Here is a 56711-nt window from a genome sequence, read left to right as displayed (position 1 = left end):
CTAATAGCTGACAGCTCATAGCTAACGGCTTACCCATGAAACGTCGCGAATTTCTACAGACTACGGCTGCGGCCTCGGTTGGTACTGCTTTTTTGAGCGGGCTGCCCATTGGGGCCTACGGGCACTCGGCCCAGCTGGCGGCCCTCACCAATGCCACCACGGTTTCGGATAAGGTGCTGGTCATCATTCAGCTGCAAGGCGGCAATGATGGGCTGAACATGATTATCCCGCTGGACCAGTACCCGGCCCTGCTGGCGGCGCGCAGCAACATTGCCCTGCCCCAAGCGCAGGTGCTGCCGCTCACCACGGCCACCGGCATTCATCCGGCCATGGCCTCGCTCCAGAACCTGTACCAGAACGGCAAGCTGGGCGTGGTGCAGAGCGTGGGTTACCCCAACCCCAACTTCTCGCACTTCCGGGCCACCGATATCTGGACCTCCGGCTCCGAGTCGAACGTGACCTGGACCACCGGCTGGGCCGGCCGCTACCTCGACGGCGAGTTTGCGGGCTTCCCCACCGGCTACCCCAGTACCCAGAACCCTGACCCGCTGGCCATCAGTATTGGCTCGGTGGTGAGCAACTGCGTGCAGGGACCGACGGTGAACATGGGCATGGCCATCGCCAGCACGTCGTCTTTCTATCAGCTGCTTAGCGGGGGCGTCGATGCCGCGCCGAACACGCCGGCCGGGCACGAGCTCACCTTTATCCGGCAGGTGGTGAGCCAGACGCAGGTGTACACCACGGCCATTCAGGCGGCGGCCGGGCGCGCCCAGAACCTCTCGCCGCTGTACCCCACGGCGGGCCAGAACTCGCTGGCCGACCAGCTCAAAATAGTGGCCCAGCTGGTGGCCGGCGGCCTGAGCACCCGCATCTACGTGTGCCAGCTCGGCGGCTTCGACACGCACACGCTGCAGGTGCCCAGCACGGGCAGCACCACCGTGGGCACCCACGCCACGCTGCTGGGCAAGATTGCGGAGGCCGTGAACGCCTTCCAGGACGACCTGCGGCGGCTGGCCATTCAGGACCGGGTGGTGGGCATGACGTTCTCGGAATTCGGGCGGCGCATTCGCTCCAACTCGGGCTTTGGTACCGACCACGGCGCGGCGGCGCCGCTGCTGCTTTTTGGCACCAAAGTGAACCCCATCGTGCACGGGGCCAACCCCACGCTGCCCACCAGTGCCGGCGTGAACGACAACATTCCCATGCAGTTCGACTTCCGCAGCATCTACACCAGCATTCTGAAAGACTGGTTCCAGGTGACGCCGGCCACACTCACGCAACTCTTCGGGCAGCCCTTCGCCTACGTGCCGGTACTGCGGCCCGGGGCCGTCACGGCCACGAATTCGGCGGCCGAGGTTGCCGATTTCACGGTGTACCCCAACCCGGTGGCGCGCGACGGCCGCACTACCGTCGCCTACGAAAGCGCCGGTGGCCACGTCCAAGTCGTGATGCTTGATTCCCTGGGCCGCGAAGTGCGCCGCACCGTGGACCAGATGCTGCCCCGCGGCCCCCAGCTGCTGCCCGTGGACCTGAGCGGGCTGGCGCCGGGCGCTTACTACTGCCAGGTGCGGGAGGACCGCCGCACCGGCTCGCGGATTGTTGTGATAGAGTAAAGCGAGGAATTATCAGGTAATGTGTTTTGGCAAATACTGCTGATAATGAATAATTTGCTTTTTGATATTGTGGGGTATTTTGGTTCTCGACCAGAAAAAAGGCAGCCCGGCCCGGCTCTTTTCCGTACAGCGAGTCAGGGGCGGCAACGGCCCTGTTTCACCTCTCCCTATTCAATACCAGCTTTATGGAAGCGCAAATCGAAAAACAACTCGAAGACATCCTGCCCGAAGACCTTGCCCGCACGTTCGAGAGCGCCTACCACGTATTTCAAGGCAAAACCGAACACGTAGACGACCTGCTGAAAAACGGCGGCGTGCTGCTGCGCAAAGCCGCGCAGCGCTTCACTCCCACGCAAATGGTACTCGGCATCGCGGCCATTGCGGCCGTAACGGTGGTGCTCATCAACCGCGCCAACGACTAGCGGGTGCCTGGTATTCTGTTGTAGAACAGCAGATTGCCAATGCTACACAAAAAAGGCGACCTTCTGCGGAAGGCCGCCTTTTTTGTGTCTTGCCGAAGTTGATTCGAAAGGAACTGCCCAGTAGGCAGCTATACTCGCCACGAAGTAGGGTGCGGGGCTTGTCCCCGCCCGGCGTTGTCACTGTTTCAACGATACCGTTCAACGCCGGTCGGGGACAAGCCCCGCACCCTACTTCGTGGCGAGTATCAGAAGCGTACTGCCTCAACGAATGTCAATCAGGACCGGCACGGCGAGGCGCACGGCTACGGGCTGGCCGTTGTGGCGGCCGGGCTCGAAGCGGGGCAGGCGCAGGGCCGCCGCCAGCACGGCCTCGTCCAGGGCGCTGTTGATGGGCTTGAGCATGACCGGGCGCGTGACGCGGCCATCGGGCTCCACCACGAAGCTCATCTGGCCCTCGCCGCTGCTGGCGCGCTCAGGGTACTCTATAAGTTCCTGTAGGGCGGCTTGTAGGCCATCGGGGCCGCTGCGGCCGGATAGCACGGGCATCTGCTCGACCTGGTTGTACACCTGGTTTTCGGGTACCGGTGCGGCCTGGCCGGTGGGTGGCGCGGGCGGGCTGAACGAGATGTTGACCACCTGGTACACGGCCACGGGCTGGTCGTCGTAGCCCAAGGCGGGCTGCCAGCGCGGGAAGCCACGTACGAGGCGCAGGGCTTCGTCGTCGCAGCTGGGGCAGAGGGGGTTGATGACTTCGCTGGCCCCGATGCGGCCATCGGCCTTCAGCACGAAGCGTACCGCGACGCGGCCCTGGAGGTCGCGCTGCTTTACTTCGGCAGGGGTGGATTTGTTCTTTTGCAGGTACTGCTCCAGGGCCGCGTCGCCGCCGGGGAACCGGGCCGGCCGGGTGACTTCCGTGCTGGCAAATACGTGGCGCGGCGACAGGAACATAACCGGCACCGTGAGCAGCACCGCCACCGGCTGGCCCTGGTAGCGGCCCGGCAGCAGGCGCGGCATGCGCTTCACGGCGGCCAGCGCGGCGGCATCGCAGGCGGGGCTGAGCGACTGCACCACGGCTGCCTTTCGCCCCACGCCACTCACCCCCACCACCACGCGCACGAATACCCGGCCTTCGGTGCGGCCCTCGCGCACTTCCAGCGGCAGCTGAAGCTGCTTCTGCACGGCTTTCACCAAGGCCAGGTTGCCGCCGCCGTCGGGCAGGGTGGGCATCTGGTCCACGTAGTTGAATATCTGCGTGGTATCGGTGGCGTACTGGCCATAGGACTGGGCAGCGGCGGGGCGGGGCGGCAGCGAGAGGAGCAGGAAGAATAATCTGCCCAACAACCACGGGCGGCGAAGTCGCTTTAGTTGGTCGGTATTCATGTGGCAAATTTATAGCTGGCCGTAATCTACGGCCAGCTATTTAGGGGGCCATTCAGGGTTTTTGCGGGAGCTGGCCAAACTGCACGGGCACGGTCATGCTCACGGAGGCGGGCAGCCCGTTTAGCTTGCCCCCCACGAAGCGTGGCAGTTGCCGCACGGCGGCCAGCGCGGCGGCATTGCAGTTGGCACTCAGCCCCCGGACTATTTTAACGTCGCGAATCACCCCGCTGGGGCCGACGATAAAGCCCACGAATACCTTGCGGACGAGGGTGTCATTTGCCACTTCGGCCGGCATCACCAAAGCCCGCTGAATGGCTTGGGTGATAGCGACGCCGCTAGTGCTGCCCGGTAAGTGAGGCATTTGGTTTACTAACGGATACACACGGTTCAGCGTGTCGAGCAGGTCGGTTTTCGAGTCCTGCATCCGAAACGAAATAGGGAAGGTAAACCCAACGTCGATGGGCTGGCCTTGCCGGGTGCCCGGAATGAGACGAGGAAGGTCGCGCACCGCGAGTAAAACGGCCTCATCGCAGCCGCCGCCAATGCTTCGCACAATTTTTTCGTCACGGATTTCCCCGGTTTTTGTCACCACAAAATACACCATTACAACGCCTTCTATACCCAGCTGCTCCGCTCGGGTAGGATAATGCAGCCTACTGTGAATGGCCTTGCTGATGGCCCGGTTGCCGCCCCCGCCAGGTAACTGAGGCATCTGCTCTAATAAGGTATATTGCTTGCCTTCAGGTTTTTTTGGTTCCTGGTTGGACGGCTCGGTAGTAGATGTTTGAGCGGCAGCAGATTGGGGAATTGAAAGCCATAGTAGCAAGGCAAGGCTCGAAAATAAACGGGGTTTGGTAGAACGGAGGGGCGATTTCACAAGCGGAGCTATAAATAAGGCTGGGAGATGGAAGGTCTCGGAAAGTCTCGGGAATTTACTTTCCCTGCAGCGTCCACGCCGTAGCTACCCGCGCGTTCGGCTCCTCCGCGCTGCGCAGAAAGACCAGCTCGTCGAGCTGGCCTACGCGCCAGGTTTCCAGTAGGTTGGAATAGAAGGGCGAGCCGGGGTTGCCGCTCTGGCCGCCGGGGTACACGCCGTAGGCGCGCACCTGGGGGCCCAGCGCTACCACCATGCGCCAGCTGGGGCCCTGGCGCTCGGTGGTGGCGTTCACGATGCCGGAGCCGCCGCCGCAGTCCACGTCCATCTGCCCGAAGCCGGGGAGACTGAGCAGGTGTAGGATGTCGGTGCTTTTCTGGCTGGCCCAGCGCCATTTGGGGCCTTGCGCGCCGTATTTGCGGGTGAGGCTGTCCACGGCCCAGTGCAGGCTTTGGCGGGCCAGCAGGGGCAGGGTTTCGCGGGTGGGGGTGCGACGGTCGTCAATCCAGCGGCTGCTGTCTTCGGTCAGAATCAGGTTGTTGGTGCGGTCGCGGGCGGGGCGGCGGTAGGCCGGGCCTTTGGGGTCGAGGGGGAAATCATCGTCCCAGAGGCGCTTCACTAGGTTTTCGTACCACAGCTCAAACAGGCTGGGGCCCACGGCATCGGCCGTGTACTGGTAGTCCCAGTGGCGCAGGGCGGCCAGGGCCTGGCCCTCGGGCGAGGCGGCGGCTTGTGCGCCGACCAGTGCCAGCATGCGCGGCAGCATCAGTTGGGCATTCAGGCCGAGCACGTCGTTCTGGAGCAGGCGCAGGCTGTCGGCCGTGACTATGGGCATCTGGCCGAGGCGCTGGTTGATGCGCCGGCCGCGCTCCGACGAGCCGTAATCCCAATTCATATAATAAGGATAGTCCTGCGGCCGCACCGACGACTGGTTGGCCGACGATACGAAGCCCCGGGCCGGGTTCTTGGCGTGCGGGTTCTGGGCGGCCGGAATCCAGCCCTGCCAGTCCTGGGCCGGGTCGCGGCCGTCGAGCAGGTACTTGCCCTGCTCGCGCCATTTCAGCGGCAGGTGGCCGTTGGGCCAGATGGCAATGTCCTGGCCGGCATCGGCAAAGACGAAGTTCTGGGCCGGCGCGCCGTAGCTGGCCAGCGCGGCCGTGTAGTCGGCGTAGGTGTGGGCGCGGTTGAGCTGATAGAACGTTTTGAACTCGTTGGCCGCGTCGTGGGCCGTCCAGCGGGCCGCGTAGCCGATGGGCACGTAGGATAGGAAGGGCTTCTGGGGGCGGTCGTACACCACCGGGCCGTGGTGGGTATATAATACGGTATCGAGGCGGTCGGGCTGGCCGCGCACTTTGATGTGCTCCACCACGCGGCGCACGGGCTTCCAGCGGCCGCCGTGGAAATATTCCAGCTTGCGGGCATCCCGAAACTGCACCTGGTACCAGTCCAGCACGTCGGCGTAGGTGTTGGTCACGCCCCAGGCCGCCTGCTCATTAAAGCCAATGATGGCCAGCGGCGCGCCCGGAATCGACACGCCGTACACGTTCACGCCCGGCGCGGTCAACTGCACCTGGTACCAGATGCTGGGCAGGTTGAGCTGCAAATGCGGGTCGTTGGCCAGCATCGGGAAGCCGGTGGCCGAGCGTGCCCCGCTCACCGCGAAGTTGTTGGAGCCCAGGTCGCGCGAAGGCTCCTGGTCGGGTGCATACGGCGCTTCGGCCGCCACGAAAGCGGGCGGCACGGGCGGCGTGGCCAGGGGCTGGAAATCGAGTGGCGTACCCGCCGGAATCACCGGCGACTCGCGGGTGGGGTAGTCGGGAAACAGGTCGCGCATCACCGCCGGGCCGTACTTGCGCAGGGCATTGCTCATGCGCAGGTCGTCGGAGCGGCCGGTGAGGTCGAAGGCCATGTATTTGAGGATGAGGGCGCTTTTTAGCGGCTCCCAGGGCTCGGGCGCGTAGTCGAGCAGCTTGTACTCAAACGGGTAAGTGGCGGGCGTGAGGGTGTTGATGTAGGCGTTGATGCCGTCGGAATAGGCCCGCGCCACTACGCTGGTCACGGGGTCGGCCAGCACGGCAGTCACCGATTTCTGCGCCCCGAAGCCCAGGCCCATGCGCCGGAAAAACCGGTCCGTTTCCAGCCGCTCCGGCCCCAGGATTTCGGCCAGCCGCCCGGCTGCGACGTGCGCCACAAAGTCCATTTGCCAGAGGCGGTCGCGGGCCGTGAGGTAGCCCTGGGCCAGGTACAGGTCGTGGTCGTTTTGGGCGAAGATGTGGGGCACGCGGCGGTCGTCGTAGCGCACCGTCACGGGCTGCTGCAGGCCCGCGATGGCCAGTTGCTGCCGGGCCGGGAAGTCTTCGGGCCGCTCGCCGTTCTGCCAGAAGCCCCGGTACGGGCTCAGCAGCTTGCCGAAGGGCGGCAGGTTGCCCTGTTTGGTATTCAGCACCCAGATAAGGGTGAGGCACGCGGCCAGAGTCAGAAGCGCTTTTATCATGGCAGATAGTGAGTTGGGTTTCCGGGCGCAAGCTACTGCCCGAAGCCGCAGCGCGGCGGCATGTTGGTAGGAAGCAGAAAAGTCAAAATAGCAAAAGCCCCAGCGGGGCGACACTCGTTGATTCAAGTGTCGCCCCGCCGGGGCTTTAAAATGATTGGGAGCGGTGCTGCTACCGATATGTCGCCGCTCTGCGGCTAGTATTGGCGTATCAGAGCAATGCTATTTTCACCGCAGCGCGACTTCGCGCACCAGCCCACCAATGCCCCAGACCAGCAATTGCTGGCGAATGGCTTCGGCCTCGGGGCGCTCACCAAACTGGCCCACGAGCACGCGGCTGCGCTGGCGGCCATCGAGCAAATCCTGGGAAATGCTCACGGTGAGCTCGGGCAGCAGCGCCTTGATGCGGGCCTGCACCGTTTGGGCATTGGCGGCATCAATAAAAGAGCCGGCCTGAATGAGGAAGCCCGCCGGGCAGTTCACCGATTCGGTGGCCGTGATGACCTCGGCCTTGCTGGTGGTGGCAGCCGCGATGAGCTTTGCCGTGGCGCCAACCCGGGCCACTGAGTCGGCGGGGCTGATGGGGGCTTCCGGGGTTACGGAGTAGGTGGTGAAGGCGGCGTCGGGGTTGGGGTCGGCGGCGAAGAGGGCGGCCAGGTTTTCGGGGGTGGAAGCGGGGCCAAGGGGCGTTTCGGGGGCTACTACTTCGGCTACCACGGTGGCGGCACCGCACTCAACCACGCCCAGGGGCTTGGCGGCGGCTTCCGACAAATCAATGATGCGCTGGTGACGGAACGGGCCCCGGTCGGAAACCCGCACCACGACCGACTTGCCGTTCTTCACGTTCGTAACCCGCAGGCGGGTGCCGAAGGGCAGCGTCTTGTGGGCGCAGGTGTATTGAAAGCGGTTGTAGCGCTCGCCGCTGGTGGTGCGCCGGCCTTGGAAGTAACTGCCATACCAGGAGGCCCGGCCCCGCAACACCGTGGTAGCGTGGCGAGAGGCGGAAGCTGCTTTGGTGGTACCGGGGGCGGTGCGCGCTGAGGCGCTCAACAAAGTCAGCAGAAAAAAGAAGCAACTGGAAAGGACGAGTACTTGTAGGCGGCGAAATAAAATCATGCGATTCGCAGATGGTGAGCAGGACAAACATAGACCCATCCATTTGAGCAATGCTAAAAATCCACTGACCTCTACTAACCGAATTAGGTTAAAAATTGTCCTTTATCCAGAAATTTTGCATTTAATTAATCTTCATGTTGGGGTTAAAAGTAGCCGTGAGGTTGCCTCAAAGTATATTTTGCCGAATGAGGCCTTTGGCATTGCGTAGGTGCGAAAATTAGATTATGCGACGGGTGTAAAATTTGGGCATCGGCCCTACGACTACCTTCGGAACCGGGTTGCGCAAGTCCGGTTTTTTTCGTAAGAGTAGTAGCCCGCCGCCGGGCCCTAACCCTACCTTTGCCCCATGGATTTTGGCCGCTTGCCCGACCTTCGCTACGTTGATTTCAGCCTGCCGCCCGACCACCCCGAGACGGCCCGCGTGCTGGCCCGCGCCCGGCCCACGCAGCCCACGCCGGCCCGCATTTACGTGGGCTGCCCCATCTGGACGAACAAGGAGTGGCTCGGCACGTACTTCCCCGCCGGCATCAGGGAGCCCGATTACCTGCGCTACTACGCGCAGCAGTTCAATAGCATCGAGCTGAATACCACGCACTACCGCATCCCGGATGCCACCACCGTGCGGCGCTGGCGCGAGGCCGTGGGGCCGAATTCCGGCTTTAAGTTCTGCCCCAAGCTGCCGCGCAGCATCAGCCACGAGCGGGAGCTATTCCAGGCCGACGACTTGGTGGTGACCACGGCGCGGGCCTTCGAAGGGCTGGGCGAGAACCTAGGCTGGGCCTTTTTGCAGCTGCCGCCGCACTTCGGCCCCGAGCACCTGCCGCGCCTGGAACGCTTCCTCGTCGACTTCCCCACTACCGTGCCGCTGGCCGTGGAGCTGCGCCACCCGCGCTGGTTTGCCGACCCGGTTTTGACCGATGCCGTATTCGCCACCCTCGAAGCTCTGGGCAAAACGCTGGTGATAACCGACGTGGCCGGCCGGCGCGACGTGCTGCCCCTGCGCCTCACCACGCCCACAGCCTTCATCCGCTTCAACGGCCACGGCCTGCACAGCACCGACTATCAGCGCGCCGATGCCTGGGCCGAACGCATTGCCGCCTGGGTGGCCCAGGGCGTGCACGAAGTCTACTTCTTCATTCACCAGAAGGACGTGCGCCACGCGCCGGTTTTCGCCCAGTACTTACTGGAGAAAATCCGGGGGCTGACGGGGATTGTGGTGCCGCCGCCGCACATTATTCCGCAGCCGGTGCAGGGGAATTTGTTTGGGTTTTAGGGCCGGCTAATCGAACCGTCATGCCGAGCGCAGCCGAGGCATCTCGCGTGCTGCAGTGACTCAATCGAATGAATTACTAACACACGCGAGATGCCTCGGCTGCGCTCGGCATGACGGTTCGATAATCACTATACTACTGAGCAACTGGCTGTTGCAACAGCGGCCCCAGCACCTGCCACACGTTTTCGGCCAGAATTTTCTGGCCCGCCGCGTTGGGGTGAACGCCGTCGGCCAGGTTCAGCGCACGGTTTCCCAGCACGCCTTGTAGTAGGAAGGGCACGAAGGGCAGGGCGTTTTTATCGGCCAGGGTGCGGAAGAGGGCTTTGAACTCGGTGGCGTAGTGGGCCAGGCGGTGGCCACCGAGCGGGCCAAGGTCGAAGGGAAACTCCAGGCCGGCCAGCACCAGCTGGGCCTCCGGGTACTGCCGCCGCACGGCATCGATGATGAACTGCAGGTTTTGGGTGGTTTCGCGGACCGGGATGCCCCGGATGCCGTCGTTGGCCCCCAGGGCCAGCACAAATAAGTCAATCGGGTGGCGGGCCAGCACGGCGGACAGACGCTGGCGGCCGCCGGCGCTGGTTTCGCCACTCGCGCCGTAGTTGTAGGCTTTATAAGGAAGCGACTGGTTATCGAGCCGCTGCTGTAAGATGCTGGGGAAGCTGTTGGCGGCCGGCAGGCCGTGGCCGGCGGTAAGGCTGTCGCCGAAGAAGATGATGTTTTTCATGGATTGCTGATTTAACAGCACGGGAGGCGTTTTCGTGCCCAACTGGTACACTGGGGATTATAAGTAGTAGGGCAAAAAAAGAACGTCATGCAGAGCGCAGCGAAGCATCTTGCCCGCCATCAGTAATCCTTTTAATTGGATTGCGTTGTGCGGTAAAGATGCTTCGCTGCGCTCTGCATGACGTTCTTTTCAGCAGGACCTGTGTAAACAGATTTATTCCACCACTTCCAGCACGGTGCGGAACGAGACGTACTTGCCGGCGAAGTGCTTTTCCATGTCGGCGCGCAGGGCCGGGGCGCAGATGGCCTGGTATTCTTCCAACTGCTCCAGGCTGAGGCAGTAGTATTGGGCGGCGTAGGTGATGCCGCCCTCTTCCTCATCGAGCAGGCGCAGAAGCTGGCTCTTGATGAAAAACCCGGTTTCCATTACTTCAGGAATGTGGGTGGTGCGCATGTAGTCGAGCCATTCGTCGGCGGCGGTGGGCTCGAGGCTGCTGGTGACGTTGTAGAGAATCATAATTCGGGGTAGTGGATTGGTGGGCTGGTGAATTGGTGACTTTTCTGGAACAATGGGACCAATCAGGTAAAAATCCACCATTCCACTAACTCACCAATCCATCAAATCAAACGCGCATGGCGTCGAACTGAAAGTCGGTGATACGGGCCTGAATGTCTTTGGGTGTGAGGTTGGACGTGGCGGCGGCCTGGGCCAGGGCGGGCAGCTCGGCGTCGCCGGCCAGGCGCAGGCTCAGGATTTGGCCAATGCTGAGCTGCTTTTCGAGCGGGGCGAAGCGCTGGCCGCTCACCTCAAAATAGCGCTGGCGCACTTCGAGCCGGCAGATGCGGTCCTGCAATTGCAGGGCGTAGTGCTGGCGCAGCATCACGAGCACCCCGAAGCCGATGACGGCCAGCGCCGCCACGCTGAACCAGAGCCGGGCCGTCTGGTCGTCGTCGCCGGCCACTTTGGTATAGCGCAGTATGGTGTAGCCGGCCATGAGCAGGGCCAGCGGCAGCAGCACAAAATGGTGCCACGGATAATACATGGCGGTGTTTTTGGTGGGCGTGGCCATACGGGTAAGAGGGGTTGAGGTGGGCGAAAGTAGGGGGGCGGACTGATAAGCGGGCAATAAAAAACTCCGGCCGAAGCCGGAGTCTTTCTGAATACGACGGAATGGCCGCTTCGTTATTTCATTTCCTTGGCGCGTTTCTTTTCGGCCCTGGCCATGTCGCGGGCGGCGCGCTCCTGCTTCTTGGCTTCTTTAGCGGCGGTGCGCTGCTCTTTGAGCTGGGATTTCTGGGCCTTTTCCTGCTTGCGCTGCTCGCGGAGCTGCTTTTTCAAGTCCGATTGCTGGTTGGCGGTTTCTTTCAGCTGGTTGCGGCTGTCACGCACGGCCTGGTCGCTGTTGTTGGTCTGCTGCTTCTGGGCGTCGTAGGTTGCTTTGGCATCGGTGGCGCGCTGCTGCTGCATCTCCGGCGTGAGAGCCGGCTCAGCAGTGGCGGGCATGGGAGCTGGGGTAGTCTGGGCGTGGGCCGAAAAGGCCGAAGCTGCGATAATGGCCAGGAGGCCGAGTATTTTTTTCATGGGGAATGGGGGTAAAACCCGTTAGATTCGGCCTGTGTACGCCGGGCCCAAAACAAGGTTCTCAGAATTGTAGCTTCGGCTAAAGTGCAGCCGAAGCCGCCGGCTATTCTTCCACGTAGTCCAGGTCTTTGCCATAGCTCTCGGGCAGGGTGCTCACGGCCCAGAAGGCTACCAGCAGCGAAATGCCGCCCAGCACCGCCGCGCCCGGCACAAAGCCTAACTGCCCGCTCAGGTACTTGAAGGCCGGCACCAGGCCCACCACCGCGCCCCGTGCAAAGTTGGGCGCGGTGGTGGCCACCGTGGCCCGCAGGTTGGTGCCAAACTGCTCGGCCGCCACCGTCACAAACAAGGCCCAGAAGCCCACCGAAATACCCATCACAAAGCACACGGCATAAAAGGTAGTGGGCGAAGCGCCCTCAATTCCGAACAGGTACACGCCCACCAGCACGGCGCAAAACACCAGAAACACCTGCAGCGCCTTGTTGCGCGAGTGCCACAGCTGGCTGAGCGCCCCGCTGATAAAATCGCCAAACACCAGCCCGAAGTAGCACCAGAACACCGCCAGTCCGGCCGTGACCTCGCCCGTGAGCCCCAGCTCCCGCCCAAACTCGGGCGCCAGCGTCACCAGAATGCCCACCACGAACCACAGCGGTACCCCAATCAGCAAAATGCGCAGGTACTTGCCCAGCCGCGCCGGGTTGGTAAACAGGCTCAGGAAATCGCCCCGCGATACCGCCGCCTGGGCCTGCAGCTGCCGGAACATGCCCGACTCGAATACGCTCACGCGCAACAGCAGCAGCGCCAGGCCCAGCCCGCCGCCCACGAAATAGGCATTGCGCCAGCCCAGTTTCTCGCCCACCCAGTAGCCCAGCATGGCCCCGCTCACGCCCACGGTAGCCACTATCATGGTGCCGTAGCCGCGCTTTTCCTTGGGCAGGCTTTCGCTCACCAGGGTGATGCCCGCGCCCAACTCGCCGGCCAGCCCCACGCCCGCAATGAGCCGCAGCCAGGCATACTGGTCGATGGTTTGGACGAAGCCGTTGGCAATATTGGCCAGCGAATAGAGCAGGATGGAGCCGAATAGCACCGAGAGCCGGCCCTTTTTATCGCCCAATATTCCCCACAGGATGCCGCCGACCAGCATGCCGCCCATCTGCATGTTTATCAGGAATAAGCCCCGGTCCGTGACGGCGGCTTTGTCGATAATGCCCAGGTCATTCAGGCTTTTAACCCGCACGATGCTGAACAGAATCAGGTCGTAGATATCAACGAAATAGCCCAGCGCCGCCACGACGACGGCAGCGGTGAGCACAGTGGTTTTAGTAGGGTGGGAGGCTTGCATGGCCGAAATGTAGCAAGCAGTAGCGCGAACTCTGTAGTTCGCGTCCTCGCGCATCCCACAATCGTGCTAACGGCTCGGGGACGCGAACTACAAAGTTCGCGCTACTTCAGCCGTCATTTCGCAATGGCTGTGGCAGCCGCCGGGCAAGGGGCCATCCTCCACCTGCACGGTGCTGTGGCGGATGTTGAATTCGGTTTCCAAACCCTTCGTGAGGGCACCGAGCCACGCCGCATCGGCCCCGCCGGGACGCACGAGGTGGGCCATGAGGGCGGCATCGTGGCCGGCGCTGCTCAGGCTCCAGATGTGGAGGTCGTGCACGGATTCTACTTCGGGCTGCTGTAGCAGGTAGTCGCGCACGGCTTCGGGGTCGATGCCGTCGGGCACGGCCTGCAGGCCCAGGCGCAGGCTGTCGCGCAGCAGCCCCCACGAGCTGAAGGCAATGATGCCCAGAATGATGAAGCTGATGGCCGGGTCGAGCCAGGTCCAGCCGGTAAGCAGCACGAGGCCGCCGCCGGCCACCACGCCCACGCTCACCAGCGCATCCACCATCATGTGCAGGTAGGCCCCGCGCACGTTCACGTCGGCCTTCTGCCCACTGCGAAACAGCAGGGCCGTCACGCCGTTCACCAAAATGCCTACGCCGGCCAGCAGCATCACCCAGCGGCCGTTCACCGGCTCGGGGTGGCGCAGGTGGTCGATGGTTTCCCAGAGGATAAAGCCTACTGCAGCATAGAGCAGCGCCGTGTTCAGCAGCGCGGCCTGAATGGTCGCGCCCCGGTAGCCAAACGTGTAGCGCCGCGTAGCCGGCCGGCCCGCCAGCCAGGCCGCGCCCCAGGCCAGGGCCAGGCTCAGCACGTCGCTCAGGTTGTGGCCGGCATCGGAGAGCAGGGCGGCCGAGTGAGCCCACAGCCCGCCGGCCGTTTCGGCAATCACGAAGATTATATTGAGGGCAATGCCGATGGCAAAAGCGGCGTTGAAGGCCCCGCCGGGCGGCGGCGCGGCGTGCTGGTGGCCGGGGGCGGAATGGTCGTGGTCGTGGGGCATGAGGCGAAGCGTTGGCGCTACGCGGAGAACGTAAACGGTTGGGCTTTGGGTGCGGGTAGTAGCGCGAACTTTGTAGTTCGCGTCCCGGCGCATTTCGAAATCGTGTCAGCAGCGCGGTGACGCGAACTACAAAGTTCGCGCTACTGGGCGCGTCAGCACTTCGTCAATCAGGCCGTATTCCTTGGCCTCATCGGCCCGCAGCCAGTAGTCGCGGTCCGAGTCAGTGTGGATTTGCTGGTAGGTTTTGCCAGTGCGCTCGGCGTAGATGCCGTAGAGCTCTTCGCGGATTTTGATGACCTCGCGGGCCGTGATTTCGATGTCGGCCGACGGCCCCTGCACGCCGCCCGAGGGTTGGTGAATCATGATGCGGGCGTGGGGCAGGGCCGAGCGTTTACCAATGGCCCCGCCGCACAGCAGAAACGCGCCCATGCTGGCCGCCAGCCCGGTGCAGATGGTGGCCACGTCGGGCGTCACGTACTGCATGGTGTCATACATCCCGAAGCCGGCGTACACCGAGCCGCCCGGCGAGTTGATGTAGAGCAGAATGTCCTTGCGGGCATCGGCCGATTCGAGAAACAGCAGCTGGGCGTTGATGATGTTGGCAATGTTGTCGTCCACGGCCTGGCCCAGGAAGATGATGCGGTCCATAATCAGGCGGGAGAAAACGTCGATTTCGCGGAAGTTCTGCGGCCGTTCTTCGATGACTGAGCGAGTCATGTTGGTGATGTAGGGCCGGGCCAGGGCTTCGGTGCGGGTCAGGTATTGGTCCACGGTGAGGCCGTTGAGGCCCCGGCCGTGCACGGCAAATTTTCGGAATTCGGTTTGATTGAGCATGAGGAAAGAGTTGTGAGATTGGGTGGAAAAGGCATAGTGGTGCCACTCTTGCTGAAAAGCAGGAAGGAGCTGGCCCGTAATGAATGGAAGTGTTGTTATCCCGGCCAGAGGCGGCGGAGCCAGGCAAACCGGCCCGCGTGCAGCCGCTCATGAATCAGTCGCAGCTCCTGCCGTAGCTGCCGGCGGCCGGCCACGCGCAGTCCGTGGTAGAGCTGCTGCTGCGCTTGCGCATCAGCGGCCAGCTCGCCATCAATCAGCAGGCGCACGTTCCAGTCCTGGGCCGGGAGGGCGGCCGGGTTGTTGAGCAGTTGCTGTTCAATCAGCTGCAGACGTTCGAGTTCAGGGCGCATACCTTAATACTCGATGGTTTCAGCCGTGAAAGCCCGGCGCACCGAGTTGCGCAGCCGCTCCAGGCACTTGAATTTCTGCACCGTGGCCGAGCGCACCGAGCGGTAGCCGTTGGCTGCGGCAATCTGCGTGAGGGGCTGCTGGAAGTAGTAGAAGGCCAGCAGCACGTTCCGGCATTTTTCGCCCAGGCGCTCCACGTAGTCCAGCACGGCGAAAGCGGGCTCGGCCGTATCTGCCGACTCTTCGGCGGCCTGGAGTTCCAGTTCAGCCGGCAGGGCCTCGTGCGGCAGACGGTCGCGGCGGCGCAATTCGTGGTGCCACAGGTTGCGGGCAATGCCCACCAGGTAGGTGCTGGCCGAGGCCGTGAGCACGAGCGTGCCGCCCACGGCCTGCTCGTAAAGCACCACCAGCGCATCGTGAAATACATCCTGCGCGTCCTGGGCCGTACCGCCGTGGCCGCACACGTAGCGCCGCACCAGCGGGAAAGCCCGGCGGTAGAGCCGCGTCAGGGCCCGCTCGCGGTCGGTGAGCAGGGCGTCGCGCAGGGCGGTGGCAGCCGGCGCGGAAAGGAGGGAAGTAGTCATCGGAGCAGGCATGTACTAATTAATCCATTTCCGGCTTAACTATCACCCGGCGAGGCCAAAAAAAGCCGTTTGCTTCCCCGACGGGAGGCAAACGGCTTAAAATGAAAGCTTATTGCAGATTGCAGCAAGAAGCTTACTTGAACGCCAGCGGTACCACCAGCCGCACGCTCACGTTCCGGCCTTGGTTGAACACACCGTAGCGCCCGTTTGAGGCGTTGAAATCGGCATATTTCAGGCGGCTCAGGTGGCTCTGGTAGCCCACGTCGAACAGGTTGTTGGCCGTGATGAACAGCGAGAATAGCGTACGACCCTGCGCATCGGCCAAATCGGTGCCGATGCCGGCGTTGATGAGCGTGTAGCCCGGCGTGGCCGTTTCGGTGTCGAAGGCCGAGAAGTAGCGGTTCTGGGCGAAGGTGTGCTCCAGCTGCACGCGGGCGTAGGGATTGGTGATGCGCTGGCCCTGGCGGCGGAAATTGGCCCGCAGCTCCGATTGCAGCCGGTCGCCGGGGATGAACGGCAGGTATTTCTCGGCGGCGGCCACGTTCAGCTGCTCGGCGCGCACCATCGAGAACGAGTTCTCGAAGTGCAGCCAATCCAGCGGGTGGGGGTGGAAATCGAGGCTGACTTCGCCGCCCACCAGGCGGGCCTGGCCCTGGTCATATTGGTAGGCCCGGGTGTCGTTGCGCAGGGAGTCGCCCCCGCTGGCCGTGAGCAGCCGCCGCGTGAAAATGTAGTTGCTGATGCTGTTCTCAAACGCATCGACACTGAACCGGACGTGGTCCGTGACGTAGCTCACGCCGGCATCCACCTGCAGGCTGGTTTCGGGGCGGAGGTTGTCGTTGCCGATTTCGTAGCGAATGGTACCCTCGTGCTTGCCGTTCGAGCCCAGCTCCGCGATGTTGGGAGCCCGGAAGCCGCGTGAGAGGTTGGCCTTCACCGTGAGCTTCTCATTCAAATTGTAGGCTGCCCCCAGGCTGCCGCTGTAGTTGCGAAAGGTGCTCAGGAAGCCCGGAAACTTGGTTTCGGCATCGGGGTTGGTGCCGGTGGTGGGCCGCTCATTGCCGTCGAGCAGCAGCTTGTCGGCCGCAATCTGGCGCACATCGTACCGCAGTCCACCGCTGATATCCAGCGCCCCAATGGTTTTCTTGGCCACGCCAAACACGCCGCCCTCGCTCACGCGGTAGGCCGGAATCAGGAATTCCTGGCCCAGGTTCTGGTTTTGCTGGTGCAGGCCGCTGGTGCCCACGGTCAGGTTCCAGCCGTTGCGTTCGGGCAGGAAATAGCGCAGCGAGTAGTCCACGGTGCGCAGCTGGAAGTAAAGCGAGGTTTCGGTGGGGTCGAGCACGTTGCCGTACTCGCGGCGCAGGTTCTGCTGGTAGCTCACCTGCAGCCCGATGCGGCCGCCATTCGAGCCTAGGATAAAGCTGTTGTCGGTGCCGATGCGCAGGTGGTTAATCTGCTGCTGAGGCACGGCCAGGCCATAGCCGCGCAGGTCGCCGTCGGTCACGGGCACGCTTTGGGTCGAGTCGCCGCTGGGCACGTCTTTCAGGAAGCGGCCGGTTTGCGGGTCGCGCGCGCCCTCCGTCAGCCCCAGCCGCTGGTTGAACGTGCTGAACGTGAGGTGCGAATAGCCCCAGCTTTTGTTCACGCCCACGTAGCCATTGGCGTCCCACTCGTTAAAGCCCGAGTTGTACACCCGGCCGTCGTAGCGGTTCTGGTAGTCGCCGGCCACCTTGCGGGTGCCCCGCGCCAGCCAGTTGAAGCCGTTGATATTGCCCGCGTTCTGGAAAGAGTAGGCCTGCAGGTGGTTATTAGTCTGGTAGTTGGCCGTGGCCGTGCCTGTGATGTGGCCTTCGGCAATGGGGTCGGGGGCCACGAAGTTGATAACGCCGGCCATGGCATCGGAGCCGTACAGCAGCGAGCCCGGACCTTTGATAATCTCGGCCCGGTCCACGCTAAACTCGTCAATCTCAATGCCGTGCTCGTCGCCCCACTGCTGGCCTTCCTGCTTGGCCCCGTTGTTCAGGGTGATGACGCGGTTGTAGCCCAGCCCGCGCACCACGGGCTTGCTGATGGCCGCGCCGGTGGTAATCTGGCTCACGCCGGGCGTATGCGCAATGGCATCCACCAGGTTCGAGCCGGCCGTCTGGTTCAGCCGCGTGTGGTCCACTACCGAGGTGGGGATGGGCGAGCGCCGCAGCTGGGTGGCCTGCGACACGCCCGTCACCACCACCTGCCCAATCTCAGTGGCGGCCACCGTCAGCTTGAAATCGAGCGGCTGGCCGCTGCCCGTGTCCACGGTCTGCGTCACGGTGTTGTAGCCCAGCGAGCGCACCTGCACCGTGAAGCGCCCCCGGGGCAGGCTGCTGAAGCGGAACGAGCCATCCGGACCGGCAGCGGTGCCCTGCTTCAGGTCGTCGAAAATAATGTTGGCCCCGGGCAGGCCCTCGCCAGTGGCCGCATCGGTAACGCGGCCGGTGAGGGGCAGGGCGGCCGGGCGCACCCGCGCCGCCACGGGTGGGGCTGTTTGGGCAATAAGCGCCGTGGGCACCGCCGTCAGGCACACCAATAAAGAAAAACGGGAAAGATTGAATGACATAAAAAAAGCCAAAGCAGCCTAGCCCGCCAGCCGCTGCAAAAGCGTGGCTGCGGGCAAAGCAGGGTATTATCAGGAAGAAAAAAGAATGCGCCGGAGGTTAGGCGCGGCTGGGCGGGCCGCGCAACGACCGCGCAAAAAGCACCTCGCCGGCCGCCGGCCGCACGGGCGGCAGGGCAGGCATAGCGGCGTAGCGCATGGCCACCCGGGGCTGAGGCACCGCCACCGGTACGGCCCCCTGAAACGCCACATCGTAGAACTGCTCTACGTCGCAGTGCTGGTGCCGGGCGCTGACGAGGGCCTTGCCCTTGTGGCGAAAGGCCGGAGCCTGGGCCGGCTCCTCCGTGGTGTGGGCGTGGGGATGCAGGGCCAGAATCCACGCCTCGGGCAGCAGCGTCCGCACGAGGCAGAGCAACAGGAGGAGGGCTAAATGGGAACGCAGGGCTTGCACAATACAAAGATGGAGGTAAACGCCGAAAGTTGCTCCGTAAATAAATGTTACACGTTGCAACTGTTCACAAATCCTGGGCGGCGCATTTCCCGTATCGGTGCACTACCTTGCTGCCCGAGCGGCCTTTTAGCGCCTTTTTTTGTGATAATTAGCAATATTCCTGACTTTTCTTTGCAATACGACGAACAGCTGAGTCTGTTACGCATTGAATGGGCCTCCGGGGCCGACACCCGTACATTGCGCCAAAGCGCTGAGCAGCTCCTGGCTCTGGACCGGGAGTTGGGCGTCCGCAATTTGTTGCTCAACATGAATACCTTTCCCGACATCTCGGTCTACGACCAGGTGTGGCTTGGCGTAAGCTGGATGCCGGGCATCATGAAGCTGCCCCTGGAGCGGCTGGTACTCGTGAACCACCGCCACCGCGTGCACAACCAGCTGGCCATCGACTCGCTGCTGGCCATGTTCCGCAGCATCATAAAGTTTGATATTCAGTATTTCCCCCAGCCCGAGCCCGGCCTGCAGTGGCTGACCGACTACTCGGCCCGCCTGCCTGCGCTGCAAGCCGAGTGGGATGCCGTGTTCGGTCCCGGCCCAGCCCCGGCCAGCCCGCTCGAAGCCCCGTACCGGCACCAGTCCGAGCGGTAGTAGCCTGGTCAACAGCTTGTCATTCCGACGCAGGAGAAATCTGGATAAACCCGGTCGCGGATGACATTCAGATTCCTCCTGCGTCGGAATGACAAGCGACTCCGATTCGAAGTGCCTCTTCGCTCGTCGCTGTCAATCTGACAGCCAAGTACCCCTTGGAACGTCCTTTGAAAGCTACGGAAACCGTGGCTGGTGCCCGTGCGCCCGGCCATTCCGTCTGTATTCAACCGTTTCCCCTTTATATCATGCAAGAAACCGGCTCCATCTCCATCCACACCGAGAACATCTTCCCGATTATTAAGAAGTTCTTGTATTCCGACCACGAGATTTTCCTGCGGGAACTGGTCAGCAATGCCGTTGATGCCACCCAAAAGCTGAAAAGCCTGGCCCAGCTGGGCGAGTACAAAGGCGAGCTCGGCGAGCTGAAAGTGCGCGTGACCGTGGACAAGGAAGCCCGCAAAATCACAATTTCTGACCACGGCCTGGGCATGACCGGCGAGGAAATCAAGAAGTACATCAACCAGATTGCCTTCAGCGGCGCCACTGAGTTTGTGGAGCAGTACAAGGACAAGGATGCCACCACTAAGGACCAGATTATCGGGCAGTTCGGCCTGGGTTTCTACTCCGCGTTCATGGTGGCCAAGGAGGTTGAAATATTCTCGCAGAGCTACAAGGAAGGCACCGAAGCCGCCCACTGGACCTGCGACGGTAGTACGTCGTTCACCCTGGAAAGTACCGACAAGGCCGAGCGCGGCACCGACGTGGTGCTCAACGTGGCCGAAGATTCGGACGAGTTTCTGGAGGAGGCCCGCCTGCGCACCATCCTTACCAAGTACTGCAAGTTCCTGCCTATCCCGATTGAGTTCGAGGGCGAGCTCATCAACGACACAAACCCCATCTGGACCAAGCAGCCCTCGGAGCTGACCGATGAGGACTACAAGAAATTCTACCAGGAACTCTACCCCATGAGCATGGACGAGCCCCTGTTCTGGATTCACCTGAACGTAGATTATCCGTTCAATCTCACTGGTATTCTGTACTTCCCGAAGGTGAAGGACGAGCTGCAGTTCTCGCGCAACAAGATTCAGCTCTACTCGCGCCAGGTCTTCATCACCGACGAGGTGAAGGACGTGGTGCCCGAGTTCCTGATGCTGCTGCACGGCGTGATTGACTCGCCCGACATCCCGCTGAACGTGAGCCGCAGCTTCCTGCAGGCCGACGCGGCAGTGCGCAAAATCAATACCTACATCACCAAAAAGGTGGCCGATAAGCTGAGTAGCCTGTTCAAGCAGGACCGGCCCGGCTACGAGGAGAAGTGGTCCGACATTGGCATGTTCGTGAAGTACGGCATGCTGAGCGATGAGAAGTTCTACGATAAGGGCAAGGACTTCGTGCTGCTCAAGAATGTGGACGGCAAGCTATTCACCATCAGCGAGTACACCGAGCATATTCAGGCCAACCAGCAGGACAAGGACGGCAACACCGTGGTGCTTTATACCAACGATGCCGAGCAGCAGCACGGCTACGTGGCCGCCGCCAAAGAGCGCGGCTACGACGTGCTGAACTTCGACCACATCCTCGACCCGCACTTCATCGGCCAGCTAGAGCAGAAGCTGGAAAAAACCAGCTTCAAGCGCGTAGATGCCGACACGGTGAGCAAGCTCATCGAGAAGGAAGGCACCACCGAAAGCGTGCTGACCGAGGACGACACCAAGAAGCTGGAGGAAACCTTTAGCACGGCCATTGCCAACCCGGCCATGCACGTGAAAGTGGCCGCCCTCAGCCCGCAGGACGCCCCGGTTACCATCACCCAGAACGAATTCATGCGCCGCATGAAGGACATGCAGCGCACCGGCGGCGGCGGCGGCATGCAGATGTTCGGGGCCTTCCCCGAGTCGTACGACGTGACCGTGAACGCCAATCACCCGCTGGTAGCCAAAGTGCTGGCCGACGGCGGCGAGAAGCTCGCCAAGCAAGCGTTTGATTTGGCGCTACTGGCCCAGGGGATGCTGAAAGGCGAAGCCCTGACGGCGTTTGTGAAGCGTAGCACGGAGCTGCTGTAAACACCTGTATAGCGAAATTTTATTTCGCCCCGCGTCTGCGCCGATAGTAGTGCGCCAATAAATGCAAAATGCCCAGCGTCAGTGCAACGCTGGGCATTTTCTGTTGTAGCCTATCTGGAAGGAAAGGCGCGGGCGCGAGGTGAAATTTCGCGGTGCATATTCTAGCGTTGCGCGGTGGTATTGCTGGCGGCATTTTGCTCCCGCGCAAACTGCCTAAACTCCTTAGCTGTGAGCACCACCAAGCCCTCCGGTCCCGCCAGCCACAGCCGTTGCTGCTTGTCCATGGCCAGCAGAGTAGGGTTGCCCACGCCCGGCAACGCGGGCAGCGGCTGTAACAGGCGCTGCGGCTCGATTTTATCGGTAGCGGCGACGAAGCCGGGGAGGGGCGTGGCGGGCGCATCGGGTAGCAGCAGCAGGCCCTGGGCGGTGGCAAACAGGCGGCCCGCGCCGGGCACGTGGGCCACGCCGAACACCTCGTTGCCGGGCCGGCCGATGAACTTCACGGTGGGCAGCTCGGCTTCGGCCGCGCCGCGCTGGCCGCCCTTTTCGAACACGCAAATGGCGTCTGACATCACCACCCAGAGGTTGCCGTCGTTGTCGGGCAGCAGCTTTTCCACGATGTTGTCGGGGATTTCGTGGTTGGCCACGCCTTCCTCGTTGTAGCGCGTCCACTCGGGGCCCTGCTTGCGGCTGAGGCCGATGCTGGTGGCAATCCAGACAGCGCTGTCGGCCGTGGCCACGCCGCCGTTGATGGCGGGCGTGTGCAGCTCCTGCTCGAAGGCCTGGCCGGCCCGGCGGAATACGCCCGCGCCGTTGGCGCCCACCCAGAGCTGGCCCCGGGCATCGCCAAACAGCGCCGTTACGTTGGGCGCGGCCACGCCGGGCAGAGCCAGCTGCTGCGGGCGGAAGGTGCGCGTGCTCAGCCGCAGCAGGCCCTGGCGCGTGCCCAGCCACAGGGCCGTATCGTGGGTCGTGGCGCACTGAATGGTGGCTTCGCTCCGGAAGTGACTCACGAGCCGCCGGCCTTCGAGCCGCAGCACGCTGTGCTGGGTGACCAGGTAGGTAGCCTTGCCGGCGTGCAGCAGGGCGACGGGCTGCTCGTGGCCGGGCACCGCGTAGGGCGGGCGGGGGCGGGCCTGCACCGCCGGGCTGACGCTGAGCAGTAACAGCCCCGGCAGCCACTGGCGAAAACACGGAAATTTCAGGAAAAAAAGCATGGTGCCAGGACAGTTTGATGATTCGTGCAAAGGTAGAATTGCCTGCGCAACCAGCTGATTACTTAATGATTAATTAAGTGTTTGGCTGGTGCGACTTTCATAATGCAGGCTTGATGAAGGAGTAACCATGGCCTCACGGCACTCGCCCAATTTTGCGGCCGGTTATTATTCCATTCATCAACCTCAACCGGCTTTTATGAAAGCGAAAATTTTACTCAGTGGCCTGGTGCTGGCGGCGCTGGCAGGGCGGGAGGCCCGGGCCCAGGCCTCGGCCACCAACAACAACGTTATCATCTACATCGGCGATGGCTTTGGGCTGGCCCCCAAAACGGCGGCGCGCATGGCCATGGGCCAGGGCACCACGGGCAAGCGCTTCACGTCCGATGCTGGGTTCCAAGTGCTGGCGCTCGATAAGCTCAAGTACAACGCTACCGTCACCACCCACTCGCTCAACTCCTGGATTACCGACTCGGCCCCCGGCGCGGCGGTGTACGCCTGCGGCAAGCCCGGCAAGCAGGACAATGAGGTGATTTCGCTGAACCCCGGTTCGGGCGCGGCCATTGAAACCATTCTCGAAGCCGCCAAGAAGCAGGGCTACGCCGTGGGCCTCGTGAGTACGGCCCGCATCACGCACGCCACGCCGGCTGCCTTTGCCAGCCACATCTGGTACCGCGACCTGGAGGACTACATCTCGGCCCAGTACATTGCCTCGACGCAGACGCAGTACGAAGCCATTTTCAACAGCAGCCCCACCACATCGTACCGCTACACGGCGGCCCGCGACTGGGTGCTGCCCACGCCCAAAGTAGGGGTGGAGCTGGACGTAATTCTCGGCGGCGGGGCTCGCCATTTCATGCCCCGCACCCGCACGGCCGCCAGCTCCTACGAAACCATCGTGGACCGCAACGGCGCGGCCATCATTGACCCCGCCACCGGCGTGGCCGCCACCCTGAAAGGCAACCGCGCCGATGACGTGGACCTCGTGGGCTACGCCGTAAACCAGCGCAACTACGGCTATGTGAACAGCCGCGACGCCCTCAACAACATCAACCTCAGCCAGTACGGCCCCGGCGGCAAGAAGCTGCTGGGCTTGTTCAACTCCTCGCACGTCAACTACGAGCAGGACCGCCAGACCAGCGCCGCCTGGGAGCCCTCGCTGGCCGAGATGACCCACATGGCCATCGAAGTCCTCAAGGCCAAGAGCAACGGCAAAGGCTTTTTCCTGATGGTGGAGGCCGGCCGCATCGACCACCTGGAGCACGCCAACACCGGCGGCATCACGGTGGTGGCCAACCCCGCCGGCGGCAACCAGTACACCGTCGATTCGGACAAGCCGGCCTACCTGACGGGCGGCGGCGAGGCCAACTACATCGCCACGCCCGCCACGCCCCGCACCACCAGCGTGTACGCTTCCGATTACATGATTAAGGAGGTAATGGCCTTCGACTACGCCGTGGCCGAGGGACGGGCCCTGCTCGCCACGCCCACTACTACCGGCAAAACGCTGGTCTTTAGCACGTCCGACCACGAGTGCGGCGGCTTCACCGTCACGGGCCTGCACGACGAGGCCGATGCCCAGCAGAACGGTACCAAAATCCGCACTTACTCGGGCCAGATTACCAAGTCGGTAGCGGCCGAAGCCGGCTACGCCACCCCCACCAACCTGGTGCGCGGCGACGGCGGCGCGGGCGGCTGGTTTCCTGATTACGTGATGAATACCTTCCAGGGCAAGGACTACCCGCAGCCGGCTTCGGCTACCGGCCGTCGCATCGTGGTGGCCTACGGCTCCAACCCCCTCACCAACGGCAACGGCACCCGCGCCAGCACCGGCGTGGGCAGCAACCAGGGCGCCACGCCCGGCAACCACACCCCGCAGGACATTTGGGTGGGAGCCGAAGACAACACCAACACCCACGCCCAGCAGATTACCGGCCGCGGCCTGCTCGACAATACCGCCATCACGCCCATCATGGCCGACTTTCTGAACCTCAGCGCCTTCGGTACTGCGCTCGGCCTGCGCACCAGCAGCGCCGACCCCAAAGCCCAGCTCCAGCTCAGCCCGGTACCGTTCGTAAACCAGTTCGAAGTCGGCTTCACGCTGCCGACGGCCGGGGCCGTTACGGTTGAGCTGTTCGATGAAATGGGCCGCCGCGTGCAAACCGTACTCACTAACAAAGCCTTCGGGGCCGGCAGCCAATCGGTAACGGTAGATGGCAGCAGCCTGCGCGCCGGGCTTTACATCGCCGCCGTCACGGTGAATGGGCAGGTGGTGAGCAAGCGCACGATAAAGCTGTAACCTCACCCCCGGCCCCTCTCCTGCAGAGAGGGGAGCCTAACGACTTCAACGAAAAAGTCCCGGCTCATTTTTGAGCCGGGACTTTTTTTTACGCTCTGTTCCGCTTTTATATGCTGTTTCGCCGTGGCTCCCCTCTCCGCAGGAGAGGGGCCGGGGGTGAGGTGACGCCGCTACTTCACGTTCCGCGCCACCACAAACATCCGGTCGCCAAACCTTCCCGTCAGCTTGTTGAGATAGTATGTCGGGTACTGCCCGGCCAGCTTGCTCACCTTCTCCACCACGCTGCCGCCGAGGCGAATGTTCTTCGGCGGCTTCACCGGGTTCAGCAGCTCCACCACTTCAAATCCCTGCTTCTTCAGCATTTTGGTGATGGTGGCCGGCGTGAATTCGAACAGGTGATAGGGCGGAATATCCATCTTACGCTCCTTGCCCAGCGCGCCGTAGGCCGCGAAACCCAGGCGCACGGTGGGCAGATTGAGCGTGGCGGGCAGGGCCAGCACCAGCAGCCCGCCCGGCTCCAGAATGCGGTGGAACTTGGCCAGCGTGGCGCTGGGCGAGAGTAGATGCTCCAGCACGTCGCCCATGTAGGCGAGGTCGAACTGGTTTTCGTGGAAGTCCTCGGTGGTTTCGATGTTGCCCGTTACCACGGGCAGGTGTAGCTCACGACGGGCGAAGTCGGCCGCGTGCTCGGATATTTCGAGGCCGTGCGCTTCCCAGCCCAGGGCCTCCAGGCTTTTGAGGGTGTAGCCCGGGCCGCAGCCCACGTCGAGGTAGCGGAACTTGCGACCGGGGTACTTGGCTAGAATGTAATTGGTGAACTTGTCGGGCCGAACCTGGTTTAAAGCAGCCTGCTTCTGGCCTTCCTCGATGAAAACGACCTCCTGCTGCGTGCGGTCGTAGTTGGGGCGCTCGGTGAAATAGTCTTTGCCGTAGAGCCGCTCCAGCTGCGCCGGCGTGGGCTGCGGGTCGAGGAACATCAGGTTGCAGCTGCGGCATTGGGTGCCTTGCAGCTTTTGGCCTTCAAATTCGTAGTAAAAGGGCAGCTTCTTAAAATCGGTGCTGCCGCACAGGTCGCAGGTACGCATGGAAGTAGCGCGAACTTTGTAGTTCGCGTTGCCGCACGGTCAAATTCGTAACAACAACGCGGGGACGCGAGCTGCAAAGTTCGCGCTACTTCGCCCAAGATTCTTATGCTCGACGTTCTCATCATCGGAGCCGGCCCCGTGGGCCTGGCCTGCGCCCTCGAAACCCAGCGCAAAGGGCTTAAAGTGGCCATTATCGAAAAGGGAGCGCTGGTCAATTCCCTGGTCGGCTACCCCACCAACATGGAGTTTTTCTCCACGCCCGAGCTGCTCGAAATTGGCGGCTACCCCTTTCCCACGGCGCACTACAAGCCCCTGCGTGAAGATGCCCTCGACTACTACCAGCGCGTGGCCCGCGACGAAAAAATCGACATCCGCCTGCACCAAAAAGTGCTGAGCCTAAGTGGCGAGCAGGATAACTTCATCATTACCACCGATAAAGGCGAAATCCCGACCCGCAACGTGGTGGTAGCCACCGGCTTCTACGACCTGCCCAACCCGCTGGGCGTGCCCGGCGAGGACCTGCCCCACGTCAGCCACTACTACAAGGAGCCTTACCAGCACGTGCTACAGCACGTCGTGGTTATCGGGGCCAAAAACTCCTCGGCCAAAGCCGCGCTGCAAATGACCCGCGCCGGGGCCAAGGTCACGCTTATCGTGCGCGGCTCCGAAATCAGCGATTCCGTGAAGTACTGGATTCGCCCCGACCTCGTCAACCGCATTGCCGAGGGCCGCATCACGGCGCACTTCAATACTACCGTGGCCACCATCACGCCCGAGGCCATCGAAGTACTCACGCCCGACGGCCCGCGCACCATCCCCACCGATTTCGTGTACGCCCTCACCGGCTACCACCCCGACGAGGCCCTGCTCGGCCGCCTCGGCATCGAGCCCGACCCCGCCGACGAAGCCCGCGCCCCCCTCTTCGACCCCGCCACCCACCAGACCACCCGCCCCGGGGTGTTCGTGGCCGGCACCGTGTGCGGCGGCCGCGCCACCAGCCGCTGGTTTATCGAGAACGGCCGGCACCACGCCCAACTCATTGCCGCGCATCTGGCCACGCAGGCTACTGTGGCGGCCTGATTTTCGGCGAATTTCATCATAAAAAAAGCGCCTTCCCCAGCCGGGAAAGGCGCTTTTTGCTGGTGGTTGCCCACCCGTAGGTTACTGCGGGAAAACGACGCCGCGGTAATTGTTGGCGTTCACGCCCGAGAAGGAACTGCCGTACTTGACATTAATCACTCTCAGCATCTCGTTGGCAATCACGGCGTAGCCACGGGGCGTGGGGTGCACGCCGTCGAGGCTGAACAGGTTGCCCGACAGGTAGCCGGCCGTGTTGTTGGCGGCGTTGGTGGCATAGCCGCTGATGGCCACCGATTTGAAGAATACGTTGGCATCGAACACGGCCAGACCGCGGGTGCTCGCTTCTGTGGTGAGGGTAGTGTTGAAAGCGTTGGTGGCGTCGACCGTTGCCTTTTGCTCCGCTACGTCCAATACCAGGGTGCTGGGGAAGGGATTGGCGGCACTCTGCCCAAAGGCCTGCGTGGTGTCAGTGACTCCAATACCGAGCAGGAAGCCGCTAAAAACCGGACCGGTGGGCGCTGCGCCCGTGGCCTGCCGGTAAAAGTCGCGCCAGTATTTCCCGCCGGGGCGGCCGTAGAGGCTCACGTAGGGCGAAGACGTCAGGGTCAGCAGCAGGGCGCCAGTGCCGCTGGCGTCGCGGATGTCCGACAGCTTGCCAACTACCCGGGCGTTGGCGCCAGGCGTAGCACTGGGGGCCAGCGTACCGGTGGTGTAAATAAACGGCGCGGCACTTGGCACGTTACTCAGCGCCAGCGTGGCCCGGAACGACGGGCCAACCGTGGTGAAGAACGGGATGCCCGTCACGTCCGGAATGGTGGCTACCACCCCTTTGGCACCGCCAGCAATCAGGGCATCGAGTACCAGCTTGGTATTGGCCGTGAAGGTTGTAGCCGGGGTGATGGAACTGGCGGCCCCGCCGGCCGTAGCGTAGCCCAGCACGTCGTTGTTGCCCAGCCACTCCGTGAAGAAGGTTGGCTTCAGCGAAGCTACGGTAGCCTGCACGCGTTGCAGGTAGGTTTGCCCTGCCGAAGCAGCAGGCGTGATGCGCTCGAAATACGGGTTGCCCTGCGTGCTGCCGTAGCCGGCGGTATTGATGTCCGACATGCGAATGCCGGGCACGCCCAGATTATTCACCGGGTCGAGGAACTGAGTGTAGAGCGGGGCGGCTGCCGTGCCGCCGCGCACGGCCAGGCTGGTTGTCACGGGGGCCGTAATGGGCGAGCCCGCGGCCGTGAAGCCGGTGAGGCGCAGGTAGCCCGAGCCGTTGCTCTGGGCCTCGGTGAAGAGAGGCTGCACGAAGCTGCCGCCCCCAACCTGGGCAAACTGGCTGGCCAGGATGCTGGGGTAGGAGCTCAGCTGCCCTTCGCGGTAGAGGCCGCCATCGGAGTAGCCAGCCGTGAGCGAGTTGCCCACAGCGATATAGCTGGAAAAGTTAGCCGAGCCAGCCGAGGCCGCCGGCGCTTCAATATCGGGCTGGCAGCCCGCCAATCCCAAGCCCAATAAGCCAAGTACGGGCGCCGAACGTTTGATAAACAATTTCATAAGAGCAAAGACTATGGTTCGGGTGGGAAATTAGAACTTGTAGTGCAGGCCGATGCCGGGCACGTAAGCATTGGTGCGGTAGGTGCCGGCCACGCGGTCGGTAGTGCCCACGTTCAGCAGGTCCTGCTGGGTTTGGGTGCGCTTCAGCAGCGCCTCAAACAGGAAGGAGCCATCTACTCCCAAGTGGTCCGTAATCTGGTAAGAAAGACCGGTCGACAGGCCCAGGCGGTTGGCGTCGGGCGTTTCGGGGGTGATGTAGCCATCGCGCACAGCCGTGAGGTCATAGGCCGCACCGGCACGTACCGTGAGCTTGTCGCTCACTTTGTACTGGCCACCGAGGCGGAAAGCCACGGCGTCCTGGTAGTAGCGCTTCGAAGTGCTGAAGTTGCTGGTTGCCGAGGTGCCGCCCACGCGGCCATCGGTGTTTTCGCCGGGCAGGGCTGTCGCGGTGGCATTGCCGTTGTTGCCGCTGAAATTAAAGTCCAGGGTGCGGTACTGGCTCCAGAACGTGAGCGACGCATCCAGGCCGATAGTCAGCTTATCCGTAGGCATGATGCCCACGCCAATGCTGGCCACGGCCGGCAGCGGCAGGGTGGCCGCAAAATTCGTTGCCGTGAAGCTGCGGTTAATGATGTTGGCACTGGCGCCGGTGGGCAAGCCAGTATAGGTTATTTTGCCGCTTTCCACTTTAGCATCAATCTGTGAGCGGTAGCTTATACCTACGCTCATCTTCTCCGAAGGCTTGAAGAAAACGCCTGCGTTGAAGCCAAACTGCGTTTTGGTCTTGCCATCAAGCTCAATGTGGCCGGGGCCGGTGGGCAGGGGCAGGTCCTTTTGCAGGTTTACCGAGCCGTAAGCCAGAATCGTCAGGCCCGCACCCACACTCAGCTGCGGGGTGATGGCGTAGGAAAACGTAGGCTGCACATAAACCGACTCCAGGTTGATTTCGGTGAGCGCATAGCGGCCTTCCCAGCCGTCGGCGTACTTCACTTTGTTGCCGTAGGGGGTGTACACGGCCACGCCGAATTTGTACTTGGCGTCTTTAGGCCCAAAGCCGGCATAAAAGTTAAAGGGCGTTACAATCCCATTCTGCAGGGAGCGCTGGGGGTCGCCGTTGTCGCCGCGGAAGCTGATGCGGGCCAAGGCAGCGTTCACGCCGAACTGCACACCGTTTTCGCGCACCATGGCCAGGGCACCGGGGTTGTAGAACATCGCGGCCTGGTCGAGCGACAAGCCCACTCCGACACCGCCCATGCCGATGTTTTTCTGCCCGCCCAGGTTCACCTGGAAGCCACTGGCAGACGCGGCCGACGCGCTGACCAGCAGCGTGCCCCCCGCAAGGAGTAGTGTTTTTACCGTCATAAAAAAAAGAAATTTAGGTGGGGTTGATTCGTGGGCTTAAAAGTAGGGGAAAATTTCACGCCATTTGTTAGGCAAGCCGAATATTTCACCCCTTTCAATCGTTTGTTGCGGCATTCGCCCGCCTTCGGCCCAGCCCGTACCTTTGCTCCCATGATTCTTCGCGCCGACCACCTCGTTAAAAAATACAAAGCCCGCACCGTCGTCAACGACATGTCGGTGACCGTGGAGCAGGGCGAAATCGTGGGCCTGCTCGGGCCCAACGGGGCCGGCAAAACCACCTGCTTCTATATGATGGTGGGCATGGTGAAGCCCAATTCTGGCCGTATATTCTTGGATGCCACCGAGATAACGACGATGCCCATCTACCAGCGGGCCCGCCTCGGGGTGGGGTATCTGGCCCAAGAGGCCAGCGTGTTCCGCGACCTGAGCGTGGAGGAAAACATCATGGCCGTGCTCGAAATGACGAGCATGAAAAAACAGGCCCGGCAGGATAAGGTGGAGGAAATGCTCGAAGAGTTCAGCCTGACCCATGTGCGCAAAAATCTGGGCAAAGTATTGAGCGGGGGCGAGCGCCGCCGCACCGAAATAGCCCGCGCCCTGGCCGTAGACCCCAAATTCGTGCTCCTCGACGAGCCCTTTGCCGGCGTCGACCCCATTGCCACCGAGGAAATCCAGGGCATCGTGTCCAAGCTCAAGCACCGTAATATCGGCGTGCTCATCACCGACCACGACGTGAACTCCACCCTCAGCATCGTGGACCGCGCCTACCTGCTCTTCGAGGGCAAGCTCCTTAAAGCCGGCACCGCCGAGGAACTGGCCGGCGACGAAACCGTGCGCCGCGTGTACCTGGGCAAGAATTTCGAGCTGAAGCGAAATGTGTGAAGGGTAATTAAAAATTAAGAATTAAAAATTAAAAATGGGTAGAGGAGCTGAATGCCAGCCTTCTGTTAAAATCCAGTTTTTTCGGAGCAGACCGGTTTCTCTCGTCATTTTTAATTCTTCATTTTTAATTTTTAATTCAAAAAAATGCTCGACCAGTTCGTCGCCCACGCCGTTCAACTCAGCAGCCTGCCGCGGCTGGCCCGCATCCGGCAGCAGCCGCATGAGGTGCAGGCGCGGCTGCTGCGGGGACTGTTGGGCCGGGCGAAGGGCACGGAATGGGGCCGGCGCTACGGCTTTGGCGAGAAAATGACGCCTGCCGAGTTTGCCCGGCGCGTGCCCGCCAACACCTACGAGCAGCTATACCCCGAGCTGGAAAAGGTGCTGCGGGGGCAGCCCGATGTGCTGTGGCCCGGCCGCCCGCAGTGGTTTGCCAAGAGCAGCGGCACCACCAATGCCCGCAGCAAGTTTATCCCCGTCACGGCCGAAGCCCTGCACCACTGCCACTACCGCGCCGGGCGCGACATGCTAGCCCTGAGCACGCACCTCTACCCCCGCGAGCGGGTGCTGGCTGGCAAAACCTTGTCGTTGGGCGGGGCGCATGCGCCCAACCCGTTCCGGCCCCACGAGCCGGCCTCGCGGGTGGGCGACGTGTCGGCCGTCATCATGGCGCAGCTGCCGGGCTGGGCCGAGCGGCTGCGCACGCCGCCGCTCAAACTGGCGCTATTAGAAGAGTGGGAAGAGAAGATTGAGCGCATTGCCCGGCACGCCCTGCGGCAGGATGTGCGGGTGCTGGCCGGGGTGCCCACCTGGATGGTGGTGCTGCTGCGCCGCGTGGTGGCCCTGGCCGGGGCCGACAACATTACCCAGGTGTGGCCGCAGCTGCGGCTGTTTTTGCACGGCGCGGTGGCGTTTGGGCCGTACCGGGAGCTGTTTCGGCAGCTCATTCCGGATGCGCGCATGCGCTACCTCGAAATCTACAACGCTTCAGAAGGCTACTTCGCTCTGCAGGACGAGCCCGAGGGCGAAGACCTGCTGCTGCTGCTCGACCACGGCATCTACTACGAATTCCTGCCCGCCGACCAGTGGGCCGCCCCCGACCCGCGCCCCGTGCCCCTGGCCGAAGTGGAACTGCATCGGCCCTATGCCTTGGTTATCAGCACCAACGCCGGCCTGTGGCGCTACATGGTGGGCGACACTGTGCGATTCACTTCGCTGGCCCCGTACCGGGTGCGCATTACCGGCCGTACCAAGCACTTTCTCAATGCCTTTGGCGAAGAGGTGGTAATTGAAACGGCCGAGGCCGCCGTAGCCGCCGCCAGCCACGCCACCGGCCTGCTGGTACGCGATTTCACGGCGGCCCCGGTCTGGTTCACGGCCGACAGCGCCACTTCGCGGGGCGGGCACGAGTGGGTGATTGAATTTGCCGACGCGCCCGTTGCGCCCGACCTGGCCCGGTTCGGGGCCGTGCTCGATGCCACCCTCTGTGCGCTCAACTCCGACTATGCGGCCAAGCGCCACCGCAGCCTGGCCCTGGCCCCGCCCAAGGTGCGGGCCGTGCCCGGCGGCACCTTCGAAGCGTGGCTGGCCCACCAGGGCAAGCTGGGCGGCCAGCACAAAGTGCCGCGCCTGCTCAACTCGCGCGAGGTGCTGGAGGCCGTGCTGCGGGCTGCCGGCTTAGCCGCACGACAGGCGTAGTAATCAATTTGATAACCAGCTAATCATCATTTGCGGAGCCAAATAGGCGTTTGGTAAAGATTATTTGGACTTTAGTCGAATCATAGTGGTATATATCGGATTCAAAGTGGTAATATTACCGTTACATTCCCGCCCAATGTCTTATACCACCGAATTACCAACTGTCCAGAAGTCAGCTTATAAGCGCCCTTATAAGTCCCGTCAGCAGCGTCGCGAAACCGACCGCCGCAAGCATGACGAATCCAGCGATGTTAAGTTTTTGGTGCGCGTAGGCGTGGGTGTGGCCCTCGTGCTGGCCCTGGCCCTGGCATTTATGCTCAAGGGGGCCATGAGCCCCGCCGAGCCCGTGGCTACCGAAGCGCAGCAATAGCAGCCCCGGAGGCGCTGCTATTCGTCCATCATCCCATTAAACAGGCCGCCCAATACGCCGCCGCTTTCTTTCTGGGAATTGCCGCCGCCCGGGGCCAGCGCCCGGATGAGCTTTTTGACGGGCATGGATTGCAGCCACACGCGGCCACTGCCGCGCAGCGTGGCCAGCAGTAGCCCTTCGCCACCAAATATCATGGACTTGAGGCCGCCCGCCCGGGCCACGCTGAAATCAATGCCCGGCTCGAAGGCCACCACGCAGCCGGTATCCACGCGCAGCAACTCGTTGTTGAGGCGCTTTTCGATGATGGTGCCGCCCGCGTGCACGAAGGCCTTGCCGTCGCCAGTCAGCTTTTGAAGGATGAAGCCCTCGCCGCCAAACAGGCCGGCGCCCAGTTTCTGGTTGAAGTGCAGGCTGATTTTGGTGCCCCGCGCGGCGGCCAGGAACCCGTCTTTCTGCACGATGAGGCCGGCGGGCATTTCGCGCAAATCGACCGCGATGATGGTGCCGGGGTAGGGGGCCGAAAAGGCCACTTTGCTCTTGCCAAAGCTGCCCCGGTGCGTGAAGTGCGTGAGAAACAGCGACTCGCCGGTGATGAGGCGCGTGCCGGCCGAGAATAGCTTGCCCATCAGGCCCTGGTCGGGCTCGGAGCCGTCGCCCATCTTGGTTTCAAAGGCAATGGCTTCTTCCATGTACACCATGGCCCCGGCCTCGGCAATGACGGTTTCGTTGGGGTCGAGCTCAATTTCGAGCACCTGAATATCGGAGCCGAGGATGCGGTAGTCAACGTCGTGGGAAGTCATGGCAGCGGGAATGGTTGGGGTGGCCAAAGATATAGGTGAAGGGCTATTTGCAATGGGATGAATGGCGACGGGCGCAATATTTTTTTGCAAATGCGTTGAACAGGCTTCTGTTAACTAGCTTTATAGTTAGCACCTTTTTCTTCCGCCGATGATGTCCTTCCGACTCCCGTTACTGCTTGTGTTCAGTGCCTTTGAGCGGCTGCGCCGGCTCGCGCTTCGCGCTCGCGCCGCCCGCGTGGGCCTTCTGGCTGCCCAACCGCTTCGACCGGCACGGCCTCGAAACCGGCCGCTGGCGCACCTACTACGACGATGGCCGCCACCGGCCCTACACCGCCGGCCGCTACCGCCACGGCCAACCGGTACAAACCTTTCGGTACTACGACCCCACGGGCCAGCTCGACCGCACCGAAACCTACCGCAAGGAGGGCTACTGCGAGGTGAGCTACTGGCACCCGGGCGGGCAGCTGGCCCGGCGCGGCCCCGCCCAGTGGGTGACCGGCAAGAGCCAGGCCCCGCGCTTCTACTGGTACGGCACCTGGACGAGCTACGAGCCCGATGGGCAGATTTCGGCCGTGCAAACCTATACCGATGGCAACATCACCCGCGCCGAAACTTACGAGAACGGCCAGCTCACGCAGATTGAAACCTTCGACCGGAACAAGCGCACCCGCCTCGAAACCTATGCCGACGGCCAGCTCATCAAAGTAGAGTCCTTTGAAAAAGGCCTGCGCACCGGCACCACCAATACGCTATAGCTACCGGCCCAGGCCTATTCCTCCGAAGGCAGCTCGCCGCGGGTGTCGGCGGCTTCCTTTTCGGGGTCGCCGACGGCTTTTTTGCGTTTGGCCTCGCGGCTGGTGCGCTTGATGAAGTCCTCGTCCGACTCTTCGGGCTCGGCCTGGCCGTCTTCGATGGGGAAGTTTTCATCTTCGGGGTCATCATCGCCGGCCTTTTCGCCGAACTGGCCGGCGCGGTCCACCAGCTTTTTGTCGCGCACGTGGCGGCCCAGAAACTGGTTTATCTGCTCGATGGAGTAGTTGGAAGTGATTTCGCCCAGGGGGTTCACCCCAATCTCGAAGCCTTCGAGCTCTTTGTGCACGCGGGCTTTTTTGGCGGGGTCGGTAGCAGCTTTTTTGGGTTTGACGGGTTTCTTGGCCATGATGGGAGGGAGCAGAAGCAGGGAGTACTCTGGGACTGTACGCGAAACTGCCCCGGTAGGTGGCAGCCCCGGCCGATAACAGGCCGGCCCGCCAGGTAAAATTGCTGCCCGAGTGGGAAGGCTAGGCCCCGGCGAAAGTACTTTTGAGAAGTTTTTTGGCCGGTACTACCTAAAACCGCCTTTCCTACTGGTCAGCCCTTATGCTTCCTATCCCCCTGCGTACTTTTTTTGCCGCTCGGCAGCGCTCCTTCTACGTACGGCTTTATTTTGGGCTGCTGCTGTTGGTGGGCCTGTTCTGCTACAAAGACTACGGGGTATCATGGGACGAGCCGGTGGACCGTACCAACGGCATGGTGAGTGCCAAGTACGTGGGCGGGCTTGTGGCCCCGGAATGGACCAGCAACCAGGCGGCGTTTACCGACACGCCCGACATCCACGGCTACCGGGAGAACGACCACGGCGTGCTCTTTGAAATGCCGCTGGCCTTTGTCGACCAGCTCATTGATATCCGCGACTCGCGCACCTACTACCTGCTCCGGCACTTTGCCGTATTTCTCGTATTTGTGGTGGGTGTCTGGGCCTTGTACAATATTGGGCGCGTGCGCTTCAACAGCTGGCGGCTGGGCCTGCTGCTGAGCACGCTGCTGGTACTATCGCCCCGCTTTTTTGCCGAAGCCTTCTACAACGGCAAGGACATTGTGTTTCTGGCGTTTTTTACGATGGGGGTCTACACGCTGGTGCGCCTGCTGCAACGGCCGTCGCTGGCCCGTGCGGCGGTGCACGGCGTGGCCACGGCGGCGGCCATCGACGTGCGTATTCTGGGCGTTCTGCTCATTGCGCTCACCGTGGGTATGGTGGGCCTGGAGGTGCTGTTCGGGGCCGATGCCAGGGCCCGGCGCTGGCAGTTTGCCCGGGCGCTGCCGGTTTTTGGCGTGGTGGTGGTGGTGGCCGTTATCATCGGCTGGCCCTACCTATGGGAGGCCCCGATTGACAATTTCCTGACCTCGCTCGAAAACATGAAGCGTTTCCGCTGGAATGGGGAGGTAATCTACCTGGGCGAGCGGGTTTCGACGCTGGCCCTGCCGTGGCATTACGCACCGGTCTGGATTGCCGTTACCACGCCCGTGGCCTACATCGGGGCCTTCCTGCTGGGCTCGTTGGCCACCGCCTTTGCAGTGCTGCGGCATCCCATTGCCGCACTACGCACTTTCGAGGGGCGGCTGAACGTGTTGTTCATCGGCTGGTTTGCGCTTCCCATTGTGATGGTAATTGCGCTGCACTCGGTCATTTACGACGGCTGGCGGCACCTGTATTTTGTGTACCCGGCGCTGCTGCTGGTGGCCTTGCGCGGAGCCTGGGCGCTGTGGCAGCAGGGGCAGCGGCTGCGCTGGATGCGGCCGGTGGCGGTAGGGGCCGCCGGGCTGGCCGGGCTCGAAATGGTGTACACCGTTGGGCGCATGGTGCAGGCCCACCCCCAGGAGCAGGTGTACTTCTCCTTCCTGCCGGGCGAGGAAGCTGACCGGTTGTTTGAGCGCGATTATTGGGGCCTCTCGTACCGGCAGGGACTGGAGTGGGTGGCGCAGCACGACCCCGCGCCTCAGCTCAACGTGATGGGCCAGAACGGGGGCCTTATCGAGAACAACCTCGCCATTATGAAGCCCGAGGTGCGGGCGCGTTTCCGGGTGTGGCAGCCGGGCCAGGAGCAGGAGGCAGGCAAGCAGCTCTACTTTCTGGGAGCTTACCGCACCCATCCCGAGGCGTATCCGCCGAGCTTGGGGGGCGAGATATACACCCTGAAGCCCTACGGGGTCACGGCGCTGTCGGTGCTGCACGCGTGGTAAGTGGTGCAAAAGTAGCCGTAGTAAAAACGGTCGTCATGCAGAGCGGAGCATCTTTACCTCAATACTAATCCTGACAATTGGATTGCATTGAGCAGTAAAGATGCTTCGCTCCGCCCTGCATGACGTGTTTTTCAGCGCCTGTATTGGATAGGCTCTAAGCCGACGGCTTTACTCCTTCGGCATCATGCGCTCAAATTCCTGCTGCATTTCCTTCGGCTGCTGCTTCAGCATATAGGATTGGAAGCGCTGGGCCCCGTAGGCCAGGGCAAAGCAGACCAGCAGCGGCGGCAGCCAGCTGCGGCTGCGGTATACGGGCTGCCCCACGTAGCGCGGCCAGAACCACAGCACATAAGCCAGAATAGCGGGCAGGTTAAACAGCGGCCCGTACCACGGGCTCAGGCCGTAGCGGGGCAGGGCCCAGCTCAGGGCCAGCACCCCGGCCAGCAGATAGGCCACAATGAAAGCCACCAGCCCCAGTAAGGCCCGCTTGCGGCCCAGCCGCCACAGGTTGAGGCCCAGCAGCACGCCGCCTGCGATAAAGGTGAACGGAACGGAAAACAGCACGATGGTCACCGGCGAATACAGCGCGGGCGCAGTTTCGTCGGGTTCAACAGCGTCGGGGGTTTCGGCCGGCCGGGTGCGCTCCTGCGCGGCTTCGGCGGCGGCTTCATCGAGGGGGCGCTGTGCGGCGGCCCCCGCCTCGAGGCTGGGACGCAGGGCGGCTTCCTCGGGGGCGGGCTGGCCCCGGCGGCGCAGCTCATCGAGCGCGGCGAGCACGGCGGCCTCGCGGTACTGGACATGGCCGGTCACGTATTCGCGCAGGGCCGCGTCGGTCTTGAGCAGCATCTTAGCGGCGTAATCTTCCATTATCAATGGGTGAATGGGTGAATGAGTGAATGGGTGAATGAGTTTGTGGGATGTACGAGAAAAATAGTCGCTCATTCACCCATTCGCTCATTCACCCATTGGGTAAGCGCCGCGCCCACCCGTTCCACGTCCTCAAACGAATTATAGAGCGGCACGGGTGCCAGGCGGATGACATTGGGCTCGCGCCAGTCGGCGATGATGCCCTGGGCGGCCAGGAAATCGAACAGCTCGCGCCCGCGCTCGTGCACCAGCACCGAGAGCTGGCAGCCGCGCTGGGTGGGGTCGGCGGGCGTGATAATTTCGAGCTTATCGGCCGGCAGGCCCAGGCCGTGGATGAGGCTTTCGAGGCGGGCGGTGAGCTGCTCGCTTTTGCGGCGCAGCGCGGCCATGCCCCCGGCCCGGTCCACGATTTCGAGGCTGGCGCGGTGAATGGCCATTGGGAAAATCTGGGCGTTGGAGAGCTGCCAGCCGGCCGCGCCGGCCATGGGCCGGAAGCCTTTTTTCATCTGGAAGCGTACGGACGCATCGTGCCCCCACCAGCCGGCCAGCCGCACAAGGTCGGGCCGGTTGGCAAACCGCTCGTGCACAAACACGCCCGAGGTGCCGCCGGGGCCGGAGTTGAGGTACTTATAGGTGCACCAGCAGGCAAAATCCACGTCCCAGTCGTGCAGGTGCAGCTCCAGATTGCCGGCGGCATGGGCCAGGTCGAAGCCCACGTAGGCCCCCACGGCGTGGCCCGCCCGGGCAATGGCGGCCATGTCGAAGGCCTGCCCGGTGTAGTAGTTCACCCCGCCGATGAGGACGGTGGCCAGTGAGTCGCCCAGCTCCGCGATTTTGGCTTCAATGTCCTCGGTGCGCAGGGTGTGCTCGCCGGGGCGCGGCACCAGCTCCACAATGGCCTCGGCGGGGTCGAGGCCGTGCAGGCGGGCCTGGCTCTCGATGGCGTACTGGTCGGACGGGAACGCGCCGCCTTCCATCAGAATCTTGTAGCGCGAGCCCGTGGGGCGGTAAAACGACACCAGCAGCAGGTGCAGGTTCACGGTCAGGTTGTTCATCACCACCACCTCCAGGGGCAGAGCGCCCACCAGCCGGGCCGTGGCCTCGGTGAGGGTGTCGTGAAAGTGCATCCAGAACGAGGGGGCCTGGAAATGGCCTTCCACGCCCAGCCGCTCCCAGCTTTCAAACTCCTGCTCCACGGCGGCGCGGGCAGCTTTCGGCATCAGGCCCAAGGAGTTGCCGCAGAAGTAGGCGCAGGGCTGCCCATCGGGGCCGGGCGGCAGGTGAAATTCCTGGCGGAAAGCGGCCAGCGGGTCGGCAGCGTCGGGGTGGGTGGTGGTGGGAACTAGAGAATTCATGGCGAAGTAGTAACAAGCCGCCGAAACGGGAGGCGGGCAAAAAATAGCGTTGTTTGGCAGGGGGTTACCACGTCACGACTTTTGGCGGCCCAACTTCCGGCCGCTGCCATTTGAAAACGTAGCGCGGAGCTTTGTCCAGGCTGAGCTGCATGTTGGTCGATACGATGAAGCAGCTCACTACCACGGTGGCATACAGGGCCACGCCGGCCAGGCGCTGACGCAGGTCGCTACGCCGCCAGAAGGCCAGCGGCTGCGCTCCAAACGCAAAGCCCGCGTAAAGAAGGAGGTGTATCGGCAATAGAAAGCGGCATTCCATGGCCACCGGCAGCGTAGCCAGGCACGGGCCGAGCAAGGCGGCCAACACCAGCGCAATGGGCACATAGCTGCGCCAGGGCCGACGGCGCACCCGACTGGCGAGCACACAGAAGCCCCCAAATAAAACCGTGTAATTCAACCAGGCCAGGCCCCAAGTAGAAGCATAAACCCGCTGAACGTACGGGGTGGTATACTGTAAATCCAGGCCATTGAACAAGTGGACCAACCATATGGAAGCCACCGTGAACGGGGCCGATTGGGCAATTTGCCCGTACTGCGCATAGGTGGTTAGTCTTTTCAGGCCACTATCTGTCCACAGCTGATACCCTTCTCTACTCCCAAAAACCATGGGCGGAATCGGGTAGTCGGCGGCTATGCTGGTTTCGTATTTCTGGTAGCGCAGCCCCCATTCCAGCTGGTTAAGATATAAGCTGGGCTTCCCGGGCCGGTCGGTGAGCACAAATGGGCTGCGAACGCCAAAATGCTCTTGGTTGACGGCTGCCTGGGGAGCCATTACCAGGGCCATGCCCGCTACCACGGCCAGCCCACGGAGCCAGGCCAGCCATTGGGGCCGGGCGGCCCCGGGCTGGGGCCACAGGCTGAGCAGAAGCACTAGCGGCAGAGTGGCCGCATATACCGGCCGGAAATTAGCCGCCGCCGCCACGCACAGACCTACCAGCAGCCCGCTCCCCACCGACCGGCTCCGCACGGCCATCCACAGGCCGCCGGCCAGTGCCAGCAGGGCCGGAAAATCGCTGAGCGGAAAATTGAAATAACCGCGCCAGAACACAAAGCCCAGGGCGCCAAGCAGCAGGCGCCGGCCCAGGGGCACTGGTGGGCTGCCCATCGGCTGGAGCGCCCGCCACAGGCCGGGCATCACCACGCCAAAGAGCAGGCCCGCCGTAACCGCCCCCATGGCCCTGGTCAAATCGAGCGGGGTCAGGGCGACGTGCTGAAGCAGCCAAACCAACCCCGAGAGCAGCAACGGGAACAGGTACCCCCGCAACACGCTGTCGAAAGCCAGAAAGCGGAAATCTCCGCCGGCCCGGTATTTCTCGGCTAGCTGCCAGTACTCTTTCGCATCGTAGATAATAGGTAGCGGCTCACTGCTAAGTAAATAAATGGAAAACAGGAGGGTCAGGACCAGCCAGGCCAGCCCGCCCGGATGGCGGCCGACCCAGGCAGTGACACGGGAAGGGGAAGTGGTTGCAGCGGAATTGGGTAGCATTCTAAAAGGCGTTATTCACATTAAGTCAAGCGTACTGGTCCGATGGGAGCGTGCCGCCTTCCATCAAAATATTGTAGGGCACTGGTGGGGCAGTAAAACAATATTAGCAGCAGGTGCGGATTCACAGTCAGGGTGTTCATCACCACTACTCCAGGGGTGTAAAGGTCGGGGTAAAGGCCGGGCTGATGCTAACAAAATATGGCCTACCACGACCCCGGCACGGGCTCCTGCCACTTGAAAAGCAGGCGGGGCTTGGCTTCCAGCTGGCGCTGGGTGCTGGCCGAAACCGCAAAACTACCCACCACCAACAGCCCGTAGAGAGTAAAGCCTGCCGCCCGGCGGCCCAGCGAAGCCGCCCGCCATTGCCGCAGCGGATGGGCCCCAAAGGCCACCATGGCGCACAGCAGCAGGTGCAGCGGCATCAGAAACCGGCATTCCATCACCACCGGCAAGGTAGCGGCGCACGGCCCCAGCAAAATGAGCAACACGATAATGGCCGGGACGCGGGACCATGCCAGCCGCCGCCAGCCCAGCCGAACCAGCACCAATAGCCCGGTAATGAGCACCAGGTAGTTGGTGAGGGCCAGGGCAAAGGTGTTGACAAATATGGCCTGCGGGTAGGGGGTGGGGTATTGCAGGTCGAGCCCGTTGAAAAGGTGCCGGAGCCAGAGCGCCAGCAGCGGCCCCGGGTAGTGGCCGGCCATGGCCAGGTAGTCCGCAAACGACATGTCGGGCGGCAGTTGGGCCTCGGTGGCCAGGGCATCGCCGGTGGCATCCCGAAACACCACGCTGGGAGTGGGATAGTCTACCCCCACCGTGGTTTCGTATTTCTGGATGAACAGCCCCCCGTGCACCTGCGAGAGGTACAGGTTGGGGCTGTCGGGCGGGGCCGTGAGCACCAGCGGGCTATTACTATTGAAATGCGCCTGATTGATGAGCAGCTGGGGAGCCAGCACCAGGCCGACGCCGAACAGAAAAGTGGCTCCCCGCACCCAATGCAGCGCCCCGAGCCACCCGCCACCCGTAACGGGCCGCTCGCGGGGCCACACGCATAATATCAGCACCAATGGCAGGGTGGCCGCATACACGGGCCGAAAATTGAGGGCCGCCGCCACCGCGATACCGGCTAATAAGCCGCCCCAAACTAACCGCCGGTGCCGCAATAATGCCCAGATGCCCGCCAGCAGGGCCAGTAACGCCGGAAAATCGGTGAGGGCAAAGTTGAAATAGTCGCGCCACATCAAAAAGCCCAGCAGGCCAAATACCATCCGGCGGCCCAGCGGCACGGCCGGGGCCAATGGCCCGCGCAGCGCGCGCCACAAGCCGGGCCCCACCACGCCAAACAGCAGCACCGCCGTGACGAGCCCAAAGCCCCGGGTGATGTTAATCGGCTCCCAGCCATAGTAGGCCGTGAGCAGGGTGAAAGGCGAAATTATCAGGGGAAATAAATAGCCCCGCAGGATATTATCGAAGGACAGCAACTCGAAGCCGCCGGTGCTCCAGTATTTATTGGCCAATTCCCAGTAGCCCTGGGCATCGTACCGGTTTTCGTGGTACCGGTTGGTATACAGGTGAATACCGAAGAGAATGCCGAGCAATACAACCGCCCCCCAGGAAGGGTGCTGAGCAAACCAGGCGGCAGCGCGCTTCCGCGCCGATTGGGGCGCGACGGGGGCAGGAGGGAGGACTTGTGACAAGTGGTTGGAAGGATAGAAGGCTTGCGCCTGGCAGCAGGAAAGGGGAATCCGTAACAAAATAACGTGCCACCACGCAGAGATGAGCCCGGCGTTAGTATTCCCGCTCAACAACGCCCTTTGTGGCGGGGGCAGCCGTTTACCGCGCGGCAGACAACGGATGAGAGGGGTGCCCAAACTGCCCGGCCGTCAGCCCCAGCCAGTCCAGCGCGTTCTGGCCCAGCATCCGGGCTTTAATGTCGGCCGAAAAAGGCATGGACTTGATGAGCTGGCCCGGCTCCAGCTCGCCCAGCGGAAACGGGTAGTCGGTGCCGAGCGTGATTTTATCGGCTCCCAGGGTTTTCACCAGGTAGTCCAGCATGAGCGGGTCGTGCACCAGCGAATCGACCCAGAACTTGCCGAGGTACCGGCGCGGGTTGTGCGGATTGTCGATGGCGCACAGGTCGGGCCGGACCTGCCAGCCGTGCTCGATGCGCCCGATGGTGCTGGCGAAGGAACCCCCGCCGTGGGCCACGGCCACGCGCAGGTTGGGCAGGCGCTCCAGCACCCCGCCAAAGATGAGGGAGCAGAGCGCCAGCGTACTTTCGGCGGGCATGCCCACCAGCCAGGGCAGCCAGTATTTGGGCATTTTCTGCTGGGCCATCATGTCCCAGGGGTGTACAAATACGCAGGCCCCCAGCTCCTCGGCGGCGGCGAAGATTTCGAATAATTCCGGCGCGTCGAGGTTCCAGTCGTTCACGTGCGAGCCAATCTGCACGCCGGCCAGCCCGATTTTCATGCAGCGCTCCAGCTCCCGGATGGCCAGGTCGGGGGCCTGCATCGGGATGGTGCCCAGGCCCACGAAGCGGGTGGGGTAGCGGGCCACTACCCCGGCAATATGGTCGTTCAGCAGCTGGCTGAGGTCGAGGCAGTCCAGCGGCTTGGCCCAGTAGCTGAACATCACGGGCACCGTGCTCAGCACCTGCACCTGCACGCCAAACTGGTCGTACTCGCGCATCCGCACCTGCGGGTCCCAGCAGTTGTCCTGCACTTCGCGGAAGAACTTGTCGTCCTGCATCATGCGGGCACAGCAGGGCTTGTGGTGGTCGAGCCGGATGAAGCCGCCGTAGCCATACCGCTCGTGCAGGTCGGGCCAGCGCTCGGGCAGAATGTGGGTATGGATGTCGATGCTGAGAGGGTGGGGCAACACGGCGGGGCGGGCGAGGGGGGTGGGGAAAAAGACCGTCATGCTGAGCGCAGCCGAAGCATCTCTACCGCATCAGTAAATAATTAATTACTAACACAGTAGAGCTGCTTCGACTGCGCTCAGCATGACGGTCGGCAATTATTCGGCGGCGGGCACTACCGGCGCGGGCGCCTCCATGTAAGTGCCGCACACCTTGCAGGTGCGCAGGTCCTCATTCGCCCAAAAGGCATTCATGATGGGCGGCAGCTGGGTCACGATGTCGGTGATTTCGGCAAATTCCTCATATAGCTTGTTGCCGCAGTTTTCGCAGTACCACTGGAAGCCGTCGAGCTCGCCGGCGGTGCGGTAGCGCTCCAGCACCAGGCCCACGGTGCCGGCCGGGCGGCGCGGCGAGTGGGGCACGTTGGGCGGCAGCAGAAACATCTCGCCGGGGCCAATGGTGATATCGACCGGCTTTCCGTCCTCAATTATTTTGACGGTCATCGTGCCTTCCATTTGCCAGAACAGCTCCTCGCCGGCGTCTACGTGGTAGTCTTTGCGGGCGTTGGGACCACCCACCACCATCACGATGAAATCCTGGTTGTCTTTGAAAACCTGTTGGTTGCCCACCGGGGGCTTCAGCAAATGGCGGTGTTCATCAATCCACTGCTGGATGTTGAAGGGGCGGGCGACGGGCATGGGGGCGGCTAAAAAGTGAGGGAGAGGAGCAACGCACGGGCAGGTGGGGCTACGCCACCCATTCGTGACGTAAGAAACGAAATAATAAAACCAACAGCAGCGCCGCGCCGCCCGCTACGGTGGGCAGCAGCGCATAGCGCCGCACGCGCGGGTGGCAGTGGGCATTGGCCAGCCACAGCAGCACGCCGCCACTCACCAGCGTGAAGCCCAGCAAGGTCCGGATGTGGCCATAGGCCGCAAACAGGCCCAGCCAGGTCAGCTCCATCAGGCCAAATAGCGCCAGCAGCTGCCGGGTAGACAGGCGCGGCCGGCCGGTGAAATCAGCCAGCAGCAGCAGGAAATAAGGCGTTGCGTACACGTAGCGGCTCAGGCTCACCAGCTCGCCGCCCTTGGTAGCCAGGGTGATGAGCGTGATGCCCGCCACGTAGGCCAGCGAAAACACGGCGGGTCGGTCGGCCGCCGGCAGGGGCCGCCGCCAGTGCCGGTACATCAGCCCCACCAGGCCAGCCGCACAGGCCAGCCCAATGAGCAGGGCCGGCGCCTCGTAGCGCGTAGGAAACGACCCGCCCCAGTTGGATAAGGGCAGCGACGGCCAACGCAACTGGTTGTTCCACAGGCGCTGCGCCGCGAAAAATACAAACCAGCGCCCGGTGTACCAATAGTGCACCCCCACGCTGATGCCCAGCCCCAGCAGCGTAGCCGCCGCTGCGGCCATCGTGCGGCCCGGGCCCCGGTCGCGGCTTTCGGGGGCCAGCCACTCGGTGGCCAGCACGGCGGGCAGCAGCACAAATGCCGCCGAGCGGCTCACGCAGCTCAGCAGCAGCCCCAGGAAATACAGGCCCAACATGTTGCGCCGCAGCCCCACCAATACCAGCGCCCCGCTAAGAAAAAAAACGGCCTCGCTATACGGCAGAGCCATAAAAACGAGCGACGGCACTGCCAGCAACAAGGCCTGCTGCCGCCCCGACCATGCCAGCTGCCACGCCAGCCAGGCAAAGCTGAGGGCAAAAATGCCCAGGTTAATCAGGCCCATGGCAATGGGCGGCACCGCCAGCCACCGCCACAAAAAGGGAAACAGCGGGAAGAAAGCCGTCCGCTGCACATCATAGCCGTAGTCCCGGATGTAGCGGTAATGCTCGACGTCCCACCGGCTGAACGTGGCCTGGGTGAGCGCGCCCGCCGCCGGCCAAACCCGGCCCACCACCACGGCGGCCACGCTCAGCAGGGCACACCAGGCCAGAGTTCGGGCCAGGCATTGGCCAAAAGAAAGCCCGACGGGGCCATTCTCAACGGGCACCTCGGGCGTTAATACAGATAGGGAAGCAAACATGAAGCAGCGGCGGGCTGCCCGGCAGGCACCGGCAATGCCGCGCCGGCGTATCGGCGGGGTCCTTGCATTGCCTTCGGGCAGGAATTAAGGGGCAATTTCGCACTTTTACAGCCAAGTTCGTCCCCGGCCCGGCCCGGTCCCAACGGGCTGCTCCCCAATCCTGTCAACTTCTGTTTTTGCGCGTATGAATTTTCCGCTCTCTTCCCGCCGTGCCCTGGTGGGCGGCTCTACCCAAGGCATTGGCCGGGCCATTGCCGAAACCCTGGCCAGCCAGGGAGCCACCGTCACGCTGCTGGCCCGCGACGCGGCCCGCCTGCGCGAAGTGGCTGCCGCCCTGCCCACGCCGGCCGGGCAGGCACATAACTTCCTGGTGGCCGATTTTACCAATCCCGAGGCCCTGGCTGCCACGGTGCACGCGTACCTGAAAGAAGCCGGAGCCGGCTTCGACATTCTGGTGAACAACACCGGCGGCCCAGCCGGTGGCCCGCTCATCGATGCCCCGGTAGAGGCGTTGCAGGCGGCCTTCAGCCAACATATTGTGTGCAACCATCTATTGGCGCAGGCCGTGGTGCCGGGGATGCGGGCGGCAGGTTTCGGGCGCATTATCAACATTATCAGCACTTCGGTGAAAATTCCGCTGCCGGGCCTGGGCGTGAGCAACACCATTCGCGGGGCAGTGGCCAGCTGGGCCAAAACGCTGGCCAACGAGCTGGGGCCGGCCGGCATTACCGTCAACAACGTGCTGCCCGGGGCCACGCTCACCCAGCGCCACACCTCCCTCATCGAGAAGAAGGTGGCCCAAACCGGCCAGTCGGCCGAAGCCATCGAAGCCGACATGCTGAAGACCATTCCGGCCCGTCGCTTCGGTCTGGCCGAGGAAGTGGCCGCCGCCGTGGCGTTCCTGGCCTCGCCCGCCGCCGGCTACATCAACGGTACCAGCGTGCCCGTGGATGGCGGCCGCACGGGCGCGCTGTAGCCCCTGCGGCATAACTGTAAGACGGAGGGGCTGCGGTTTCCGGAGCCCTTTTCCAGGTCTTCCTTCCCCGGCCTTCATTCCTCATTAAGCGAAGCGTTTACCTTTGCTGCTTTCCGGCTGCGTCCAACCCCTTTCCTGTGGTAAAATTCGACACTCTATCCATCGTCATTCCAGTATACAACGAGGCCCGTACTATCCATCAGATTCTGGATTTGCTGCGCGAGCTGAAGCTGGTGAATAACATTGGGAAGGAAATTATCCTCGTCAACGACTGCTCGACCGACGGGTCGGCCGATACCATCCGGGCCTACGCGGCGCGCTACCCCGAAATGGGCCTGCGCCTGCTGGAGCATCCCGTGAACAAGGGCAAAGGCGCGGCCCTGCACACGGGCATCCGCGAGGCCACCGGCGACTACGTCATTATTCAGGATGCCGACCTGGAGTACGACCCCGAAGAGTATAACCTATTGATAAGGCCGGTACTGAAGGGCTTTGCCGATGTGGTGTTCGGCTCCCGGTTTATGGGCGGCAACCCGCACCGCATCCTGTTCTTCTGGCACAGCATCGGCAACAAGATGCTCACCTTCATGTCGAACATGATGACCGACCTGAACCTGACCGACATGGAAACCTGCTACAAGATGTTTCGGCGCGACATCATTCAGGGCCTGGTCCTGGTCGAAAATCGGTTCGGCTTCGAGCCCGAGGTAACCGCTAAAGTGGCCCGCGTGAAGGATGCCCGCATTTACGAAGTCGGCATCAGCTACTACGGTCGCACCTACGCCGAGGGCAAAAAAATTGGCTGGCGCGACGGGTTTCGGGCCATCTACTGCATCCTTAAATACGGCCTGCTGGGTCAGTAGGCTGCCGGGCTTACCCCGCCCTAGCGCGGGGCGCAATAAAAGGGCAGAAGTGAGCGTATGCCCCGGTCCGACCGCCCTAGGCGGTCTGACCGGTTGTTGTTGAAGCGAAATCGGGGGTGCTTCAACCGGTCAGACCGCCTAGGGCGGTCAGACCGGCGGGCCCGGCCCGGCGGCGCTACGCTGCGGTGGCCGGCACCAGCGGCGGCAGGACCGCCGGGGCGCGCTTATCGGCCCGGGGCGTGGTGGTGGCCAGCCCGGCCCCGGTCATCATCACCACAAATACGGAGATGAACAGGCCCAGCGACTCCAGGTAGGCGTAGGGCGTCTGGATAAAAGCGTAGAACGTGGCCAGGTAAAACTTTAGCGCGATGAGGGCGAAAATGCGGTAGTCGAAGCGGTGGCGGAAGTAGTAGTACACCCCGGCTGCCAGCAGTACTGCTCCTATTGAAAGCAGGGCATCGGCTGCCTGAATAAGACTGATGCGGGCATTCAAATCCTCGGGGCCGTAGGTGAAGAACCACGCGGCCAGGCCCACGCCGCCGAACAGCTGCGGCGGCAGGCCCCCGGCCCCGTCGGTGCGGCCCCACTCGCCGAGGGTCGAGATGCGGTATTCGCTCAGCGCGTGGGTGAAAATCGTCCAGTCTTTGCTCAGGAAGGGCACCACGTAGATGCCCACAATGCCGGCCAGCACCAGCCCGGCCACCAGCAGGGCGTGGCGGCGGCCCTCTTCACGCCACAGCACCCACAGGTAAAACGGCACCCAGAACACCACCGAGTAGCGCGACAACAGGCACAGCACCAGGGCCGCCCCCTGCAACAGCGCCGACCGGCTCAGCACACTGGCCGCCAGAATGCAGTAGTAGGCAATGATGGTGGGCTCGACGGGGTGCGCGTACAGCTGTCCGTCGCGGGAAATGAGGCGGTAGAGCACGTAGGCCGGCAGGGCCACCTTCAGCAGGAAATTGACCAGGCTGAGGGGCTGCCGCGCCAGCGTGGCCTGGTAAGCGCCAAAACCCACCAACAGCAAAATGCCCAGCGCCCACCAGCGGTAGTCGATGCCCAGCTGGTCGGCGGGCACGTAGGGCAGCCACTGGAGCGGCAAGTGGTTCGGAAACAGCGGGTACGGCAGGGTAGTGATGTAGCGGTACACCACCTCGCCCGCGCGAAACCGGCTCACGTCGGCCTGGAGAATGGGGATGATGTCGGACGAGCGCACGTCGATGGCCTGCGTCGCGATAATCGGGGCCTGCACGTATAGCACCTGCACGGCACCGAGCAGCAGCCCAATCCAGGCCAGCGGAAAGCGGCGGCTGGTGCGCTCCGCGTCGGCGGGAGCCACAGGGCGGTCGAGCCAGTAGAGGCCCGCGAATACGCACATGAGCACCGAGGACAGGTAGAACAGCACCGGGTTCAGAAACGGGCCATAGTTCAGGCGCAGGTCCGTGAACAGGCGCAGCTCGGCCCAGAAGCTGAGGTAGAGTCCCGCCTGCCACAGCCAGGCGCGCCGGAATGGGCCCACGGCCCCCAAAGTCGGAAGAAAACGCATCAGCAGAAAGGATGTGGCCCGCGCAACGCGCCGGCCCGGCAGCAATTACTCCAGGGCCTTCACCCGCAAGTCGTCAAGGTAAGCCGTTGCCTGGGTAGCATTGCGCCACAGGAAAATGCGCAGGTGCGCATCGCCGGGCAGACCCGCCGGAAAGGCAAATTCCTGCCGCACGCGGGTCCACTTCGCGGTTTCCTTTACCTGGTCGGCCAGCTTGATGCTGCCCGCAAAGCCCATGCGGCTGTCGGGGCCAGCCAGGGGTACCTGCACTTCGAGCGAAGCGGCAGACTCCGGCGTGGGCAGATAAACCCAGGCCTCCACGGCCACGCCCTTCAGCGTGTGCACGCTGGCATCGCGCAGGGGCAGGTCGAAGGTCAGGCCGTATTCGCGCTCGGGGCCCACGTAGGTGGCAAACTGCCCGGAGTGCGCGTGGTCGCGGGTGAGGCTGGAGGCATCGGGCAGCCAGCCGCGCATGGCCTCAAAGTCGTTGTCCGTCACGTAGTCGCCCACCCAATGGCCGGCGTCAGACCCGGAGCAGGCCGCAACGAAGCTCAGGAGCCCCGCTGCGGCCAGCCGGCCGATTATTTGGGGAAGTTTATTCGCCAACGCTCAGGGTCATATCATCAACGTAGACCGCTTCGCTGTTGCCGGCCCGCCACAGGTAGCATTTCAGGTGGTTGGTCGACTGCACCGAATCGGGCAGGGTAAAGGTCTTCGATACGTGCTGCCAAGTCTTGTACTTGGTCACTTCCTTGCTCAGGTCAATGCCACCGTAGAACACCGCAGTATTTACCGTGGTAGAGTGGTTGATGGAAACCACCAGGGTGCTGGACGCTTGTGCATTAGGCGACCATACCCAAGCCGAGAGGGTCAGCTCCTTTATTTTCGTCGGGCTCATCTGGCCCAGGGTCTGCGAGTAGGTATAGGCATACTCGTTTTGGGGCCCAACTTTTATCGAATATTTGCCCGAATGCGCCTTTTCGGTATTTACGCTGACGTCGGCCGTGCCGCCCCAGCCCAGTACCGCTTCAAAATCGTTGTGGGTTACCAGGGTGCCCTTCACCTTGTCTTCGTCTTTGGAGCAGGAAACCAACAGCAGACTGGTACCGGCCAGTACGACCAGCGAATTGAGAATATTTTTTCTCATTGTATTGAAGTGGATGGAGAATAATGGGGCAAAACTACGGCATTCAACCCACTCTCCTTGTTCTTATGCGAACGAGAATTAGCAGCCCGCCCAAATAAATACGAGGGAATAAGGAATTGTGAATTTGGCAACTACCACCAGCTGCCGGGTTGCGGACCGTCGAAAAAAGGGTGCAGCCGACCCGCGCCCCCGGCACTGGCGGGGCTGCTCATTCGGCGTCCAGTGGGACTATGGCCGGCTTCTGCCACACACTATCGGGTGCCGAATGGACGGCCCGGCCGATGATGTTGAGGGGCTGCACGGTAACTGCCGCGCCCTGGCGCAGGTGCAGGGCGTAGGCCCCGGGCGGGAGCGCCGCCAGGCTGGGCCGCCACGTGCCGCCGCCCGGGCTGGTGCCACTGCCAACAAATTGCCCAAAGGCATCACGCACCGTCCAATGCAGCGAGTCGGACGCGGGAATACGCACGCGCAGCTCGGGGGTGCCATAGGTTTGCGTCCAGGTGGGGGCCCAGCGGCCGGCCACGGGCAGCGACATGTGCAAATCGCAGGTTGGATTGTAGTTGTCCGTGAGCTGCAGCGTGAGCTGCTGCGGGGCGCGGCGGGCCGGGGCCAGGAGCCAGTCCTGGCGGGTGGCCTGGTCGGCCCGACCGGGCTGCGTTTCGGCCGGCATCCAGTCCTGTTCGTTGTGCGGGTACTCGGCCCCCGGGCGCTGCACCACGGGCACGGGCGGCAGCCGGCGGGGCCGGTAAATGCGGATGTAGTCCACGGCCATGGTATCGGTGGCATGCCGGGCCCAGTCCACCACGCCCAGATTCAGGATAACGGCCATGCCGCAACCGGTTGGAATGTACCGGGTTTCGTGGCGAATGGGGATGCCGTCGTAATAGAAAATAACCCCGTCGGGCATCCAGCTCATGCCGTAGGTATGAAACTGGTCGTGCAGGTTGCCGGAGGGGTCCACGTTGTAGTATTCGCACTGGCAGTCCATCGATGTTCGCCTTGTCGGCCGCCAGTACTCGTTCGCCGCCAGATGAAAATTGTTGCTGAAGTTGTCGGCGGCGGCTTCGAAGATATCAATCTCATCGGGCACCCCCCCAAAGAGCCAGAACGCGGGAAATGACTCCCGGTGCAGTGGCTGTCGCAGCCGCACCTCAAACAGACCGTAGCTGAAGCCCTCGCCGGCGTGGCAGTTGTAGGGCAGGAGCGAATCGGCGGGGTGCCGGCTCATGAGCATGGGGGTATCGTAGCGCATGTTTTTGCCCCGGTAAGGCCGCGGCTCGGCCAGCTCGCGCATGGTCATGTTGAGCAGGCCATCGCCGGTATGCAGGCCCTCGCCGGTGTAGTAGCCCGCCTCAAACGATGGGTTGATGACGTGGCCCCAAGGGTAGTAGAAGCGCCACCGCTCGGCCAGCTTGGCGGTGTCGATGGGGGTATTGAATTCCTCGGCCCACTCTAGGCGCCAGTCGGCGTAGCGCACCGGGCCCTGGGCACGGCCGGGGGCCAGGGTGCCGGCTCCCAGCAGGGCGATGAGGATAATAGCTCGGGTTACAGAATTCAGCGCCATGGCAAATGCAGGGGAGGGGCAGGAGGCGATGCAGAGCTGGTAGTTGGAGGATGCGCCCGAAGTCATTGCTCGCGCTGCCCGCCGCTGGGCAAAAGTAGAAGCGCAACCCGCATGAATAATGCGCGCTCGGGGATTGGGCTGTAGTTTTGAAGCGTGTAAATACCGAGTGTTCAAGCCGCATTTGAAAGCGGGCTGAAAAGTGCCAGGTATTCTTTGCTGTTTCCAGACGGTCTACCGGCCACGTATTCCTTTCCGTATGAGTCCAACTTTCCGCAACGCGCACCGGCTGGGTATGGCCGGGGTGGCCCTGGTGGCTGCCCTGCTAACGGCCGTGCTGTTCTGGCCGATACTGGTCAACCCGAACGACTACTTTTTCAAAGATGGCGGCGATGCGCTGCAAAGCTATTTCGCCACGGCTTTCTACACCATGCACGATGTGGGCAACCGCTTCACGGGCATGAACTATCCCTACGGCGAGCATTTCAACTACCCCAACCTCCAGCCCCTGCTGGCGGCCATTATGGCGTTTTTGCAGCGGCACGGGGTGCCCACGGGCCGCTACACGGTGGCCATAACCAACCTGCTGCCCCTGGTTTCGGTCGCCTTCACGCCGGTGGTGATGTACGCCATTCTGCGCCGCACGCGGCTGCCGGTGCTCTACGCGGCGGTGATGGCCCTGCTAATCGGCTTCATGTCGCCGCAGATTCTGCGGCTCGACGGCCACATTTCGCTCAGCTACGCCTGCTTCGTGCCCCTGCTCTGGTACTGCATCATCCGCATGCAGGAGGCCCCGCGGCAGTGGCGCTGGTACGTGCTGTTTGGGGTGGGTACCCTGCTGATGGGCGGCATGATGCTGTACTTTCTGGCCTGCGGCTGCTTTTTTCTGATGGGCCACATTGCGGTGCTGGCCTGGCAGCAGCCCCGTATGCGGCCCTGGCTGGGGCGCATGGTGCTGGCGGCACTGCTGCCGCTGCTGCTGTTCCGGGGCTACATCTGGGCCACCGACCACGTCGCCGACCGCCCCCCCAATCCCTACGGGCTAACGGTGTACATCTCGAACACCCAATCGGTATTTACGCCCGTGCTGGGGCCGCTGCACGACTGGTGGCAGGCGCACTGGCCGAGCGACGAGTACAACGATGAAGGGTTTGCCTATGTCGGGCTGGTGAGTACGCTCACTCTGGCGGTGTCGGTGGTGCTGGGCCTGGTGGCCGTGGTGCGCCGCCGCCAGTGGCAGCGGCTGTGGCGGCCGGCCCTGCCGCTGCACCTGCGGACGGGGCTGTGGGCGGCCAGCCTGCTACTGCTGCTGGCCTTCGGCATGCCGTTTAAGTGGGAGTGGTTCGCGTGGGTGACGGACCATGCGGGACCCGTGAAGCAGTTCCGCTCGCTGGGCCGCTTTGCTTGGCCTTTTTACTACGTAGCCACTACCTACACGGCCTACTGCCTGTACCGCATGTGGCGCTACCTGCGCCGCCAGCGCGTACCCGCCCTGGCGTGGGTGGGACTGCCGCTGCTGCTGTTCTGGGCCACCGAGGCCTGGCTGCAGGTATCCACCAAGGCCGAGCAGGTGACGGTGGGCACCGGGGCCAGCACCTTTCTGGACCCCTCCACTGGCGTGGTCTCCCGGCTGTCGTGGGTGGGGCGTCAGCTTTCCGATTTTCAGGCCATTCTGCCGGTGCCGTACTACAACATGGGCACCGACAAGTTTGACCTGAGCGGTAGCAGCAACTCTATTTACCAGGGCGATAAGGCGGCGGCCATCACCGGCCTGCCCCTGCTAGCCACATACGTGTCGCGGGCTTCGGTGGGCCAGGCCATGCAGCATATTCAGCTGTTCAGCAGCGACATGGTTCCTAAAGAGCTACTGGCCCATTTTCCCAACGATAAGCCCATTCTGCTGCTCGTCACCCCCGACTATTATACCGAAGCCGAGCAGCGCCTCATCAAGCTGGGCCATCTGCTGGTGGAAACGCCCGAGGCTTCGCTCTACGAGCTGCCGATTGCGGCCCTGGCGGCCACGGCCCTGCCCCGCGCGCGCATCCTCGCCGATTCGCTGCTGCCCACGCTGCCGGTGCGCGCCGGGGGGCTGCGAGCTACTACCCCGGCCGGAGTGCTGGTGCAGTCGTTCGACCAGGCGCCCGACCGGCGGGGGCGGCTCGGGGCGGGAGCTTATTATCAGGCCGCCGACGGCTTCTCGACGCTGTATGATGGCCCCGTGCCGGCCCCCGCCGATACCGGCCGCTACGAAGCCTCGGTGTGGATGAACGGGAAGTCGGACTATGGCTACGGCAACATGCAGGTGAAGGCCTACAACGCCAAAGGCGAAGCCACCACAACCGTGGTCGACGGGCGCAAAGCCACCGAGGTGCTGGGCAACTGGGTGCGGATAATCGTGCCGTTCCGGGTAACGCCGGAGGTCGTACGCATCGAAGTCATCTACCAAAACCGGGACCTGCTGGCCGATGACCTGCTTATTCGGCCGCTCAATACCGATGTCTATTACTACGTTGGCACCGGTAGCCATCGTCGCCTAATCAAAAACACCTACCCGCTCACGCCCTGAGGGCGCGAGTGGGCTTTTCGGGGCGAAACCATACTTTTGCGCATCAGCGGCCCCGCCCGGCAGCTATGATGCGGCGGAAAGCGCCGGATAGGTATCGGCTGCGCTTTGGAACCATTGCTATTCAATAACTTGCCCGCATGGACTTATCCGTCATTATTCCCATTTACAACGAAGAGTCCAACATAGCCGAGCTGTACCGCCGCCTGCAAGGCGTGCTCGACGGCATGAGCCTGCCCGGCGGCTACGAGTTGATTTTTGTCAACGATGGCTCGCACGACCAGTCGCTCACCATGCTGAAAGCCTTGGCCGAGCAGGACGAGCGGGTGCGCTACTTCGATTTCAGCCGCAATTTCGGCCACCAGATTGCCGTTTCGGCCGGGCTCGACCACGCGCGGGGCGAAGCCATTTCCATCATCGACGCCGACCTGCAGGACCCGCCCGAGCTCATCGTGGACCTGTACGCCAAGCTGCAGCAGGGCTACGACGTAGTGTATGCCAAGCGCCGCTCGCGCCAGGGCGAGAGCTACGCCAAGAAGCTGACCGCGAAGCTCTTTTATCGAATTTTGGCGCGAATCACGCGGGTTTCCATTCCCGTCGATACCGGCGACTTTCGCATCATTTCGCGCCGCATTGTGCTCACCCTGCGCCAGATGCCCGAGCAGCACAAGTTCCTGCGGGGGCAGATTGCCTGGGTAGGCTTCCGCCAAACCTTCGTGGAATACGACCGGGCCGAGCGTGCCGGGGGCGAAACGGGCTACACCTACCGCAAGATGCTCAGCTTTGCCCTCGACGGCATCACCAGCTTCTCCGACGCGCCGCTGAAGGCGGCCACGGTAATGGGCTTCACGGTATCGGGCGTGGCGTTTTTGCTCATGCTTTACACCCTGTATGCCCGCCTGGTGCGGCACGACTACGAGCCCGGCTGGGCTTCGCTCATGATGAGCATCCTGTTTCTGGGCGGGGTGCAGCTCATTGCCGTGGGGGTCATCGGCGAGTACATGGCTCGCCTCAGTGCCAACGTGCGCCAGCGCCCGCTCTACATCATTGCCGAATCGAACCAAACGCCCGCCGCCCTCGAAAGCACGCCGGCCCAACCGTTACTCACTCGCTAACCGCAGTATTTTAATGCCCGGCTTGTTCGGGCACCTGTTTTTCTGACACCAATGGGTACTCTTTCATTTCGTCGGCAGGCGGCCTATACTATTCTGCTTTTCTCGCTGCTGCTGCTGCTGGTGCCCCGCGCGGGCCACGACAGCGACATGAGCTTTTGGGTGGCCTGGGGCAAAGATATTTTTTACCAGGGGCTGGGCAATGTGTATAAAACGCCCAGTAACTCCTATAATCCCTTGTACCACTACATTTTATGGTTTTTTGGGTGGGCGTTGGGCGATGTCGATAAGTTCATCTACTACCGGCACTGGCTCAAGGCGTTTACTCTGGTGTTCGACTTTGCGGGGGCCTTCTGGGCGGCTTCGCTGGTGCGCGAGCGCGACCGGCGCTTTGGCTTGGTACTGTTGCTGTTGCTCAACATCGGCTACCTCTACGACACGCTGGTGTGGATTCAGGTAGATGCCGTCTACACGTTTTTTGCTTTTGGGGCCGTTGTGCTGGCCGTGCGGCAGCGAGCCGTGGCCAGCATGCTGCTTTTCGTGCTTTCGCTGGCCGCCAAGCCCCAGGCCATGATTTTCCTGCCACCGCTGCTGCTGCTGTGGGCCCCGCTGTGGTGGCACCGGCCGCGGCAGCTGGCAGTGGCCCTTGTGGCCGGGGCGGCACTGATGACCTTAATTCTGGCTCCCTTCATTTGGGGTGGCGAAGAGAACTACCTGCCGCGCATTATGGAAATTAACTTGGGCGCGGCGAATTTCTTTCCGTACCTATCCATGAATGCCTTCAACATCTGGCACATTCTGGCTCCGACCCCCGACCCGCTGACGGCTCTTGATTCTCAGCTGTTTGCCGGAATCACGTACCGGGCCTGGGGGCTTTTGATGTTCTTTGTGGCGTCGGCGCTGGCATTGCTGCCGCTGTTGCTGCTCACGGTGCGTAACCTGCGCCAGCAGCGCACAGCGCCGGCCATGGCCGCTGTCTACTCTCAGGACGACTTCGCGCAGGTCCTGCTCAGCATCGGGCTGATTCCGCTTCTGTTCGCGTTCTTTAATACCCAGATGCACGAGCGCTACTGGCACGCGGCCGTGCTCTTTTTAGCGGCCTACGGTTTCCTGCGGAGCGATTACATTCTTTATATTATCGTTTCGGTGGCTTATTTCCTGAACCTCGAATCGGTGTTGCGATACCTGGAGTTGAGAAAATATTCCGTCCTGGTGTTTGAACCGCGTTTCGTGGCCAGCTTGTTTGCACTGGCCATTGTGGTTGGCCTGGTAAAGCTGTACCGCCTCACGGCCTGGCGTAAGGAGTGGCACCTTATCAGTCGGCCAGCGCCTCCGAAAATCGTTCCTGACTTATCCCTCGGCTACCAGCCAGGGTAGCAAATCACGCTGCTTTGTTAGCTCCGTTGAAATCTCAACGCGAGCTTGCGTTTACGGCCGAATCATTATGCTCCGCATCCAGAATTACCTCAACGGCCAGCTCGTGCCGCCGCAGGCCGGCCGCTACCTCGATAACGTAGACCCCGCCACCGGCCAGGTCTACGGCCAGATTCCCGACTCCGGCCCGGAGGACGTGGCTGCCGCCG

The 56711-nt window shown here is 62.7% G+C and carries 50 protein-coding genes (1 of these 50 cut by a window edge); 18 read left to right on the top strand and 32 right to left on the bottom strand.

All coding sequences use genetic code 11. The annotated features are described in order from the left end of the window. Nucleotides 1–35: 35 nt before the first annotated feature. Entirely contained in the window at nt 36–1613 is a 1578-nt protein-coding gene (locus HBN54_RS02765; RefSeq protein ID WP_168671604.1) for a DUF1501 domain-containing protein, read from the top strand. A 185-nt stretch (nt 1614–1798) separates the two neighbouring features. Then, nucleotides 1799–2035: a hypothetical protein gene (locus tag HBN54_RS02760; protein ID WP_168671603.1), complete on the top strand. Its 237-nt coding sequence runs from the start codon at nt 1799–1801 to the stop codon at nt 2033–2035. A gap of 261 nt (nt 2036–2296) precedes the next feature. Here the strand turns inward: HBN54_RS02760 and HBN54_RS02755 are convergent, their stop codons facing one another. The 4 genes from HBN54_RS02755 to HBN54_RS02740 form a co-directional block, all read right to left on the bottom strand. Then, the gene (locus HBN54_RS02755) at nt 2297–3415 is read right to left on the bottom strand and encodes an energy transducer TonB (protein WP_168671602.1); all 1119 of its coding nucleotides are present in this window, start codon (nt 3413–3415) and stop codon (nt 2297–2299) included. 52 nt (nt 3416–3467) lie between these two features. Beyond that, nucleotides 3468–4127, bottom strand: a complete 660-nt coding sequence (locus HBN54_RS02750; RefSeq protein WP_168671601.1) for a TonB family protein — start codon at nt 4125–4127, stop codon at nt 3468–3470. A gap of 220 nt (nt 4128–4347) precedes the next feature. Beyond that, complete coding sequence (locus HBN54_RS02745; protein WP_168671600.1) at nt 4348–6783, bottom strand: penicillin acylase family protein; 2436 nt, start codon at nt 6781–6783, stop codon at nt 4348–4350. A 225-nt stretch (nt 6784–7008) separates the two neighbouring features. Further along, a complete protein-coding gene (locus HBN54_RS02740) occupies nt 7009–7833 on the bottom strand; it encodes a septal ring lytic transglycosylase RlpA family protein (RefSeq protein WP_235955349.1) in 825 nt (274 codons plus the stop codon). A gap of 409 nt (nt 7834–8242) precedes the next feature. Between HBN54_RS02740 and HBN54_RS02735 the strand changes: the two genes are divergently transcribed. Continuing rightward, complete coding sequence (locus HBN54_RS02735) at nt 8243–9169, top strand: DUF72 domain-containing protein (protein ID WP_168671598.1); 927 nt, start codon at nt 8243–8245, stop codon at nt 9167–9169. A gap of 133 nt (nt 9170–9302) precedes the next feature. On the opposite strand, the gene HBN54_RS02730 is transcribed toward HBN54_RS02735, so the two are convergent. The 11 genes from HBN54_RS02730 to HBN54_RS02680 form a co-directional block, all read right to left on the bottom strand. Next, on the bottom strand, nt 9303–9893 hold the full coding sequence (locus HBN54_RS02730) for an arylesterase (RefSeq protein ID WP_168671597.1): 591 nt from the start codon (nt 9891–9893) through the stop codon (nt 9303–9305). 213 nt (nt 9894–10106) lie between these two features. Further along, nucleotides 10107–10409 carry a DUF4286 family protein gene (locus tag HBN54_RS02725; protein ID WP_168671596.1) on the bottom strand — a complete coding sequence of 101 codons (303 nt, stop codon included), beginning with the start codon at nt 10407–10409 and terminating at the stop codon, nt 10107–10109. 106 nt (nt 10410–10515) lie between these two features. Further along, nucleotides 10516–10962: a DUF6526 family protein gene (locus HBN54_RS02720; RefSeq protein ID WP_168671595.1), complete on the bottom strand. Its 447-nt coding sequence runs from the start codon at nt 10960–10962 to the stop codon at nt 10516–10518. Nucleotides 10963–11075: 113 nt separating this feature from the next. After that, the gene (locus tag HBN54_RS02715) at nt 11076–11474 is read right to left on the bottom strand and encodes a hypothetical protein (protein ID WP_168671594.1); all 399 of its coding nucleotides are present in this window, start codon (nt 11472–11474) and stop codon (nt 11076–11078) included. 103 nt (nt 11475–11577) lie between these two features. Continuing rightward, nucleotides 11578–12816 (bottom strand): MFS transporter, encoded by a 1239-nt coding sequence (locus HBN54_RS02710; protein ID WP_235955348.1) that lies wholly within the window; start codon nt 12814–12816, stop codon nt 11578–11580. 87 nt (nt 12817–12903) lie between these two features. Continuing rightward, a complete protein-coding gene (locus tag HBN54_RS02705) occupies nt 12904–13860 on the bottom strand; it encodes a cation diffusion facilitator family transporter (RefSeq protein ID WP_168671593.1) in 957 nt (318 codons plus the stop codon). 126 nt (nt 13861–13986) lie between these two features. Beyond that, nucleotides 13987–14694 (bottom strand): ClpP family protease, encoded by a 708-nt coding sequence (locus HBN54_RS02700; RefSeq protein ID WP_168671592.1) that lies wholly within the window; start codon nt 14692–14694, stop codon nt 13987–13989. 95 nt (nt 14695–14789) lie between these two features. After that, nucleotides 14790–15044: a hypothetical protein gene (locus HBN54_RS02695; protein ID WP_168671591.1), complete on the bottom strand. Its 255-nt coding sequence runs from the start codon at nt 15042–15044 to the stop codon at nt 14790–14792. Between the two features lie 3 nt (nt 15045–15047). Beyond that, entirely contained in the window at nt 15048–15626 is a 579-nt protein-coding gene (locus HBN54_RS02690) for an RNA polymerase sigma factor (protein ID WP_168671590.1), read from the bottom strand. Between the two features lie 133 nt (nt 15627–15759). Next, nucleotides 15760–18225 (bottom strand): TonB-dependent receptor, encoded by a 2466-nt coding sequence (locus tag HBN54_RS02685; RefSeq protein WP_168671589.1) that lies wholly within the window; start codon nt 18223–18225, stop codon nt 15760–15762. Between the two features lie 97 nt (nt 18226–18322). Then, complete coding sequence (locus HBN54_RS02680; RefSeq protein ID WP_168671588.1) at nt 18323–18673, bottom strand: hypothetical protein; 351 nt, start codon at nt 18671–18673, stop codon at nt 18323–18325. A 306-nt stretch (nt 18674–18979) separates the two neighbouring features. Here HBN54_RS02680 and HBN54_RS02675 point away from each other — a divergent pair, with 306 nt between their 5' ends. Together HBN54_RS02675 and htpG are read left to right on the top strand one after the other, a co-directional pair. Next, nucleotides 18980–19318 (top strand): hypothetical protein, encoded by a 339-nt coding sequence (locus tag HBN54_RS02675; RefSeq protein WP_168671587.1) that lies wholly within the window; start codon nt 18980–18982, stop codon nt 19316–19318. 245 nt (nt 19319–19563) lie between these two features. Beyond that, nucleotides 19564–21381: a molecular chaperone HtpG gene (gene htpG, locus HBN54_RS02670; protein ID WP_168671586.1), complete on the top strand. Its 1818-nt coding sequence runs from the start codon at nt 19564–19566 to the stop codon at nt 21379–21381. Between the two features lie 161 nt (nt 21382–21542). Here the strand turns inward: htpG and HBN54_RS02665 are convergent, their stop codons facing one another. After that, on the bottom strand, nt 21543–22598 hold the full coding sequence (locus tag HBN54_RS02665) for a hypothetical protein (RefSeq protein ID WP_168671585.1): 1056 nt from the start codon (nt 22596–22598) through the stop codon (nt 21543–21545). A 196-nt stretch (nt 22599–22794) separates the two neighbouring features. On the opposite strand from HBN54_RS02665, the gene HBN54_RS23925 reads away from it, so the two are divergent. Then, nucleotides 22795–24894 carry an alkaline phosphatase gene (locus HBN54_RS23925; protein WP_168671584.1) on the top strand — a complete coding sequence of 700 codons (2100 nt, stop codon included), beginning with the start codon at nt 22795–22797 and terminating at the stop codon, nt 24892–24894. Between the two features lie 170 nt (nt 24895–25064). On the opposite strand, the gene HBN54_RS02655 is transcribed toward HBN54_RS23925, so the two are convergent. Beyond that, complete coding sequence (locus HBN54_RS02655; protein WP_168671583.1) at nt 25065–25979, bottom strand: class I SAM-dependent methyltransferase; 915 nt, start codon at nt 25977–25979, stop codon at nt 25065–25067. A gap of 105 nt (nt 25980–26084) precedes the next feature. On the opposite strand from HBN54_RS02655, the gene HBN54_RS02650 reads away from it, so the two are divergent. Beyond that, on the top strand, nt 26085–27059 hold the full coding sequence (locus tag HBN54_RS02650) for a YpdA family putative bacillithiol disulfide reductase (protein WP_168671582.1): 975 nt from the start codon (nt 26085–26087) through the stop codon (nt 27057–27059). Nucleotides 27060–27140: 81 nt separating this feature from the next. Here the strand turns inward: HBN54_RS02650 and HBN54_RS02645 are convergent, their stop codons facing one another. Next, nucleotides 27141–28601 carry a G-D-S-L family lipolytic protein gene (locus HBN54_RS02645; protein ID WP_168671581.1) on the bottom strand — a complete coding sequence of 487 codons (1461 nt, stop codon included), beginning with the start codon at nt 28599–28601 and terminating at the stop codon, nt 27141–27143. 30 nt (nt 28602–28631) lie between these two features. Further along, entirely contained in the window at nt 28632–29963 is a 1332-nt protein-coding gene (locus HBN54_RS02640) for an OmpP1/FadL family transporter (RefSeq protein WP_168671580.1), read from the bottom strand. 150 nt (nt 29964–30113) lie between these two features. Between HBN54_RS02640 and lptB the strand changes: the two genes are divergently transcribed. The 3 genes from lptB (at nt 30114) to HBN54_RS02625 (ending at nt 32910) form a co-directional block, all read left to right on the top strand. Beyond that, nucleotides 30114–30845 (top strand): LPS export ABC transporter ATP-binding protein, encoded by a 732-nt coding sequence (gene lptB, locus HBN54_RS02635; protein WP_168671579.1) that lies wholly within the window; start codon nt 30114–30116, stop codon nt 30843–30845. A 144-nt stretch (nt 30846–30989) separates the two neighbouring features. After that, nucleotides 30990–32540 (top strand): GH3 auxin-responsive promoter family protein, encoded by a 1551-nt coding sequence (locus HBN54_RS02630; RefSeq protein WP_168671578.1) that lies wholly within the window; start codon nt 30990–30992, stop codon nt 32538–32540. Nucleotides 32541–32676: 136 nt separating this feature from the next. Then, nucleotides 32677–32910: a hypothetical protein gene (locus HBN54_RS02625; RefSeq protein WP_168671577.1), complete on the top strand. Its 234-nt coding sequence runs from the start codon at nt 32677–32679 to the stop codon at nt 32908–32910. A 17-nt stretch (nt 32911–32927) separates the two neighbouring features. Here the strand turns inward: HBN54_RS02625 and HBN54_RS02620 are convergent, their stop codons facing one another. Continuing rightward, nucleotides 32928–33710, bottom strand: a complete 783-nt coding sequence (locus tag HBN54_RS02620; protein WP_168671576.1) for a TIGR00266 family protein — start codon at nt 33708–33710, stop codon at nt 32928–32930. Between the two features lie 176 nt (nt 33711–33886). Here HBN54_RS02620 and HBN54_RS02615 point away from each other — a divergent pair, with 176 nt between their 5' ends. Then, complete coding sequence (locus tag HBN54_RS02615) at nt 33887–34465, top strand: toxin-antitoxin system YwqK family antitoxin (RefSeq protein ID WP_168671575.1); 579 nt, start codon at nt 33887–33889, stop codon at nt 34463–34465. Between the two features lie 14 nt (nt 34466–34479). On the opposite strand, the gene HBN54_RS02610 is transcribed toward HBN54_RS02615, so the two are convergent. Then, a complete protein-coding gene (locus HBN54_RS02610) occupies nt 34480–34869 on the bottom strand; it encodes a hypothetical protein (RefSeq protein WP_168671574.1) in 390 nt (129 codons plus the stop codon). Nucleotides 34870–35069: 200 nt separating this feature from the next. On the opposite strand from HBN54_RS02610, the gene HBN54_RS02605 reads away from it, so the two are divergent. Beyond that, nucleotides 35070–36710, top strand: coding sequence for a glycosyltransferase family 39 protein (locus HBN54_RS02605; RefSeq protein WP_168671573.1), 1641 nt, complete (start codon nt 35070–35072; stop codon nt 36708–36710). Between the two features lie 168 nt (nt 36711–36878). Here the strand turns inward: HBN54_RS02605 and HBN54_RS02600 are convergent, their stop codons facing one another. The 7 genes from HBN54_RS02600 to HBN54_RS02570 all read right to left on the bottom strand — a co-directional run bounded on the left by HBN54_RS02600 (nt 36879) and on the right by HBN54_RS02570 (nt 45363). After that, nucleotides 36879–37577 carry a hypothetical protein gene (locus tag HBN54_RS02600; RefSeq protein WP_168671572.1) on the bottom strand — a complete coding sequence of 233 codons (699 nt, stop codon included), beginning with the start codon at nt 37575–37577 and terminating at the stop codon, nt 36879–36881. A 71-nt stretch (nt 37578–37648) separates the two neighbouring features. Continuing rightward, entirely contained in the window at nt 37649–38932 is a 1284-nt protein-coding gene (kynU, locus tag HBN54_RS02595; RefSeq protein ID WP_168671571.1) for a kynureninase, read from the bottom strand. A 64-nt stretch (nt 38933–38996) separates the two neighbouring features. Continuing rightward, nucleotides 38997–40475 (bottom strand): hypothetical protein, encoded by a 1479-nt coding sequence (locus HBN54_RS02590; protein WP_168671570.1) that lies wholly within the window; start codon nt 40473–40475, stop codon nt 38997–38999. Nucleotides 40476–40678: 203 nt separating this feature from the next. After that, nucleotides 40679–42172, bottom strand: coding sequence for a hypothetical protein (locus HBN54_RS02585; protein ID WP_168671569.1), 1494 nt, complete (start codon nt 42170–42172; stop codon nt 40679–40681). Nucleotides 42173–42308: 136 nt separating this feature from the next. After that, nucleotides 42309–43358: an amidohydrolase family protein gene (locus HBN54_RS02580; RefSeq protein WP_317170158.1), complete on the bottom strand. Its 1050-nt coding sequence runs from the start codon at nt 43356–43358 to the stop codon at nt 42309–42311. Nucleotides 43359–43493: 135 nt separating this feature from the next. Beyond that, nucleotides 43494–44033 carry a 3-hydroxyanthranilate 3,4-dioxygenase gene (locus HBN54_RS02575; RefSeq protein ID WP_168671567.1) on the bottom strand — a complete coding sequence of 180 codons (540 nt, stop codon included), beginning with the start codon at nt 44031–44033 and terminating at the stop codon, nt 43494–43496. 49 nt (nt 44034–44082) lie between these two features. Further along, complete coding sequence (locus tag HBN54_RS02570) at nt 44083–45363, bottom strand: hypothetical protein (RefSeq protein WP_168671566.1); 1281 nt, start codon at nt 45361–45363, stop codon at nt 44083–44085. Nucleotides 45364–45547: 184 nt separating this feature from the next. Between HBN54_RS02570 and HBN54_RS02565 the strand changes: the two genes are divergently transcribed. Both HBN54_RS02565 and HBN54_RS02560 read left to right on the top strand, forming a co-directional pair. Continuing rightward, entirely contained in the window at nt 45548–46339 is a 792-nt protein-coding gene (locus tag HBN54_RS02565; protein WP_168671565.1) for an SDR family oxidoreductase, read from the top strand. A 137-nt stretch (nt 46340–46476) separates the two neighbouring features. Further along, nucleotides 46477–47202, top strand: coding sequence for a glycosyltransferase family 2 protein (locus tag HBN54_RS02560; RefSeq protein ID WP_168671564.1), 726 nt, complete (start codon nt 46477–46479; stop codon nt 47200–47202). A 175-nt stretch (nt 47203–47377) separates the two neighbouring features. On the opposite strand, the gene HBN54_RS02555 is transcribed toward HBN54_RS02560, so the two are convergent. The 4 genes from HBN54_RS02555 to HBN54_RS02540 form a co-directional block, all read right to left on the bottom strand. Further along, nucleotides 47378–48748, bottom strand: coding sequence for a hypothetical protein (locus tag HBN54_RS02555; protein WP_168671563.1), 1371 nt, complete (start codon nt 48746–48748; stop codon nt 47378–47380). 45 nt (nt 48749–48793) lie between these two features. Further along, nucleotides 48794–49351, bottom strand: a complete 558-nt coding sequence (locus tag HBN54_RS02550; RefSeq protein ID WP_168671562.1) for a hypothetical protein — start codon at nt 49349–49351, stop codon at nt 48794–48796. Next, nucleotides 49341–49892, bottom strand: coding sequence for a carbohydrate binding domain-containing protein (locus HBN54_RS02545; RefSeq protein WP_168671561.1), 552 nt, complete (start codon nt 49890–49892; stop codon nt 49341–49343). Before HBN54_RS02545 ends, HBN54_RS02550 begins: the two co-directional genes overlap by 11 nt. A gap of 208 nt (nt 49893–50100) precedes the next feature. Continuing rightward, entirely contained in the window at nt 50101–51456 is a 1356-nt protein-coding gene (locus HBN54_RS02540) for a glycoside hydrolase family 16 protein (protein ID WP_168671560.1), read from the bottom strand. A 256-nt stretch (nt 51457–51712) separates the two neighbouring features. Here HBN54_RS02540 and HBN54_RS02535 point away from each other — a divergent pair, with 256 nt between their 5' ends. The 4 genes from HBN54_RS02535 to HBN54_RS02520 form a co-directional block, all read left to right on the top strand. After that, the gene (locus tag HBN54_RS02535) at nt 51713–54019 is read left to right on the top strand and encodes a hypothetical protein (RefSeq protein ID WP_168671559.1); all 2307 of its coding nucleotides are present in this window, start codon (nt 51713–51715) and stop codon (nt 54017–54019) included. A 137-nt stretch (nt 54020–54156) separates the two neighbouring features. Beyond that, nucleotides 54157–55131, top strand: coding sequence for a glycosyltransferase family 2 protein (locus tag HBN54_RS02530; RefSeq protein ID WP_168671558.1), 975 nt, complete (start codon nt 54157–54159; stop codon nt 55129–55131). Nucleotides 55132–55182: 51 nt separating this feature from the next. Continuing rightward, nucleotides 55183–56505 carry a hypothetical protein gene (locus HBN54_RS02525; protein ID WP_168671557.1) on the top strand — a complete coding sequence of 441 codons (1323 nt, stop codon included), beginning with the start codon at nt 55183–55185 and terminating at the stop codon, nt 56503–56505. A gap of 67 nt (nt 56506–56572) precedes the next feature. Then, nucleotides 56573–56711, top strand: partial view of an aldehyde dehydrogenase gene (locus HBN54_RS02520; protein ID WP_168671556.1) — the start only. It continues 1304 nt past the right edge of the window; 139 of the gene's 1443 nt are visible here — the first part of the coding sequence; the start codon lies at nt 56573–56575; its stop codon lies beyond the right edge, outside the window.

The organism is Hymenobacter artigasi, assembly GCF_012275535.1.
Lineage (GTDB): Bacteria > Bacteroidota > Bacteroidia > Cytophagales > Hymenobacteraceae > Hymenobacter > Hymenobacter artigasi.
Note: the sequence above shows the minus strand (reverse complement) of the source record. Positions and strands in the feature narration are given on the sequence as shown.

What these genes read in the sequence shown, in the direction of transcription:
- HBN54_RS02765 (WP_168671604.1), top strand. Translation starts at nt 36, where the DNA reads ATGAAACGTCGCGAATTTCTACAGACTACGGCTGCGGCCTCGGTTGGT.
- HBN54_RS02760 (WP_168671603.1), top strand. Translation starts at nt 1,799, where the DNA reads ATGGAAGCGCAAATCGAAAAACAACTCGAAGACATCCTGCCCGAAGAC.
- HBN54_RS02755 (WP_168671602.1), bottom strand. Translation starts at nt 3,415, where the DNA reads ATGAATACCGACCAACTAAAGCGACTTCGCCGCCCGTGGTTGTTGGGC.
- HBN54_RS02750 (WP_168671601.1), bottom strand. Translation starts at nt 4,127, where the DNA reads ATGCCTCAGTTACCTGGCGGGGGCGGCAACCGGGCCATCAGCAAGGCC.
- HBN54_RS02745 (WP_168671600.1), bottom strand. Translation starts at nt 6,783, where the DNA reads ATGATAAAAGCGCTTCTGACTCTGGCCGCGTGCCTCACCCTTATCTGG.
- HBN54_RS02735 (WP_168671598.1), top strand. Translation starts at nt 8,243, where the DNA reads ATGGATTTTGGCCGCTTGCCCGACCTTCGCTACGTTGATTTCAGCCTG.
- HBN54_RS02730 (WP_168671597.1), bottom strand. Translation starts at nt 9,893, where the DNA reads ATGAAAAACATCATCTTCTTCGGCGACAGCCTTACCGCCGGCCACGGC.
- HBN54_RS02725 (WP_168671596.1), bottom strand. Translation starts at nt 10,409, where the DNA reads ATGATTCTCTACAACGTCACCAGCAGCCTCGAGCCCACCGCCGCCGAC.
- HBN54_RS02720 (WP_168671595.1), bottom strand. Translation starts at nt 10,962, where the DNA reads ATGGCCACGCCCACCAAAAACACCGCCATGTATTATCCGTGGCACCAT.
- HBN54_RS02715 (WP_168671594.1), bottom strand. Translation starts at nt 11,474, where the DNA reads ATGAAAAAAATACTCGGCCTCCTGGCCATTATCGCAGCTTCGGCCTTT.
- HBN54_RS02710 (WP_235955348.1), bottom strand. Translation starts at nt 12,816, where the DNA reads ATGCAAGCCTCCCACCCTACTAAAACCACTGTGCTCACCGCTGCCGTC.
- HBN54_RS02705 (WP_168671593.1), bottom strand. Translation starts at nt 13,860, where the DNA reads ATGCCCCACGACCACGACCATTCCGCCCCCGGCCACCAGCACGCCGCG.
- HBN54_RS02700 (WP_168671592.1), bottom strand. Translation starts at nt 14,694, where the DNA reads ATGCTCAATCAAACCGAATTCCGAAAATTTGCCGTGCACGGCCGGGGC.
- HBN54_RS02695 (WP_168671591.1), bottom strand. Translation starts at nt 15,044, where the DNA reads ATGCGCCCTGAACTCGAACGTCTGCAGCTGATTGAACAGCAACTGCTC.
- HBN54_RS02690 (WP_168671590.1), bottom strand. Translation starts at nt 15,626, where the DNA reads ATGACTACTTCCCTCCTTTCCGCGCCGGCTGCCACCGCCCTGCGCGAC.
- HBN54_RS02685 (WP_168671589.1), bottom strand. Translation starts at nt 18,225, where the DNA reads ATGTCATTCAATCTTTCCCGTTTTTCTTTATTGGTGTGCCTGACGGCG.
- HBN54_RS02675 (WP_168671587.1), top strand. Translation starts at nt 18,980, where the DNA reads ATGAATACCTTTCCCGACATCTCGGTCTACGACCAGGTGTGGCTTGGC.
- htpG (WP_168671586.1), top strand. Translation starts at nt 19,564, where the DNA reads ATGCAAGAAACCGGCTCCATCTCCATCCACACCGAGAACATCTTCCCG.
- HBN54_RS02665 (WP_168671585.1), bottom strand. Translation starts at nt 22,598, where the DNA reads ATGCTTTTTTTCCTGAAATTTCCGTGTTTTCGCCAGTGGCTGCCGGGG.
- HBN54_RS23925 (WP_168671584.1), top strand. Translation starts at nt 22,795, where the DNA reads ATGAAAGCGAAAATTTTACTCAGTGGCCTGGTGCTGGCGGCGCTGGCA.
- HBN54_RS02655 (WP_168671583.1), bottom strand. Translation starts at nt 25,979, where the DNA reads ATGCGTACCTGCGACCTGTGCGGCAGCACCGATTTTAAGAAGCTGCCC.
- HBN54_RS02650 (WP_168671582.1), top strand. Translation starts at nt 26,085, where the DNA reads ATGCTCGACGTTCTCATCATCGGAGCCGGCCCCGTGGGCCTGGCCTGC.
- HBN54_RS02645 (WP_168671581.1), bottom strand. Translation starts at nt 28,601, where the DNA reads ATGAAATTGTTTATCAAACGTTCGGCGCCCGTACTTGGCTTATTGGGC.
- HBN54_RS02640 (WP_168671580.1), bottom strand. Translation starts at nt 29,963, where the DNA reads ATGACGGTAAAAACACTACTCCTTGCGGGGGGCACGCTGCTGGTCAGC.
- lptB (WP_168671579.1), top strand. Translation starts at nt 30,114, where the DNA reads ATGATTCTTCGCGCCGACCACCTCGTTAAAAAATACAAAGCCCGCACC.
- HBN54_RS02630 (WP_168671578.1), top strand. Translation starts at nt 30,990, where the DNA reads ATGCTCGACCAGTTCGTCGCCCACGCCGTTCAACTCAGCAGCCTGCCG.
- HBN54_RS02625 (WP_168671577.1), top strand. Translation starts at nt 32,677, where the DNA reads ATGTCTTATACCACCGAATTACCAACTGTCCAGAAGTCAGCTTATAAG.
- HBN54_RS02620 (WP_168671576.1), bottom strand. Translation starts at nt 33,710, where the DNA reads ATGACTTCCCACGACGTTGACTACCGCATCCTCGGCTCCGATATTCAG.
- HBN54_RS02610 (WP_168671574.1), bottom strand. Translation starts at nt 34,869, where the DNA reads ATGGCCAAGAAACCCGTCAAACCCAAAAAAGCTGCTACCGACCCCGCC.
- HBN54_RS02605 (WP_168671573.1), top strand. Translation starts at nt 35,070, where the DNA reads ATGCTTCCTATCCCCCTGCGTACTTTTTTTGCCGCTCGGCAGCGCTCC.
- HBN54_RS02600 (WP_168671572.1), bottom strand. Translation starts at nt 37,577, where the DNA reads ATGGAAGATTACGCCGCTAAGATGCTGCTCAAGACCGACGCGGCCCTG.
- kynU (WP_168671571.1), bottom strand. Translation starts at nt 38,932, where the DNA reads ATGAATTCTCTAGTTCCCACCACCACCCACCCCGACGCTGCCGACCCG.
- HBN54_RS02590 (WP_168671570.1), bottom strand. Translation starts at nt 40,475, where the DNA reads ATGCTACCCAATTCCGCTGCAACCACTTCCCCTTCCCGTGTCACTGCC.
- HBN54_RS02575 (WP_168671567.1), bottom strand. Translation starts at nt 44,033, where the DNA reads ATGCCCGTCGCCCGCCCCTTCAACATCCAGCAGTGGATTGATGAACAC.
- HBN54_RS02570 (WP_168671566.1), bottom strand. Translation starts at nt 45,363, where the DNA reads ATGTTTGCTTCCCTATCTGTATTAACGCCCGAGGTGCCCGTTGAGAAT.
- HBN54_RS02565 (WP_168671565.1), top strand. Translation starts at nt 45,548, where the DNA reads ATGAATTTTCCGCTCTCTTCCCGCCGTGCCCTGGTGGGCGGCTCTACC.
- HBN54_RS02555 (WP_168671563.1), bottom strand. Translation starts at nt 48,748, where the DNA reads ATGCGTTTTCTTCCGACTTTGGGGGCCGTGGGCCCATTCCGGCGCGCC.
- HBN54_RS02545 (WP_168671561.1), bottom strand. Translation starts at nt 49,892, where the DNA reads ATGAGAAAAAATATTCTCAATTCGCTGGTCGTACTGGCCGGTACCAGT.
- HBN54_RS02540 (WP_168671560.1), bottom strand. Translation starts at nt 51,456, where the DNA reads ATGGCGCTGAATTCTGTAACCCGAGCTATTATCCTCATCGCCCTGCTG.
- HBN54_RS02535 (WP_168671559.1), top strand. Translation starts at nt 51,713, where the DNA reads ATGAGTCCAACTTTCCGCAACGCGCACCGGCTGGGTATGGCCGGGGTG.
- HBN54_RS02530 (WP_168671558.1), top strand. Translation starts at nt 54,157, where the DNA reads ATGGACTTATCCGTCATTATTCCCATTTACAACGAAGAGTCCAACATA.
- HBN54_RS02525 (WP_168671557.1), top strand. Translation starts at nt 55,183, where the DNA reads ATGGGTACTCTTTCATTTCGTCGGCAGGCGGCCTATACTATTCTGCTT.